We start from the raw sequence: 57,671 nt of genomic DNA on the forward strand, positions 1-57,671 counted from the left end.
AAAATAACGGTTTTCCTTACCAAAAGCCAAAAGCCAGAAGCCAGAAGCCAGAAGCCAAAAGCCAAAAGCCAGTAGCCAAAAGCCAATAGTTAAAAACCAAGGAACAAAACACGGTTAGAAAGCACCCAGATCAAAAGCTTGGGCGTATCTTTGGTGGGCGAAAAAGTAGCTGCAATCAATAAACGTATAACAGCATCAAACATATAAAATAAGCATCAAAGAATATGGATAGTACTACACAGAAAACACACGAACTGGCATCGGAAAAATTGATCGGTTCCGTGGTATCGATTGGGACGGATACCGCTACGGTTAAACTGACCATTACCGAAGAAATGATCGTTGATAGTTACCATCTTTCCCACGGTAGTTTTGTTTTCGGTCTGGCCGATTATGCCGCTATGTTGGCCGTAAACGAGCCGACCGTAGTTTTGGGAAAGGCCACTTCAAAGTTCTTGAAACCGGTAGTACTTCATGATGAGGTCACGGCTGTGGCCAAGATTACCGATAATTCCAACGGAAAGAAAGTAACCGTTTCCGTAGGGGTCGAAAACCAAAATAAAGTACAGGTCTTTGAAGGGGAGTTCGTTTGCTTTGTCCTTGAAAAACATATCTTGGCAAAATAAAGCAATCGGGTTATCCGATGTTCAAGGATAACCCGACTGCATAAAACCCCATTGCCCAAATCTTAAGATCTGGCAGAAACCTTCATATTACTTGTGCTAGGATGATGTAAAAAGAACCCCTTAGATTACTTGGTACCTGAATAAATGAATTTGCCCAAGGCATTTGACCGGTAAAAGTGTAAATGTCCCCTTCGTTATATCCCAAAAGTCATAATAATCAGCAAAAGTAGTATGGCGCCAAGAAATAAAGCGCCTGTAATAAACATTATTCTTCCATCCCGTTTTTTTCTATGCATCCTTAGAAATTGGAAAACGGGAAATCGGTGAATAACCTGAATAAAAATACGTATAAAACTATGGCGAACATGGCCATGGTAAACCATGTGAAAATCTTGAAATAATTTCTTAGTACGTAATTTTTGATACTTCTGAATTGGTCCGCATAAATCTCTTTAAAAAGTAAAACTGTTTTCATACTACATTTTGTTTGTTTGTTGTGGGTCAAAGATTGGACGGTAAACGGGCTTTGATAATATTTTTTCGGTAAAAGGGGGCAAAATAGCAGTGAAATGCAGATGTACGGATAAAACCTAGTGATTTACTAGGAAATTTAAAAGGGTCGAAACGGTTAAAAGGTAAATAATGTGGATGTACTGTAATGGCCTAAACAGAGACCAACAAATGATCATCCATCTTTTTGCCCTAACCCAGCAATGATCGAAGGCACGAAGGCTTTTCGTTCAGATATGAAAATGAAAAAAAATCCTCTTTCTTTTGAAAAAAAAGTATTGGGATGATAATTGTTGATGTCCACACTTTTCTAATAGCTTGGTTTGCTTTAATTTAGGGTTCGTTTGTGTATTTTAGTAGTGATTGGGAAAGGGAAAGTATCATGAAAAAAATGAAGATAACCGGTTATTACCGTAGAGGGGTAGGTCTACCTCAAAATGCCACAAAACCATAGGAAATAAATGAGAAGTGCTTTGGTCATATATGTGGGACTACACGGGATTGTCCATCTATTCGGATTTTTGAAAGCTTACGGCTTATCCGAATTCAATTCGATCGCACAACCTATTTCAAAGTATTTCGGGAGTTTATGGTTGCTCGCCTTTATACTTTTTTCGGCCACCCTTGTTTTATTGCTTTTACATAACCGGTTTTGGTGGTTAAGTGGTCTGTTGGCCGTACTGCTTTCACAATCATTGATCATCAATTATTGGACAGACGCCAAATTTGGAACACTGGCCAATATAATTATGCTACTGGCAGTGCTCATTGGGTATTCCGGTTACCGATTTACCAACAAAATACAGGACGAAAGAACAATTATCTTACAAAACTCCCGATCCGTAGAAGAACAGATCCTTACCCAAAAGGGGATTGCCGATTTGCCACCGATAATACAAAAATGGTTAACGAGTAGTGGGATTATCGGAAAACGCCCCATATCCCATGTGCATTTAACACAAGAATTACAATTGAAAATGAAACCTGGACAAGAGGAATGGTATAAGGGTACGGCCGAACAATATTTTACGGTGGACCCACCGGCATTCCATTGGGATATCAATACGAAAATGAATCCGTTTCTAAGTGTTGTAGGCAGGGACAAGTTTGAAAACGGTAAGGGTGAAATGATGATTAAACTGCTTTCGTTGCTTCCGGTTGCGAATGCCGAGAACGACCCGAAGGTAAACCAAGCTACGTTACAGCGGTTTTTGGCCGAGATCATTTGGTTTCCTTCCGCAGCTATGAGTCCATATATACAATGGGAAACATTAAGTGAGGTTTCTGCCAAAGCTACGATGGACTATAAGGGAACCATAGGTTCTGGTGAATTCTATTTTGATTCGGAAGGAAATTTCAAAAAATTCGTTGCCATGCGTTATCAGGATGCAAAGGCTTCTGAGCCTACGGAATGGACGGTAATCGCCACAAAAATTGAAAAACGCAACGGGATCGATATTCCGGTGGAGTGTGAAGCTGCATGGAAATTGAATAGTGGCAAATGGACCTGGCTAAAAGTGAAGATCAAGGATATAACCTATGATTAGGGAAATATCCATGAGAACGTTTGGATGGGTAAAGGATTTTTAATGTCAATATAGGCACCCACAGAGGATGTTTTTTGATGTTGATTTGATCGTATTTCCCACATAAAAACCATCACCCAATTAGCTTATCTTTGTACATCTAAACAAGAAGATGTCCCTAACACTGCTTTCATCCCCTTTACAGGGTTTTACCGATTTCAGGTTTCGCAATGCCTTCCATCGTTACTTTGGTGGTATAGATACCTTTTATGCACCCTATATTCGATTAAATGGGAAGCTAAAGATAAAGCAGTCCTACCAGAACGATCTTTCACCGGAAAACAATACCACCTTGGAAGTGATTCCGCAGGTGATGACGAATGATCCCGATGAGTTTATGTTCGTTGTTAAGTACGTACAAAGTCTGGGGTATAAAGAGCTGAACTGGAACTTAGGCTGCCCTTATCCCATGGTCACCAAATCGGGTATGGGCTCTGGCTTAATTTGCAATCCCACAAGAATCAACGAGATCTTGCATAAGGCCCATAATGAATCGGATATCGTGGTTTCCATGAAAATGAGGATGGGGTACGAAAACGCGGAGGAAATCCTGCATACTTTTCCGATCTTAGATCAATATCCACTAAAGAACATTGCCATACATGCGAGAATCGGTAAGCAACTTTACAAAGGACCGGTAGATTTGGATGCTTTTGAAAAATGTATCGACAGCACCAAACACAAATTATATTATAATGGCGATATTACCAGTGTTGCCGCGTTTAAGGCCGTAAAGGAACGTTTTACGACCATTGATCATTTTATGATCGGTCGTGGTTTGATCGCAGATCCTTTTTTACCAAGTATGATCAAAAACGATACCACGGAATACCCTAAAGACCGATGGGACATTTTTGCGGAATTCCATGATACCATTTACCAACAATACGATGAGTACCTGTCAGGGCCCACACCTATAAAAATGAAGATGTTGGGATTTTGGGAGTATTTTTCACAAACTACATCAAATCCGCAAAAAACATACAAGGCCATTAAAAAGGCTTCGAACCCTTTTAAATATAGGCAAGCGGTAAACCAAATTATAAATACCGAAAAGAAAGTGAAAAACTCTTTTTAATAATCAAAGGTCATGTTTTATAGTCCATTTACTTATCCTAACTTCGTTTCGGCCAAACAAAATCAGTTTATAGCAATACAGGAAGGTTTATGAGAATAAAGATTGATGGATTCATACTATCCGTTATCGCGGTAATTGGCTTGGCCTATCTTTTCCCACAGTGGGGTACCCAGGAAAGTAAGATTCCCATCGACACCATAAGTGCTATTGGAATTTCATTGATATTCTTTTTTTACGGACTTAAATTGAGTCCGGCTAAACTGAAGGCCGGAGTAAAAAATTGGAGGCTGCACCTTCTTGTACAAGCATCTACATTCTTGATATTCCCATTATTGGTCTTGGTATTTCGGCCATTAGTTCAAAATGAGGAACAGGAGATCATCTGGTTGGCGTTTTTTTTCTTGGCTGCATTACCATCTACCGTATCGTCATCAGTGGTCATGGTGTCCATCGCAAAGGGCAATATACCTGCGGCCATTTTCAATGCCAGTATCTCCGGAATCATAGGGGTTGTCCTGACCCCTTTATGGATGGGGCTATTCGTACATAATGCCCAAACGGATTTCGATTTTACCGATATCTACATAAAACTCATTGTGCAAATAATTTTACCCGTCATCGTCGGAGTGGTTTTACAACGTTTTTTCGGGCAATTGGCACAAAAATATACCAAGCAATTGACCTTGTTCGATAAATCGGTGATCTTGTTGATCATTTATAAAAGCTTTGCCCGGTCGTTCGATGGGGACATCTTCAGTTCGGTTTCCTTGATCGATTTGTTGTTGCTCCTTATTTCCGTTTTGGTGTTGTTCGCTATCCTGTTCTTTCTGACCGGATTCTTGGCCAAGAAAATGAAATTCAATATCGGGGATCAGATAACCGCCCAGTTTTGCGGTACTAAAAAATCATTGGTTCACGGAACCGTATTCTCTAAAATCATATTTGGTAACATCCCTACGATTGGTATTATCCTTTTACCTCTTATGTTGTTCCATGCCATACAGTTATTGATCATCAGTATGGTAGCCTCGAAAAGGGGGTTGGAAGATAGGGAAACATAGCCTTTTCCCAAACTTGTTGGGGGCATTGATCTAGATGGGTTTATAGGTGCTTGCGGCATTGCTATATAGAATGAAAATTCCACTGCCAATACATTGTTAATAATCGGCTGTTCATTTGACCAAAACAACAAACATTCCTTAACTTTATATCGTATTTGAACATAAGGTGCGATATTGATTTTTAGCATTTTTAAAAAGGGAATATGAGTAGTAAAACCGAATTAAAAACCTATCGATTTGCGTCATCATCCTATCATATCCTTCCAGGAACTTCGGATTACCATTGTGTAAAACACGATGTGCGTTTAAAACATAATTACCCCTTTCATATCGAGGTCGGAACCATTAAGGACAATGTTCATATTAAGGATATCAGTGTTGAAGAAAACAGGAATTTCGAATATCAGGTCGTACAACCGTTAGGTAGTGAAAATACCAAAAAAGTGACTTTCCTTTTCCACGGTTTCAATGAGAAGGACTGGTCAAAATATATGCCTTGGGCCAAAGCCATATGTGAAGGTACGGGCAGTAGTGTGGTTTTATTCCCAATAGCCTTTCATATGCAGCGGGCCCCTAAATATTGGAGCAGTAAGCGGGCCATGTTCAAATTGAGCGAGGAAAGGAAAAATAGATACCCGAACGTAGTGCAATCGACTTTATCGAACGTTGCCATTAGCATGCGGGTACATGCCATGCCACAGCGATTCATATGGTCCGGATTACAGACGTACTATGATGTGATCCAGCTGATCGAAGAATGCAAAGCAGGACGGCATCCGTATATCCGTGAGGATTTTGAGTTTGATATTTTCGCATATTCCATCGGTGGTTTTCTTTCCCAAATTCTCAAATTGACCAATTACAAGGGATATTTCTCCAATACAAAGGTTTGTTTATTCTGTAGCGGTTTCACATTTAACCGCCTATCCCCGGTATCAAAATTCATTCTTGATAGCGAAGCCAATGTTGCCTTGTATTCATTTTTGGTAGAGCATTTTGATAAGTTCCTGCAAAAAGACGATTTACTACATCATTATATCCAGGAAGACCATATAGAAGGTGAGGTATTGCTTTCCATGCTCAATTATCAAAAGGGTAGGACCTTAAGGGAAGGACTCTTGCGAAAATATGAAAAGGATATATATGCAATAACGCTTCAAAAAGATACGGTTGTACCTTCTTTTGAAGTGATCAATACCCTCCAAGGGGCGTATCGTGATATTGACATAAAAGTTGATGAGGTAGATTTTGACAGGGCGTATACCCATGAAAATCCTTTTCCTTCAAATACTGGAAACAACGAACAGATCATGGCCGATTTTACCCGAGTTTTTACCAAGGTTTGCACTTTTTATAATAATTAGGCTTCTGTTCATCCGGTATTGGAACAGCCTTAAAATAATCGGTGTTCAAAATACCGTGTACAGGGTGGTCACGATTTTTCCCTTATGGTCGTTCGAGAGCACGGACACTAATTGTTTTTCTTCTTTTATCTTTAGATTGAACGGAGGGTGCAATAGGTTCAATCCGCTTTGTTTTTTGATTCGGATGCCTTGTCCGGAGATTATATCCATATTGGGTGTAAAATCCCCTTCAGGAATATGTTCGGTCAGAATAATATACTTATAACGGTACAATTTGCGAACCACGGCCCCAACTTCGGCATTCGACAAATGTTGAAGTACCTGTCTGACTATGGCACAATCCCCATCGGGTAGTTCATCCACGGCGATATCCAAACAACGGAATTCCAGGTTCTTGTTCATGAACCGTTCTTTATTATGGGCGATCAGGTCGGGAACAATATCCACCGCGATATATTTTTCGGCATAACCCACCAGTTGTTTCCCGACATTAAAATCCCCACAGCCTAGATCACAGACCGTAAGCGGTTGTTCAAAGGCGGACAAGAACGATGATAAAGCGGCTACATAAGGTTGTACGGCTTCTGGATCATGGGAACCGTTACCAGAGTAGTAAGAGGAGGTTTCCCCGCCCCAAAGGTTCATGGCATAAACCTGCTCCATGGCATCTTTTGTGGGCCAAGGCTTCTTTGTTCTTTGGAAGGGTTTTTCTTTGTTGTTCATGAATAAGGGCCAGAATAGTCTGAAACCAAATATAAAAATAAAGGGTATAAGGTACAGGGACCTTCACATTAATTTCAAAACCCATATTTTCGTGAAAGTTTAAATGGGTCGTTGCGACCAAATTCATTTCAAAACCGAATACGATCATCATTGAAACACCCTAAATACGTACTTCCCGTAATTGTGATCTCCCAGTTTTGTTGTACTTCCCTTTGGTTTGCAGGTAACGGTGTCATCAATGACCTTGCACATAGTTTTGGTCTTGATGGCGATGCCATGGGACATTTGACCTCGGCCGTACAGTTCGGTTTTATCATCGGTACTTTGGTTTTTGCAGTTTTGGCCATTGCCGACCGATATTCCCCTTCCAAGGTATTTATGGTCAGTGCTGTTCTTGGGGCAGCTTTTAATTTAGGGGTTATTTGGGAAGGCAACGATTTATCCAGTTTGCTTATCCTTCGTTTTCTTACAGGTTTTTTTCTTGCCGGTATCTATCCGGTAGGAATGAAAATTGCCGCGGACCATTATGAAAAAGGCCTTGGCAAGTCACTCGGATTTTTAGTGGGCGCCTTGGTCGTAGGTACGGCATTCCCGCATCTCCTGAAAGACCTAACGGGAGCATATCCGTGGAAAGCCGTGCTCATGGCCACTTCGTCCCTAGCGGTGTTCGGTGGACTCTTAATGGTTCTGGTAGTGCCCGATGGTCCGTATCGGAAGGAGGCACAACGAACGGAGCTTTCCGCCTGTGTCAGCGTGTTTAAGAACAAGGAATTCCGTGCAGTGGCATTTGGTTATTTCGGTCATATGTGGGAGCTTTATGCCTTTTGGGCCTTTGTACCCATTATGCTCCAGAAGTACGGTCTGTCACATTCAACGGCAAATTTCAATATTCCCTTGTTATCGTTCGTGATCATAAGTATGGGCGGACTCGCTTGTGTCTTGGGAGGGTATATGTCAGAAATGGTCGGCACCAAACGCACGGCTTTTATCGCATTGTTCTTATCGGGTGCATGTTGCTTGGTTTCACCTATGGTCTTTGATAGTGGGTCCCCAAGTTTGTTTGTAGGGTTTCTTATATTTTGGGGCATGGTCGTAATTGCCGATTCCCCATTGTTCTCTACCCTGGTGGCCCAAAATGCCCCGGCGGAGCTAAAGGGCACCGCACTTACCATCGTTAATTGTATCGGTTTTGCGATAACCATTGTCAGTATCCAGGGCATCACGGCGATTATGACGATAACCGAATCCAATAGTTTGTACGTTATTTTGGCCATAGGTCCTATTTTGGGTTTGATTGCCTTACGGAAGAAAATAAGCTTGCCGATACCTAAAGGGGCATGACCCTAAATCCTTCTTAAGTTGCACAACCACAAAAGATTATCCTTATTTTTTAATTTTGATCGGTATACGTATTTTAGTGAATAACAAACACCAAATACAATGAAAGCAGCAGTTTATACCTCTTATGGCCCGCCCAATGTTCTTCAGTTGACAGAGGTGGATAAGCCCCAGCCCAAGGAAAATGAAATTCTCATCAAAATACATGCGGCAACCGTTACCGCTGGGGATGTAAGATTGCGGGCATCGGATTTCCCACCTTTGTTTTGGCTTCCGGCACGGTTGATATTCGGCCTGTTTAAACCGAAAAAGAAAATTTTAGGGCATGAATTGTCCGGGACCATCGAAGCGATTGGAAAGAACGTCACGAAATTCAAGGTGGGGGACAAGGTTTACGGGACCACGACCATGTTGCCCACGGGCTCCTATGCCGAATATATTTGCTTGCCTGAGGAATGGAAACATGGGGTTTTGGCCATAAAACCGGATAATCTGGGTTTTAAGGAAGCTGCGGCCTTACCCATTGGGGCAATGACCGCCATGTACCTTCTGGATAAGGCCAGTTTAAATAAAGGACAAAAGGTTTTGGTCTATGGGGCTTCCGGGAGTGTGGGAAGCTATGCCGTTCAGCTGGCAAAACAGCAAGATGCCATGGTAACGGCCGTTTGTAGCGGCCCTAATTTTGATATGGTAAGGTCATTGGGTGCCGATAATGTATTGGATTATAAAAAAGAAGACTATTCGGAAAGCCTTGAAAAATTCGATATCGTTTTTGATGCCGTAGGCAAGACCACCAAATCAAAAGCAAAAAAGGTGCTCAAAGAGGGAGGTACTTTCGTTACTATCAAAATGCTGACCAAAGAGAAGAACGAAAACCTTGGGCGTATAAAACAATTGGCAGAAGCCGGAAAGCTAAAACCGTTTATAGACCGAACCTTCGGACTCAATGAAATCGTTGCAGCACATGAGTATGTTGACCTGGGAAGGAAAAGGGGCAATGTGGTCATTGAAATAGTTCAATAAAGCGAATGATCCAAGGTGCGATGGTGAGCAGTAAATTGTTGAATATACTATTTCATAATGCATCTCCGCTTGCAGCATTCCAAAAAAGGGAAACACCGTATAAAAAACCCAAAATAAATTCGATTCCTTAATGTAGTCCAATACCTTTGTAATAGCAAAATGTCGCTATTGGCAAAGCATGGATAATAGTAGTTGTATGAAAAAATGGATCTTGATTATAACGATGGTCATCTGCCATCAAACGATCTTTTCAAACGATCTGGATAAACTCAAACAAAACGTAAGGGATTTTTATTTGCTTGAAAAGGTGAGTAACGCCGAAGTGGCCCACTTACTTGAGGGAATGAAGGGGGATTATTCTTTTGGTGACATCGATTACGATATGCACCGAAGAAGTAATTGGAAACCGCGGGAACATTTGAAACGACTTATTAAACTCGCCATTGCCTATGAAGATGTGAACAGCGATTATTACCAGCAAGATCATTTGGCAGAGGCAATCGTTGGCGGACTGAATTATTGGAGCTACCATGATTTTTATAGCGACAACTGGTGGCATCAGGAAATTGGGGTTCCCCAAAGTATTGGGCCTACGCTTATCATTTGTGAAAAGATCATTCCCGATTCCACGATGGTGAGGTCTTTGAAAGTGATGGACAAGTCCAAAATCAAGATGACGGGTCAAAATAAGATATGGCTCAGTGGTAATGTATTTATGCGCGAACTGGTTCGTGGCAATAGGGATTTGATGACGGCCGCCGCCGATACGATCAAATCCGTCGTAGTGCCATCAAAACCCTATGAAGAAGGTATTCAACCCGATTATTCCTTTCACCAACACGGTCCCCAACCCCAATTAGGGAACTACGGATTGCATTTTGCCGAGGACATTGTAAAGTGGATGTTCATTTTCGATAAAACGGGTATCGCCTTTTCTTCAGAGAAGGTAGACCTTATGCGCAATTTCATGTTCCAGGCGCAGCAAAAAGTCAATTACAAAGGAAAATACGAGCTTTTGGCAACGGGACGCCAACTTTTCCCGGAGAGGGTTAACGGCGAAAAATATCGCGGGCCCATGTCTAAATATGAGCTGTATAAAAACCTTGAGCGCATATTTAACTTGTTCGATTCCCATGAGAATCCAACCGGTCCCCCCAAGGAGTATGTCCATTTTCGAAATTCGGATTATAGCCTATATCGCACAGATGGATTTTTCTCGCCCGTACGTATGTCTTCCCAACGGGTAATCGGTGCTGAGGCCGGCAACGGGGAAAACCTAATGGGCTATCATTTGGGCGATGGTACCAACCTGATCTATCGCAAGGGGGACGAATACCATGAAATTTATCCGGTATGGAACTGGAGGAAATTACCCGGCACCACTACGGTTCAGGATACTGTACCACTTCCCGTTTTGACATGGTCGGGATATAGGAACGGCTCCCATTTTACGGGAGGCCTACAGAGTGATTGGGGCGGGATTTCCGCTTTTGAATATCGACGGGATAGCCTAAAAGCGAATAAATCCTATTTTTTCAAGGACAATACGGTCTATGCCTTGGGTTCGGCCATCGGTACCGATAGGGATTTTGAGGTGGTGACCACGATCAATCAATGTTATAAAAAAGGTCCGGTGATTATTAACAAGAAAAAAGGCAAAATCACTTCCGTCTGGCATGATAGTATTGCATACGTGAACCTCGGAAAGCAACAATTGAAGGTTCGGCAAGGTATACAGACCGGTAATTGGAAAAAGATATTGACTTGGCAAACGGATACCCTTATATCAAAAGAGGTTTTTGATCTGGAAGTGGATCATGGCATACGACCAAAGAACGCAAAATATGCTTATGTAAGTATCGTGGGTGTTTCTGAAAAGGAAGCGGAAAAAGCGATAAAAAAGGAATTGGGGCGAATACTGGTGCATAGCGGGGCGGTACATGCCCTAAGTTTTAATCAGGGGAAGAACATAGCCATCAGTGCGTTTGAACCTAGTGAAGTGCCCATAGGGCATAAACAACAATTGAAAATCAATTCTCCCTGTTTATTGAATCTTTATAAACTTGAAAAAGGATGGAAGATAGAAGCGGTGGATCCAACCCAGATGCTTGAAAAGCTTTCCTTCGGAATATCGGGAAAATATAAGGTTCAAGGTTCTCAGGTTTCGAAAATTGACGGGAACGTAACTTATTTCGAAATATCACTTCCATCGGAGAATGATAATAAAGGAATGAAAGCATCCGTTATTCTGATGTTGGAATAACATATCATAATAGATCACGAAACAAATGGTAGAGATCAAAGTAGCATTTTACGTTTTAGGGGCATTGTTCGGGATAAAGAACAGTCGTATCGCAGCGGAAAAAACGTTGGTCACCGTAGACCCGATTGCCAAGACCATCGTAATTGTCGAAGAAGACCTTTTTACGGTGATTCAGGAAGAAAACGATAGTGTTCTTGTAAGCGAAGAGTTCCTTAAGATCCAGAAGAGGGATTGGATTCCCGAAATAAAGGGGTATGCCGAAAAATCGGTGGAGTTCTATACCGATGAAAACAATCTACTCAATGCAAAGGTCGTTTTAAAGTACAATACCTTTGAGGATTTAAGTACCTATGCTTTGGGTGTTGCTCCCAATGGGGATTATTCATTGATACAGGTACCGAATTGGAATGTAGAGAGTACCGACGGTCAATTGAACGATATGTATTGGAACTTTGATGCAAGCAAACCTTTTTCCTTTACTATGGAAGCCTATAAGGACATGCCCGAAAAATATAAGGCCGATAAAGTAAGCCTTACCGCTATGTGGGAAGCTGCGAATAAAGGGTAAACCTTTGGGTTTCGGGAAATAGCAACATCTTCATTCTTAGGTTACTACATTACTTGGTTAAGGGCAATTTTCAATGAAGTGAGTAAAGTTTTCCACCATTTCAACAAAAATATTTTTGTGTGTAATTTTTATTATCGTAATATTGCAATGAATAGATGTATGAATAAGAATGATATCTGGTCAAGGTGTCGTTGGTTGTTGGTAAATGTAGCACGAAGGTAAATCAAAAAGGTCGCCTCATGAGGGTTATCATTTAATGACAAGGGGAAACATTCGATTTTTTTGCACTAATTAATCGTTTTATTGCAATAAAGGAATAATAAACAATCAAAATCCCATATACAATGAAAACTAAAATGACAATGCTTACCATGTTCGTATTACTGAGCTTTATGCAGGCCGTGAATGCGCAAAAGTTAAAAGACAGAATTAAAGAATCGGTCGTGGAAATCGGAACCACATTTATCGAAATCCCGGAGGACCGTTTAAAACTCCTGGATCAGATTGCCTTTACAATGATTAGAAAAAGGGATGACAAAGGAATCGCCCATGTCGTTTTGGTAGATGCCAACAACCATGAACTCAGTCAGCTTTCCATGGTTTGGCTTACTACCGGGATACTTTACTACGGCCATGTAGATCTTTTCCAAATACAATCCGCAGGCTTAGCAGCGGATAATCAAAAAATACCAGGGCTACGACAACTCAAGGAATATGGGTTTACATTAAAGGACAACCAAAAAAATGGGGTTATGGGGTACAGGTTAAAATACGGTTCTGGCAGTTGGGAGGTTTATGGGAAATCATTGAGCGACCTTCAGGTACCCGAAGGGATAGCCATTAAGATTTTCCTTCAAGATAACCTTATCGACAATTCAATTGATAACAATCTAGTTTTAGATTCTACGGATTCCTCCAATATCGCTAAAGAAATGCTCTATTTGGCGACACGAATAAATAATTTATTAATGCGAAATCAGAAAAAACAACAACTATGAGACTATCGAAAATAAAAGAAATCTTGGGCAAGTCAGAGACCTTGGCCTTTGAATTACCGAACGGGGAATTGGTCCCAAGACATTTTCATGTGACCGAAGTAGGGAAGGTCACCAAAAACTTCATCGATTGCGGGGGTACGGTACGTAAGGAAGAAGTGGTGAACTTTCAACTATGGCAGGCCGATGATTACGACCATAGGCTGCATCCTGAAAAATTGGTGCACATCATAGAACTTTCAGAGAAGGTTTTGGGTATCGGGGATTTGGAAATAGAGGTAGAGTACCAAGGGGATACCATCGGTAAATTCGGTTTGGATCATGATGGCAGCAATTTCTTACTGACCACAAAGCAGACCGATTGCCTTGCCAAGGACAATTGTGGTATTCCCGCAGCGAAACCGAAATTGAAACTTTCTGAAATTCAGGCGGCAACTTCCTGCGCTCCTGGTAGCGGTTGTTGTTAGTCCGGGGATAAATTCCCTTACAACATGATCGAAAATATGCCATAGCAATAGGTCTGTTCCATGGTAAGGGATCTTGTTTTAGTGCTAGTAGTTTCGGCCCCAAAGGCAAGCGTATGGATCATGATGGTATTTTGGGGGTAAAAACCATCATTTGTTATACCTTTGGGGTACGATTCAAGCGGTATGTTCTTTATATCGACTTCCATTGTATGTAATGGTTCTTGTTATGTTTGGCGTGGTATGGCAAGACCGGTTGAAATGACTACGTTGCGCCACCGATTTTTTTTGGATTTATGGACACTTGGACATTGGCCGCCATTATAATGCTGATCGCATTCGTAATGACAATGACAGGTCGCGGAGGCGGCAATTTTTATGTACTCACCTTGGTATTGGCAGGGATCGATATGAACCTTTCCGCATCTACCGGGCAATTCATCCTAATGTCTTCCTCCTTAATGGCCACCATTCTTTTCAGTCGCCAAAAAATGAACCATTGGAAACTGACCATCCTTTTGGGGGTTTTGATTTTCGTTTCGGCAATGAGCGGTGGGTATCTGGGACATTATTTTAATGAAAGAATGTTGAAGATCGTTTTTGCCGTGGTCATGTTCCTCGCAGCCATCCTAATGCTGAGAAAACCTAAAAAGCACCTGAAGAGCGATCGTAAATGGATCGTTTCCTTAAAATCCAACAACGAGGAATACCATGTAAACCTTTTGATAACCGTTCCCGTGGTTTTGCTTACCGGTTTTATTTCGGGTATGGTGGGTGTTTCGGGCGGTTCCTTTTTAGTGCCTTTGATGCTGCTTACCATGAGTGTGCCCATGCATATTGCCGTAGGCACATCGACCACTTTGGTCACCATTTCGGCGGCAGCGGGTTTTTTCGGGCATCTGGGTGCCGGGGTGTTTTACCCACAATTGGCCGTTCCCCTTGCGTTGGGTGGATTGGTAGGCGGATTCCTAGGGGCTAAACTGGCAGTGAAATCAAAACCAAAAAACCTCAAATACCTCTTTGCAGGCACACAACTGGTAGCTTCCGTGATCATGATCTACAACGTTTTATAAGACCTTGGTAGCATTTCAATTTCGGTACTTTCTTCAATACTTCAAAATGGACTACCAAAATTATATTCGGGAATCATAACCGTGGCCATACTTTTTTATGCAAAACGATTATCTTTCGAACGAAATAGAAATCCCTCACCATGAAAAAAACCGCTTTTATTCTGCTCCTGACCTTGATTTTTTCCTGCAAGGACAACAATAACAGACCAAGTCAGGGACCCGAAGATCGGCAGCGACCATCGGCTAGCCAGATCATTTCGGATTTCGATACCGATAAGGACGGAAAACTGTCCCAAGAGGAAGTTGGCGGACCCCTTGTTGAGGAATTTTCGAATATAGATACGGATAAGGACGGATTCTTGACTGAAAGCGAATTGGAAAACGGTCCCAAACCCCCACGTAGGGGACAAAGTGAGAACACGGTAAGTCCGGATGATATAGATCCAACGGTAAAGTCCGTTCCCGTAAATACCGACTTTCTTATCAAAGAGAACATTATCGGGGAAATCGCCCAGGATACGATGGCCTTATCGGGCGTGGAAACCCTTTGTTATGTGATAAAGACCCATTCACGGGCCACCGAACATCAGATGGGGCCTTGGTGTCCACTGCATATTGAAGACGGTATGGAAAAAGCGGGCATTTGGTTCCAAGATGGGAAAGTCTATGATGTCTCTGGGCATTTTATCGCCAATTTGGATGAGTTCTATACTGATGATAAATGGAAAATGTATAACGAGGACGGTACCATAAACGTTACCCTTACAAAAGAAGCCTGTTTGGCCGCCGCAAAGCCCGATGTAGATGCAGCCTACAACAACTATTGTGTGGAATGTATGCCCGATTTTTTCAAGGATCAGGTAACCACCTTCGTGATTCCCGTACAACCGCAGTACCTGACCACCGCCCAAAGTTTTGGTAGGGGAGGCATAGGAATGGCGTTCAATGGGGTAAATTATGATCCTCCGGCACCTACACACGCCATATTGGCCGCACATACCATTGCTCCCTTGGACGATCATGGCGGACATGTAAATCCGCATGGGGGTTATCATTACCATGCCGTTACGGGTTCTACCAAGGAAATTGCCCAGGAAGATATACATGCTCCCATGTTGGGCTATGCCATAGACGGATTCGGAATTTATGCCCTGTTGGATAAAAACGGGGACAAACCCGAGAACTTGGACGAATGTGGGGGACACTCCGATGAAATTCGAGGCTACCATTACCATGCTGGGGAACCTGGGGGCAACCAGATTATAAGTTGCTTACACGGCCTACCGGGCTATACCGAGGTAGAGGAGTAAGAAACCACATTCCTGATTCTTTTAAGTTTTTTGGTTGGATGGCATTCCGTCTGTCTTTAAGATCGAAACTTGTTGAGAAGCTAGTTTAGGAAAACCTCTTGCCGATAACCTAAATCGGGAGATTCGTGATGAATCATATTTTGCGCGAAATTAAAAAGGAACCCCACACTACGTGAACATTTTGGGATTTAGCTATTGCCAAAAAACGTATTTGTTTTATGACAATAATGAGAAATGCGCGAGGGTTTTTTATGGGTATCATGAAAAGGGATGTAATTCGTTAATAATCAGTAATTCTTTTGTTAGTTTGTGTTAGCGCACGGTAGAAAAAAGCATTGACGGCCCCTTGAACCGTACCCTAAAAAACCAAACCAACTCTAATGAATAAAGTCTTCAATCTGTGCTATGCCGCGCTTTTTATGCTTACCTCTTGTCAGGATTCCGGCATACTGTTCAAAGATGCCCTATGTATCGAGAACATATCGATCATTGACCCCGAAGAAGGATTAAAGAACAATCTTACCCTTGTCATCAAAGAGGGGAAGATCTTTCAGATAACACCTACTGAAGAAATACGGCTATCCAAGAAGAATACCATTGTTGATGGTACGGGAAAATTTATGATCCCCGGGTTATGGGATGCCCATATGCATTTTTCGTACATTAAGGAAATGGCGCCCCATATGTTCAATTTGTTCCTGGCGAACGGTATTACCAGTGTACGGGATACGGGAGGCGATATTTCCTTTGTCAATAAATGGAAACAGCTGTCATTGGCCAACCCCACCGATGCCCCTAGGGTAATGGTCGCAGGTCCGCTTTTAGATGGTATGCCCAATGTTTATGATGGTAGTGACCCCGGGCACCCGCCACTTTCAGAGGGTTTAAGGTCTTTAGATGATGTAAGGGACAAGGTGAAGGAGTTGGACAGTCTAGAGGTAGATTTCCTAAAGGCATATGAAATGTTGTCACCCGAGCAGTTTATCTTGATCAACAAGCTGGCAAAGGAAAAAGGACTTAAGGTTACGGGCCATGTTCCTTTAAGTATGGATGTTATCAGTGCATCGAACGCAGGTATGAACAGTATGGAGCATTTACGAAACCTGGAACTGTCCTGCGCCTCCAATGCCGACGAACTATTGGCAGAACGAAATGAACTTTTGACCCTTGGGAAAGATGAAAAAGGGGCTGCCCTTCGTTCCAAAATACATAACGAACAACGACAACGGGCCATTGAGAACTATGACCCGGAAAAGGCCAAGGAAATTTTGGCCGTCCTCGCAAAAAATGACACCTGGCAAATTCCGACCCTAGCATTGAGCACGGGGTTCGTAAAAAGGCCGTTCACCCAAGAAAAGTGGCAAGAAGATTTTAAATATTTGCCCGAATATATTGAGCGGGACTGGAAAAGGAACATAGACCTGTTCTCAAAAAATGAAATCACCCCTTTTAGGATCGAGTATGTAAAATGGTTGATGAACATGACCTTGAACATACATAAATCTGGGATCAATATGATGGCCGGCACCGATTGTCCCATCTTCTTTTTGACCCCCGGAGCTAGCTTACACGAGGAATTGGCCGTTTTGGTAGAAGCCGGACTCACCCCATTACAGGTTTTAAAAACCGCAACGGTAAATCCCGCAAAGTATTTTGATATGGAAGAAGAACTCGGGAACGTAAGAACGGGCCATTGGGCAGATTTGGTGATCCTTGATGCCAACCCCTTAGAAGATATAAAACATACCAAGCTCATACATGCCGTGGTGAAACAAGGAAAGTATTATGACCGTACCGCTCTCGATGGCTTATTGCAAGAGTTGAGTGCCAAGGAAGCTGAGATTAAGGAGAACCTCTGAAAATAGACTTGTATTTTATAGGATTTTGGTTGATAACTCTTGATAACTGGGTTATGCCATTAATAGTATTTGCCTTACTTTAGAAGTGTGAAGGAAAGCACCGTTTTGTAAACTCCCGAAAACGGTCATGAACGGAAAGCCAGCTAAAAAAACCAATGCCCTTTTTTTGTAGGGCGAAGCTTTGATCAAACGTTTTACACACACCGGTACCAGTATCCCAAAAGGGCGCACACCCTTGATCGGACTTCCCAAACCTCTTGTGGAAGCCCTAATTTTTTACATTTTTACATCCCTATTTTCCTTTTGTTTTCATAGCAATAAGTGCAAGACCATCTTGTTACAAACAAGACAATTACAAAAAAATAAGGGAAGGGCATTACGGATATCTGTAAGGAAATCTTTAAATAAAGTGATAGGTTGCAATAGTCTTTTATATCTTGATTTGTGGGTATATAGAGGTGTAATGCATTGATATAAAATAGTTGGGACAATTAAAAAAATGAGCGCATACAAAGTAATAGACCGAATTCAGATTGAACCACATATCTTGTTCATTAGGATTGAGCCAACTGATATTAAAATAACTCTACGAGATGTTTTTAAATCATTATCTGATACTGCTTGGATTAGTGTTTTTGATAAAAAGTACATTCAAGATTATTTTCAAGTCAGAGCAGAAGAAACTATCAGTTACATAGCTGCCAACATAATTAAGCAATCAGATGACAAAATCACAAGTGATACAGGTGAGCTTGTAGTTTCTGAATTATCCAGGTTAACTGTAATAAATGAATTGAAATACTTAGATATCCCATTAGCAGAAATTATTAAGAGTCAAGCTGTGGGAAATGATGGTTTTGACTTTTTCTCCAAGAATTTAAATAAAATAATCTTATTTGGTGAAGCCAAATTCAAATCAAGTCAAAACGCTTATGGCTCAGCTTTTGAACAAATTGAAAGGTTTGAGAGAACAAAGCAAGATGTATCTGACATTAAAGAAATAAAGGAATTCTGTTGTGAAGATTCGCTTAATAATCATTCGAATGGAAAAAAAGGATTTATCGCATCTTTTGCTAGTAAATCAACATCAACATTAAATATTGTAAACGGAATTAAAAGAAACACCCATTACAATATTCTCAAAAAGCATCAAGAAATAATCTGTGTTGCAGTCAACGTATGAAGAATGCAATAAAAAATATCATTAGTACTGAAGATATGGGGGACGTAGTTTCTTTTGTGTTGGATCGAATTTATAAGAATGGTCCCGTATCAACAACTGACATGGAAATTCTTTCATATTTAAAACTTTATAAATCCGAAGAATTCAAAGTTCATCAGGAAAGGGTTTTAAACTACATGGGAGTATTCTATAAAAACGTTGAACCTCAATCATTAAAGGAAGTTGTATTCCGGCAGTACAGAATGCATATTATTGAGAATTTCCAACACACATATACACCAGTACAAGCGAGTATCATTAGTGAAATCGAATCAAATAAATGTTTTAGCTTTTCAGCACCTACGAGTACAGGGAAGTCATATGTTTTTATGAATATAATTCAGGAAAGTACAGATGATATTGTCATTGTAGTACCTTCGAGAGCACTTATTAATGAGTATTATCATAAACTCAATAATTTAATTGAAAACAAGGCTGTAAACATTTTAACCTTTATAGACAAGATTAATACAAAGCATACAGAACGAAATGTATTCATAGTCACACCAGAAAGATGTAGGGAATTATTTAAATTAAAACAGCAATATCAAGTAAACACATTTTTATTTGATGAAGCACAACTGAGTAATGAAGATTCAAAACGAGGGTTGTATTTTGATAGTATTGTAAGAAGGGCTCAAAAATCATTTCCAAATGCAACATTTGTCTTTGCTCATCCTTTTGTTGCAAATCCTGATTCTCAAATTAAGAAGAATCACTTTCAACTTGATTCATCAAAGTCAGTGCAATTCAAGCAAAAAAATGTTGGACAATTATATCTTTGCTCAGATGATGAATGGAATTTTTATCATTTTGGTATTGAAAAATCAATAATGGGTAATACTAAAATAAAATGTGCCTTTGACCCTATTGAAAAAATAATAAAAAGTAATGGCTCTGTGCTTTTCTATGTTTCTAAAAGTAAAATTTACAATAGAGGATTTCTAAATCAATTTGATAGATATATCAATTTATGTACTGAAATTGAAAGTGAAAAAATCGATTCCTATATTGATCAATTAAAAGAGTATACGGGTGGCGACACAATAGCAAATAAAAACTACTATTCTCAATTACTAGCTTTACTAAAAAGGGGGATAGTTATACACCATGGATCCTTGCCGCTTCAAACAAGATTAATCCTAGAAAGATTTACGCAGGATGGCTTATGTAGAATATGTTTTGCAACATCAACGTTAGAACAAGGAGTTAATATGCCCTTTGATGTTGTATTTCTTGACAGACTAGAAAGAAGCAAACCTCTATCAGTAAAAAATCTCATTGGTCGTGCAGGAAGATCAACCACTTTGAATGAATTTGATTTTGGCTATGTCATTATAAATTCACCTTCAAAAATGTCTGCATTTAGAAGTGTTATAGAACAAGATGAAATATTAGATGAAGAATCTGCTCTTGAAAAGTCCGAGCAGAAGGACGATGATTACAACGACTTCAAAGAGGCAATATTAAATGACACATACTCTGATGAATTCAACTTAACTGAAAAAGATATAGACAAACTAACATCTGAATCAACAGAAGAAGTAATTAGAAAAATCCTTGTAACTGTTTTTGAAAATAATCAAATCGTACCTCTTAGGAAATTAAATCAAGACCTAAGAAATAGGTTAGAACTCTATTCCTATTTTCGATCATTGTATGCTATCTACTTAAACCGACCACTTGGTGATGGAGAAGGAAATGTATTAGATACAGCAATTAAAATTATGCTTTGGAAAGTACACGGTAAGACTTTTAAAAACATTTGTTGGTATCGTTACTCGCATGCAAGCAAGACAAGTGAAAGAGCTAAACTAGAAAAGCTTGGAAGAAACACAAACCAAATAAAAGCAAACTTCATTACGGGCTACCATCCAATACCAGATAGGAATCATAATGTATACAGTCTCCTTCCTAAAGGGACAAGAGCGGTAGATGTAGATTATGACCTCATAATGACGGACACATATGACTATATTGATAAACTAATTAGTTTCAAATTAACTGATGTATTTTATGCTTCATTTATAAAATATTTTCAAAAAGAGAATGATCTACGAGCGGAGAAACTTGCTAAGTTCATTAAATATGGAACAGATAATGAAAAACATATTTGGATGCTTCGATATGGAATGTCATTTGAGGAGATTAATAAATTAGAAACGCATATTCTTTCCATTAATGCCGAAGAAATCGTTTTTAAAGAATCAATCTTAGAAGTGCCTAAGGAAGAAAGAGAGTCAATTGAAAGGTTTATTAGAATACAAAAAGAATAAAAAACTACCCCGCTCTGCAAAGTCTGTGACTTCGTAGCGTAGTGATTAAGCGGCAATTAAATAGAATAAAAAGTGAATAAATATTAACTTAAAACCTAATTAGCAGCAAGGTAAGTTCATTATTTAAAGTATTAATATGAATTGTTATAAACATCCAAGCCTAATTTCTGTTTCAAAATGTATGAATTGTGGCCGTGGTCTTTGTCCAGAATGTACAGATCGTTTTGCTATGCCTACTTGCGAAAAGTGCTCTGCATCTCAGGAAAGAGCTAAAAAAAATATCAAAAAAATTAATAAAAGTTCTATTGTTTTTGAAATGGTTATAACATTATCTGTGGGATTTGCATTTTGTTATTTGATAAAAGAGGGGTATTTATTCGATATGCCAAAAACTGATTATTTTTCATCGAGCTTGGATAACTATATTTTTTTCGGATTAGGAGCAGGGGTTGTTTCTGCATATTATACATTGCCAACTATTCAATCACTTTTATCAACTGGTACTGCAATATGGGGTGGTTGTTTTTTTTGGTTCATTATTTATTTCTTAAAGTTTTTTATAGCGATGTCTATAGGTATTTATATTCTGCCATTTAGGGTCATTTATAATATTTACCGACTTTTTGAATAATTTAAACATTTCCCCCGCTACTGATAAGTCTAAAAAAACAAATTCGCTATGAAAAATACATTATTGGTTATATTTTTTATTTTAATCAACCCATTAAGGGCTACCTCACAGATCAATAGTACTGTTGATGATTATACCTATACAAGGCATTATGAAAATGGAGCCCTAAAAATAGCATTGCACGTTAATTCCCAGACCTTTGAAAGTTTTTATGAAAATGGGCAGGTTTTGGCTACCGGTAAAACCGATGGAAAAAGTAATTTGTCTTTTGAGGAAAAATTGGAAGCTGAAGAATTAATGGGGGAAAATTATGCTAGAAATGGCGTCTGGAAATTTTATTATGAAAACGGAAAATTAAATGCCACAGGTAGGTTCATTAACAATAAAGAAGACGGGGAGTGGGTAAATTTTTATTCCAATGGAGCCGTATACTTTAAAGGAAGTTTTTCAAAAGGTTTGGAAATAGGGGAGTGGATTACTTATTATAAGAGTGGGGCCATTAAGGAGATAAACTGTTATAATGATCTTGGGGAATTGACTGGGGAACAAAAATTTTATTATGAAAGTGGAACACTATCCTCAACGAGTACTTATGTTAATGGGGATATGGAAGGTCTTTCATATAATTATTTTGAGAATGGTACGGTGAAAACAAAATATACGTATAAAAATGATGAATTGAATGGAGTAATGAAATTGTTTCATGGCAATGGTTCATTAAAATACACGGTAAGTTATAAAAATGGTGAAGAGGAGGGCTTGGCAGAATATTATTATAACAACGGAAATATTCAGAGTTCGGGAAATTACATTAATGGCAAAACTGAAGGTGTTTGGACGTATTATAATATGAATGGCGATATCAAGAAGAAAATAACATATAAAAACGGAGAAAAAATATAGTAGAACCTGCTCTGCGAAGTCTGTGACTTCGTAGCGTATTGCGTAAGTACTTGGATAAGTGGCAAGAGTGAAATAGCGCAGTGTAATGGTATGGTGCAAAGTTGCAAACTTCGAACAGTCGAATTACCAAATAAAAATAGGTGCCCCTTAGAATGGGCATCATGCTCGTGCCCAGTAATGGCAAGTATATAATCGAAAAGAAAGTTAATGTATATTTGAAAGAACCCCCTAAATGGCGCATGACAAAAAAACGGGTTAGCCGAAAACCGATTAAGAGTAGGCACTAAACCATCAGAATTATGAAAAAACCAACCAACCGCTTAACCGTATTAGTACTACTTTTTGTATTGGCTTTAAGCTTTCAAAGCTGTGAACAGCAACAAAAAGAAGAAACAAAAGAAGTTGAAAAAGAAGTTTTGGTGCAATCGGAGAAACCCGAATATTTTCTCTTGCGACCAGAAGTGGAAAAAGCATATGGCTATTCCCACGCCGTAAAAATCGGGAATAGCATAAAAATTTCTGGCGCAGTGAGTATGGATGACGAAGGAAATCCGACTGCCGTTGGCGATATAGAACAGCAGATGAAAAATTGTTATGCAGACTTGAATAAAATATTGGAACACTATGGTTGCACCTTCGATGATGTGGTCAAAGAAGACATTTTCACAACTGACATGGCACAAATGCTCGAAAAATCGGCCTACCGGGCAGAAATTTACAAGAATGGCTTTCCTACGGGTACATGGCTAGAGGTAAAAGGTTTGGCAATTCCTGAATTTATGGTTGAAATAGAACTCGAAGTACATAAATCGGAATAAAGGTACGCACGCACAACAGCTCTGCGAAGTCCGTGACTTCGTAGCGTATTGCGTAAGTAAGTGACATGAGTGAAATAGCTAAGAACTGTCAGGTAAAACCAATCCGAACTTTATAAACAAATGAAATACATAAAGACAGATACTGAATACGAACCTAAAATTACGGGAAGTCCGAATGGAGTTTATTCAGTTGAAATCAAAGAAAAGAAATCATTTAAATCAAAAGGAGAAAGAAATTATTTCAACGAATTTGTCAAAAAAAATAACGAAGATATCAGAAGAGTTTATGAACAGAATTTTGTTAAGATTGACAATAAGAGAATTACTGAAATAATTTACTTCCCTTCATATAAAAAAGCTAAAAATATTGACGTTGTTCAATATCGTCCTTTTCAAATGGGTTTTCAGTTATTAATTTCTGAGAAAGCATATGAAATCCTAAAAAAGTATAGAATACCAGCTTACAATATTATACCCTCCAAGATTGAAACTTTTGATAAGAAGTACTTTATGATAGGATTTTCAATGATTGAAAATAAAAATATTGACTTTAATAAATCTAAGTTTTACGACTTTAAACTGGAAAAAGAAATAGTTTACAAAAACAATAATGATTATGCTGAAATAAATTTCTCAAGATATCCTTTAGAAACATATCTAAAAGAGAGGTACAACTACGATATCATAAATCTGCAAGGAGAAGGAATTTATTTTTCAGAAGACCTAATAACGGCATTAGAAAAAAATGGAATAATTGGGTTTGTCAGGAAAAAGTCGATTCTATATAATGAAACTGAATGACAAAAAACCGTACAGCTAACAGTACCTATAAGAAATAGCGCGTAAAGTTCTAAATTTAAATCCCGCTCTACGAATTGCGTGACTTCGTAGCGTATGGCGTAAGTAAGTAACAAGAGTGAAATAGCTCAGCTTAATAATATGGAGCGAAGTTGCAAACTTCGCACAACCCTAAATGAAAGATCATTACTATCATAGTCCAAGATCCCTTGGGCAAAATACGGCCGTAAAATATGCGGAACTAGTTCGTAAAGGGCTAGCTTAAAAACAATAAAAATGATAATTTTGATGAGGTTTTAGAAAACCAAGTCGTACTAAATTAGGGGAGGCTTACCGTTTAGGCTAGGTCCTTACTGTGCAGTACATTACATAAAATCAAAACCTACATCAAGAATTATGAAAAAGGAAAGTCCTAAATTTAAAATCGCTTTACATTTTTATTATAAGCATATTGTTGCCATTTGTCTAATAGGTATGTTTTATTCCTGTAAAGAGAAGAACAACCTACCAGAGGAAATAACACAATTGGAATATACCGAAACGCATGATGTAAACACTCAAGCCTTTAATCTAGTCGGTAAATGGAAAATGGATTCTATTTGGACCCTAAAAGATGATAAAAAGATAAAACCAAGAATCGGTTTAATCGATATCTCTTGGACTTTTGATGAAAACAACAATTGGCAACTGGAAAGTGGTCCCGTTAATGCGAAAATAGAAAACAATGAGGTGGAATTGAGCAATCCAATGAATAAACTCAAATCGAAATATACCGTAACCGATAGCATTTTAACTTTGAGGTCCTTAGACCTTAAATATAAAATATTGGAAATTGATTCAACTAAAATTTATATGAAATCGCTTGGGGTAATCAATGAAGCCTACAAGTTTGTTTCCGTTACACCATAAAAAGCCAACAGGTGCACATAAAATATTGGGACATTAGGGCAACAAATTGGATACAAAAAATAAATGCATTGTTAAAATCTGATACTGTGAACATGACATCGGATGTAAAAATGGTACGGGTCTTATTCATACCAGCAGCTCTTTTTTGTTTTTGGTAGAATAAATTTCATTTCGTTGTTTCTCCCATAGCTTTTTCCATTATTCCTATATTTGGGTGTACCAACGAAACCCATCCAATGAAAAGACTATTTCCATTATTTCTGCTCCTTATTTCCATTTCCGTTTTTGCCCAAAAAAAGGCCCTTGACCATTCCGATTATGCCTTGTGGCATACGATCAAAGGGGCTACTTTGGCACCGTACGGGGGCCATGTGCTGTATTCCTTGGAAAAAGGGGAGAAGGATAATTTCCTAAAAGTGAAAAATAGTCAAGGCAATACGGTCTTTGAACATGAGCGAAGCTCAAAAGGGATGTTCACTTATGATTCCGATTACGTGCTGTTCACCATCAAAGCCTGGAAAGACAGTGTAATTGCCATGAAGAGCAGAAAGGTGAAAAAGAAAGACCTTCCCAAGGACACACTGGGTATTTTGAACCTCAAGACAAATAGTGTGACCAAGATCGGGAATGTAAAATCGTACAAACTTCCTGAAGAATGGTCGGGTTATGTGGCGTATCAATTGGAGGAAATAACCAAGAAAAAGGAGAAGGATGACGATGGGGAGGAAGAAAAAGATTCCGTCCCAGAAAAAAAGGATAAGAAAAAGAACCCCAAAAAAGTAGGTAAAAAAACCGGCTATCATGTGGTATTGCGTAATCTGGAAACCCAAAAAGAGGATACCTTGAAATTCGTCACCCATTTCACCTTTGCCAAAAAAGGAAAATGGTTTGCCTATACTTCTACCGGTATTGATAAAGAGGCTGATGCAGGTGCCTATGTCATCCATCTTGAAAATGGGGAAAAGACCAAGATCCATAGCGCCAAAAAAGCGAAATACAATCAATTGCAGTTCAGTGAGTCGGGCAAACAATTAGGATTCGTTGTCGATACCGATACGACCAAAATACAGGTGAGGCCCAATGCCCTATATCTATGGACAGAAGGAAAAGAAATGGCCGAAAAACTGGTCGATTCCGAATCCGCACCCAAGGGGTATCTCGTATCTTCCGATGGTGAAGTGAGCTTCTCCAAGGACGAATCAAAACTGTTCTTCGGGTTGCGTAAACCCCCGATCGTCAAAGATACCACCCTTACCGATGAGGAAATCGTAAACGTAGAGGTATGGACGTACGATGAGCCACAACTCTATACCGTTCAAGAACTACAATTGAAAAACGATACCATACGATCGTACCAAACCGCTATCCACCTTAAAAATAAGAAGTTGGTGCCCTTGGCAACGGCAGAATTTCCGAACAGTGAACTTGGTGATGAGGGCAATGCAACCTATGCACTTGTAGGCACAACGAAACCCTACGAATTGGAAAGTCAATGGAAGGGTTATCGAGAAAATGACTACGCGGTCATCAATACCGTAACAGGGGAGACCAAAATGGAGGTAAAAAAGTCACCCAGAATGATGCTTAGTCCCAAGGCAAAATTCACGTTTGGTTATAATGCCATTGACAGTACGTGGTTTACATATGACATTGATTCAAAAGCCTACACGGCGTTGACCAAGGGGAAGGTCTTTTATGATGAATTGAACGATTCCCCAAAATTTCCATCACCTTATGGGGTGGCCGGTTTTACTGAAAATGATGCTTCGATCATTTTGTACGACCGCTATGACCTCTGGGAATTCGACCCTAAATCAGGTTCGGGAAACCGCTTGACCAAAGGCCGTGAAACCAAAACGAGATACCGTTACGTGCAACTTGATGAAGAGGAACGCTTTTTAAATCCAAAAGGAAAATGGCTGTTGAGCACGTTCAATGAGGAAACCAAAAATTCGGGTTATGCCTCATATGCCCCTAAGGGCAAAAAGATGGTTTCCTTGATTTCGGGTCCCTTTCGGTATGCGAACGTAAAAAAAGCGAAATTGAGCGATCGGTTGCTGTTTACCAAAGAATCGTTTCAAGTGTTCCCCGATCTGCATACGAGCGACATGGGTTTTAAAAAGACAACCCTACTCAGCAATGCCAACCCACAACAAAAGGACTACAACTGGGGTACGATCGAGTTGGTTGATTTTACCTCACTCGATGGTAAGGCTTTAAAGGGACTATTGGTAAAACCTGAAGATTTTGACCCTAAGAAAAAGTATCCCATGCTGGTGAACTTCTATGAACGCAGTACGGACAACCTTTTTCGCCATAGGGCACCAAGGGCCGAAAGATCATCGATCAACTATAGTTTTTATACCAGTCGTGGGTATGTGATCTTTAATCCCGATGTCGAATATCGTGTGGGGTATCCAGGTGAGAGTGCTTACAATTGTGTGATTCCGGGCATCACTTCCATGATCGAAAAAGGGTTTGTCGATACAAATAATATCGGTGTACAAGGACACAGTTGGGGTGGTTACCAGATCGCTTATCTTGTTACGAAAACCGATATTTTCAAAGCTGCAGAGTCCGGCGCACCCGTACCCAATATGATCAGTGCTTATGGTGGAATCCGTTGGTGGTCAGGGCTTAGTCGCCAGTTTCAGTACGAGCATACGCAAAGTAGGATCGGTGGTACGCCTTGGGAATACCCTGCGCGGTATATAGAAAACTCCCCCATCTTCAATATAGATAAGATAAATACCCCGCTGTTGATTATGCATAATGATGCGGACGGACATGTGCCATGGTACCAGGGCATCGAATTTTTCGTAAGCCTACGTCGTTTGGGAAAACCCTCTTGGTTCCTGAATTACAACGGGGAACCACATTGGCCGTTAAAACTTCAAAACCGAAAGGATTTCAATATTCGGATGGCACAGTTTTTCGATTATTATTTAAAAGACGCACCAAAACCCGTTTGGATGCAAAGAGGGGTGCCTGCAATGGAAAAAGGGGTAAATCAGGGATTGGAGCTTATAGGGACTGAAGAGTAGTTGTTTTATTTCGGCTCTAAGGCATGGAAAAAAATGGAAATTTAGGCTCGGGTCGTGATATATCATTGTTGTGCCTTATATCCCAAATCGAAAAAAAATTACGATAGATGAAAAGGATTACTGTTTTTTGTGGTTCAAGTTTTGGAATTGATACTGATTTTGAAATTCAAGCTAAAGAACTTGGACGAAAGTTAGCACTTGAAAATATTGAGCTGGTTTATGGTGGGGCAAATGTTGGATTAATGGGTGCTGTTGCGAATGGAGCATTGGAAGTATCAGGCAATGTTATCGGGGTATTGCCCAATTTTCTAAAATCTAAAGAGATTGCCCATAATGGATTGACCGAATTGATTTTGGTTGATTCAATGCACGAAAGAAAAACTAAAATGAATGACCTTTGCGATGGTGTAATTGCTTTACCCGGAGGTTTTGGAACGCTCGAGGAACTATTTGAGATGTTGACTTGGGGTCAATTGGGACTTCATAAAAAACCAATAGGATTATTGAACATTAACGGGTTCTATAATGAATTGATTAATTTCTTGGATAATATGGTTCATAAAGGACTATTGAAAGATGTAAATCGAAAAATGGTTCTAGTTGGTGATAACATTGATGAATTACTCGAAAAAATGAAAACTTATGAAGCTCCAAGTATAGAAAAGTGGATTACTAACAAAACTGTTTGAATAAAATCATCGAATACCCCAATAACTTCTACTTTATTGGTTCAACCATGTACCGATCCATACCAATGCGGCAGTGCGGTAAGGAACTCCTGTATAACCATTACAAAAAAAATACGGCTCCATGCAACTTATTCAAAACAAATACGTTGTGAAACATAGTAATCAAAGGGGGTAAGCGCTTATAGAACGTTTGCTTTTAAAATTAAGGACTATGTATCTAAAAAAATTGCCCTTAATCGGAATGTTGGTTTTAATTTTCTCCTGCTCTAAATCGGAGGATACGGCATCGGAAAATAACCTGGAAATAGAAACCATAACCCTACCGACCTCTGCAGTGGATTATAGTGCAATGGACAATTGGGTTTTTCATCCGAGCAAAACTACCATCTTGCCTTTTTATAATTTGGATATTTCAGTTATTGAGAAAGATCTGCAGGTTTCAGAAACCATAGCAGTGGCGAACAATTCCGATACCGATACGGGGATAGATGTTTTTTGGGTCCATCCGACCCAGTTGAGTACTGTACAAAACTATAGTGGCCCCCAAACCATTGCTATTTCGGAACAAGACAAAACGACCATAGGTTTAACCGTAATCGCACAGGGTGGTTTGCTTGCCAAATATGGTCGGGTATTCGCCCCGCATTACAGACAATCTACAGGAATTACATATGACCAGAATACGGACAAAGAAGTACAGGCCAATGTAATAGCTACCTCGTACAGTGATATAAAAGCTTCTTTTCAGCATTATTTGGATAATTACAATAATGGGAATAAAATAATCCTGGCCGGACACTCACAAGGTTCTTATCTTTTGGGCCTTTTGCTTAGGGATGTTTTTGATACCAACGACAATCTAAGGGCCAAATTGGTTACCGCAGCTTTGGGCGGTATGGGGTATGTGTATGCCAAGGAAGGGGAATATAAAGGTGGTTGGTGGCAAAATATTCCGTTATGTACCACCACCGATGAATGCGGGTGTATACAAAATTGGGTGAGCTTTGATGAGGAACAGGGTATACCTGAAATCAATTACGGCTTGCCGGAGTTTAATCCATACCTAATAAATAGTGGACTTGTTTACAGGGAATTTAATGAGGGTGAGGATTGGTTCGTTTCCGATTTCAGTTACTATGGGGAAACTAAAACACCATTGCAAAATTACATAACACCAGATGCCGGTTATGGTCTTGGTGAAGGAAATAACTTTCTTGCTTTTAATGATATGTTTATGGTAAGGCAAAGAAGGGAAGGGGTGCAAAAAGTGGTTTTGAGTATAGAAAACGATATTTCGGTTGGTGATCAAAGACCTAATGACCTTGAGGGTGAAAAAGAGCATGTGAATTATTTAAAATGGGGCTATCATATAAAGGATTACCATGTTTATTTATGGGCACTCATGCAGCAAATAGATGCTAAGCTGGCAAACTGTGGTTAAATGAAGTAAATGGCGCTATGGTGATTATGGACTTTTAGATTGCCCGTAACCACATAAGTAGGTGGTCATCAAAAGCAACTTTTAAGGATATTAGTGATACTGAAACTGGCATTACCCTAAACGAAAGTACTTGAACATAATATTTTCTAAGCATAATACGTTCAATGAACGTGTACTTTAACTTTCAACTTTTTATTAATGAAATATCTGTTTTTTATTTTTTTCATAGGAACCACGGTTTTGTTTTCTCAAGCTCCTGATGCGGGTTCCTTGGTTAAGATCCATGAAGCTACGAGTACCGAAATCAATACCATAGCAAGTCCTGAAAAAGGCTCTTTTGTCTACGATACGACCTTGGACAAAATGCTCTTTTATAATGGCACGGTCTGGGTAGAGATAAACGATAACCAACCTACGGCATATACGGGCCATTTTATCATATCGGCAACAGGGAGCCAAACGATAACGGCTTTGCCTTTTGAACCCAGTTCCATTTCATTTGTGGCCCATGCCAATATAGAATCCACAACGATCAATAATGATAATGGGGTCGGGAATAACTCCAACACCATAGTAAATGCTTTTGGTACCATGAACGGCTATGCTAGAAATGACGGTGGATCAATAAGCCAGCAAGTGATTTATGTGGGAGGTAGCGGTACTTCAATCAACGATATTTCTAGATATTCCAATTCCAATGAATGTATCGGTATTCGTTATTCTAACCAAAATGGTGATAGTTTAGGGCTGACTACGGCCAGTTTAACTTCTTTTACAACTGACGGTTTCATTATCAACGTAACCAATAGGTCCGATGATGTACTGGTTATGTTTACAGCTTATAAATAGGTTTTTAGGGGATTGGGAATTTCAATAACAGATCCATTGGGCTTGTAAATTCCATTAAAACAAGTACTCCGTAAAACTGTTGGAATAAAAAAGCTTAAATATTATTGTAAGGTTATCAATTAGTTGTAAGTAGTAAAATTCTAACAAATTTCAATAAAATTGTTTATTTTCGGCCCTTTTAATTTGATTGGGAACTTCCTTATGATTAGACTCTTGATATGATTATTGGGAACATTTGAGTAATATGGATATAAAATTTAAGAGGGATCAGGATTTCCTTTATGTTGATGTAGTCGGAAGTTTTGACTTGGATTCCTTTATAACATTGTTAAGAAGAATAGGATCGGAAGATAACGATATGATTATCATAGACGCAACTGATCTGCAAGGCACCGATATTTCGTATGATATTAGATATGAACTGGTTGTTGCTGCGAAAGAATACCTGAATGAAGAAACAAAATATGCAGTTGTATGGCCGCCAAAAGACATCAACAATTTTATAATCAGTAATCTAAATCGTTTCGGTGTTACCATTCAGATATTCCCTAAATTGGCCAAAGCAAAAAAATGGCTGCTGAGCCTTTCCTAAATACAAAACCGTAACCCGGGCCATTTCGGGTATATTTCGGGTTTACCACTTTAGGACTGGTAAAAATAAAGAATCTTTTAAATGATAAACCCTACTAAAGATGCCATTGCGGCCAACGACTTTATTTTAATGGAGGGTGCCGTGATAGAGGTTTTACGTCGTGGCGGGAAGGTTTCCCTGCATCCGGATCTTCTTAACTCCCCATTGATTTATAATAGGGAAGGAGGGAATGCTCTTTCATTTATTTTCAGCGCTTATATTGCTATTGCCCAAAAGAATGATGTTCCCTTTTTCATGTGCACCCCAACTTGGCGTGCGAATAAGGCAAATGTGCAAAAGTCGGGCATAAAAGAATCCGTTAATCGTGATGCCGTAAGGTTCATGAAAAAGCTTCGGGACAATGCCGGTGATTTTAGTGAAAAAATAATGATCGGCGGAACCGTGGGCCCCAAAAATGATTGTTATACCCCTACCGATGGACTTTCAAAAGAAGAGGCGGAAGAATTCCATGCTTGGCAGCTATCGGAATTACAAAAAGGGGGTGCGGATTTCATAATTGCCGAAACCCTTCCCAATGTTCAGGAGGCATTGGGATTGGCAAGTGCTGCATCGAATCTGAACCTTGATTATATCATAAGTTTTGTGATCGGGAGAAACGGGAAAATTTTGGACGGAACGTCTTTGTCGGATGCCATGCAGCTGATCGATAATTCGGTTGGCAAGGTGCCATTGGGCTATGCTGTCAATTGTGCGCATCCTTCCTTTTTATGTGCGGAAAACCAACCCAAGGAAATCTATGGTAGGTTGATCGCCTTTTTAGGGAATGCTTCGGCATTGGATCATTGCGATCTTGAAAATTCGGACTGCCTACATGTGGACAATGTAAGCGACTGGGGAGACGAAATGTTGCGATTGAACCGTGAATTCGGGATAAAGATACTAGGTGGCTGTTGTGGCACCGACGAAAGACATTTGGAGTATTTGACAAAGAATTAGTGGAATATGTCATTTCGACAACGTGAGGAACGAGCCATAGCCATATCTTGATGTGATTCCGCTACGTGCCTCATTCGTAATGACACTCGGACTTTAAAAAGTTTTCCGGCCTATTTTCATTTTCGTAGTAAATCGATAAATTTCCACAGCTTCTATAAACACCCCTAATAAGAACTTCTTTCATAAAGTCGCGCATACGGAATAAGGCTGTGGCCTTAATAACTTACCATGAAATGGTAATAAAACCTAGGGAAGGATTTTTATTTAAAATTTTAAAAAACGATTGACTTTTTAAAAATAACCCCCTCTTTTCTATAAACCAACACGTAATTAATTTCATTTTCCATAGCGTAGTATTCTGGTGTACTTTGCAATGGCCATTCTTCCGTTCTTATACGTATTAATTTATTTGGCCATTCTTCAAAACTTTCAGAAGGACTTACTTTTTTAAAACCTTTTAACCATTTGTCGATATTTTCGGGATTCACCTTTACCACATATCTATAATCCTTATAGCCAGCCGTTAATAAAGTATGTATAGTAAAGGTGAATCCATTCGAATTATGGAGTAGGAACTCTGCATTTTCAAAATCACTATAAGCAGTAATTTCTTTTTTAAGAACATTGACCCTTTCCTCTTTAGTTCCGTAATTTATACTGTACAGCTCATCTTTTATGTTCTTTTCTGCACAACCATATAAAACGATAATAAATAGAAAGTAGGCAATAAATGGTCTTTTCATTTCATTAAAGGATTGATAATGTAAAAATAAAAAATCCGTTGCGCTTTATATTTAAAATTCACCTTTGATTTCAATGCCATTAACCGTGTTATTGGGCCAAAAGTTAGTCGATGGGTTTTCCGGCCTATTTTTCCGGTTTCTAATATTTCAAGAAATTAAAAACAACTTTTCGTTCTTAGGTTCTTAATGAAGCAATGCAAAAAAGAACAAATTTCAATAAATTAAAAGGAACGAAATCGTAATTTTATGGCAAGAAAACACAAGAAAAGTTCCCAATACCCAACAAATGAAACCGATACCAACAACCATTCTATTAGCTATCATCTTTTTCCTGTTGAATGCCTGTAAAACGTTGAAAACATCTGAAGCCCAACCAAAAATGACAACGACCGACCTGATCGTTTTTCAAGATGGAAAGGAAACCGTGGTTCATAAACCCGTTGAGACGGTAAAAATCGGTAAAAAGGAATTCTCGCTTCGGTTTTATAACAAGCGATACGATCCAGAAAACATAATATTACATACCGCGCGAATAGCGGCTTTTAAAGACCCCTTGCAATTGGATAAGGTAAATGTTGGCATGTCAATGTCCGATGTTCCTTATTTTAGTGGAGGTACCGGTTTGGCGGCCAATAGTAACATAGGGTATGATAAATTAAGGTTGCGAAATGATGCGCACCATTATACGTATTACACAAATGAGGATAGAAAAAGATTAAATCTTTTAGAGGAAAACGGGGAGCTTTTGAAGTTGGAATTCGATATTCCTGCACTTTACTACAACGATACGGATTATAAAATGTCCGACCCTCAATTGAAAGCGTTCTACATCGCATTTTTAATAGACAGGAACCTAAACGGAATCATTGACAAGGGGGAGCTGAAAAAATTGACTTTAAAATATAAATAAACGACTATAGATTATAGTACTTGGCAACCCATCTATACTATGGGGCAAGAAACAAGAACGATTTTATATCATAGATACCACAACACATGAAATACACTTTTTTGTTTCTTTTGCTTCTTTGTTCAATGTTTGGTAACGCTCAAAAAAGGGATATTGAACCTTATGTGAACTTTCTGGAAAATGTAGAAAGGAAATCAGCCAAGGATTATATCATAGAGCAGTTCAAAGACCATGATATCGTTATTCTTTGTGAAAGGGACCATCGCGATTTAACACAATATGAACTGATAAAGGAGGTCCTATCAGATGACTATTTTAAAAAGCATGTAAAGAACCTGTTTACCGAAATCGGTGTCATAAACCTTCAACCTGAAATCACCGAATTTTTAAAGACTAAGGGATTGGACAGCCTGTATGTGGAAAACAAATTGAAAGAGTTCCAATTCAATTCCAGTTTTTGGGTCCTATGGGAAAAATACAACTATCAATATTTGTTGAGGACAATTTACGACATCAACAATAGTTCCGATAATCAGATTTCCTATTATCCTTCAGATTCCGAATTCGATTGGCAAAAGGTAGATAATTTGGAAGAATATGTTAGGGAACAGGATTTTGAAATAGAGCCAAGGGATAGTATAATGGCCTATAACATCATCAATACTTTTGAAAGATTAAGGCCAAATAAGGATAAAAAGGCCCTCGTTATACTAAATTACAGACATGCCTTTAAGATGCATGTCCCTCGAAATAATGGCGAAATACAGGAGAATGCCGCAAAATACCTCTTCGATTATTTTGGTGATAGGGCAACGAATATTTTGATCCATCAAGCGATTTTCAGGAAAAAAGAAAAAGACTATTCGTATGCTTTGATACAGAACGGAAAATGGGATGCCTCGTTCAAGGCCTTGAATTTGGAAGATATAGGCTTTGACCTTTCGAGAACTGCTTTTGGTAGGGATAGCCTAGACCTGTGGCCAGTAGCTTCTTCTTACACATATGAGGATACTTTTGACGGATTTGTATTTTATAGGCCCATTTAGGATTATCAACTTGTTTCTTACTTTGATGGATTTATACCAAAAGAAAGGGAAGAAGAATTTTTTAGGCGCTTCAGAATTCATTTAGCGTACCAAGAAGACACGGTTACGCTTGAAAAGCTGAAAGATGCCGATTTCAGAAAAGCGGTATTGATCGAAATGAATACAAAAAAGGTAAGAAGGTATCCTAATATAGAGGAATTGATAGGGGTTAGGGACGATTTTTTAAAGGATTAGGATAGAACGGAATCACTGAGAAGGGGGAGCTGAAAAAATTGACTTTAAAATTTAAATAAAACGACTTCAATGTATTGAATTTGGTAGATGAAATGAAAAGTTTATGCCAGATTATTAAAATATATTTATCAATGTTTTGTTTTAGTATGTAATATGCATTTTTCCAAAACCATCTTACGATAAGGAAAGTATTATATTGTTTTAACCAATTAAATAATCTTAAGAAAATTAAATCCTTTATATCAATATCGCTGTTATTGTTTCTTGTGTTTACATCGTGTAGAGAAAGCAGGGAAACAAATGTTCTGACCAATTCACAAAAAGAACAGGTAAATAAGTTTATTGTAGAATTGAATCAATCCCTAAATAATTTTGAATTCGAATTTATCAAGGAATCTTGGAGTCATACCCTTTTTAAAAAAAGAATCGGAAAATTAGGTGATATAGGTTATAGTGTATTCAATCATATTTATGAAACCAATGTCAAAAGTGCCATTCTGAACGCCAATTTAAACCTGATAAATAAGGTAAAGCATTCAGGAGCGACATTAAAGCATATTAAAACGGCTATTATAGATAATTATGCTGAAGTCACTTATTTACTTATAGAGGATGGTTTTTACTATTTCACAAAATATAGGATCGATTTTCATAATGATACTCCTTATCTATCGGATATATATAGCATCAAAGAAGATCGTTGGTTTAGCGATAGTATGCGGGAAATGGTTTTATTGAACATTGAGCATAATGCTTTTTCAGCCAACCGACATTCAGCTAATAGAGCATTTGAGGCTTACCAATTTGCAATGAACAATGGGGATTATTATTCTGCTCTTTACGCATTGGAACAAATACCTGAGAGTCATCAAATCTTCAATGATTTTAAAATTGCCAAAATAAATTTGGCCGCACAGTTAGGTGATTCCATTATGATAAAAACCATTAGAGATGAGACTATAAAGGAAAAAAGAAACATATATATAGATTATTTAATGGCTTTTTATTCAAGGGATTCTATTTACAAGGAAGATGTGAATAGAAGAATCCGTGAGGAAATAGGAATCTCTAAACATTTATTGGATTCTTTGAATACAAAAAGCCTGATTTGGGAATAACAATGTACTACTCAATGTTCGACAAGTGGATTGGTTGATTTATGAATATCATTTATAACTAAACCCTTTTAGTTATTGTGTTTTAAATGGTATAAGTTAGAAGATCAGACCACTTTCTTTTCTTATTTGATATATGAAAAACGATAGTTTACAACATTTCTTACAAAATTATTCTAAACTGTCTTTGTTTTGTAAGTGAACTTAAAAATGGGCGATTATGTATACTGAGATTTATTTAGTGGATGACATGGAAATGGTGAACTTGGTGCATCAAGTATTGATAAGAAAGCTTGGGCTTGAAGACAAAACAAAGTCTTTTACCGACCCTGAAGAGGCTTTGGATGACCTACGTTTCAATGTAAAGAAGTCTGAACCGATATTGGTTTTATTGGATATCAGTATGCCAGTGATGAGCGGATATGAATTTTTGGAATTCATGGTACTGGAAGATTTTCCTACCAACATCGATGTTATGATAGTAACTTCTTCCCAATCTGAAGAAGATAGAACGTTGGCCGAACAATTTCCCCAATATGTATTGGATTATGTTGCCAAACCTCTACAGATTGAAAAACTAAGAAAATATACCGAAAAAAAGCGTAGTGCCTAATTTATAGGGTATTGCGAAACTTTCAATTTTATCCCTATTGATGGATTTATAGCAAGTTCATAAAAGGGCTAAAGGAGATATAGACGACTTTGGTTCATTAAAAGATCGACTTTTTTGAACGGATAAAATTTGCCCTGCGGTTATTCTAAAACCAGAATAACCATGCAGGGCTTTTTTTGTGTATTTTTTTAGGTAATACTGGTGAAAATTGTACTTTTCGGGTGTAAGAGCCGACCGTTTGGTATGGTGAAACCATAATACCCTTAAAATGAAGAATACGTATTTATTTCTCCTTCTTGTTGTACTAATTTTATCTTGTAAATCCTCTTCCAATTTATCGGCACCGGCTTTGACCCAAAATTCGGAAGCTTCCCTTCAAAAACCTTATGTTATTATGGTTTCCTTGGACGGTTTTCGTTGGGATTACGTCGAAAAGTATAACCCCCCATATCTCACGGAATTTATACGGAACGGGGTAAAGGCCGAGTCGTTGATACCTTCTTTTCCATCGAAAACATTCCCGAACCATTATACCATAGCCACAGGAATGTATCCTGATAAACATGGTATCATAAGTAATAATTTTTACAGTTATAAAAAAGGGATGGACTATAAAATGGGTAATAGGGAAATAGTAGAGGATGGTACATTTTATGGTGGAACTCCTATCTGGGTACAGGCCGATAAGGCTAATATGGTATCTGCCAGTTACTTTTTCGTAGGTTCAGAAGCAAATATTCAAGGTAAATTCCCGACCTATTATCATAAATACGACGGAAGTGTAAAGAATGAGGTGCGGGTTGCCGAAACCTTAAAGTGGTTGGACTTGCCCGAAAAGGAACGCCCACATATGATTACTTTGTATTTCTCGGATATGGACGATACGGGTCACCGATACGGTCCGGACAATCAGGAACAAATAAAAAAGGCCCTTTATGCATTGGATGAAAATCTGGGGGCCCTGTTCAAGGGTGTTGGGGCAACGGAGCTACCCGTGAATATCATCGTAGTTTCTGACCATGGCATGGCAACCTTGGAAACCAAGAACATGATGGCTGTGGAGGATTTGGAGAACGACGAATTGTTTACCATAATCAACAGTGGGGCGATACTAAACGTTCATCCAAAAGGCCCTACGACCGTGGAAACTGTTTATGATTACTTAAAGGAGAGGGAAAGCAATTTTAAAGTTTTCATGACCCAAGACACTCCCGGTTTTGAGTATACCCCCAAAAATAAAGATTGGGGAAGCATTCAGGTGATTCCCGATCTGGGGTATTATTTCTCAAGCTCGCAAAGAATTCAAATGTTGAACGAAAAATCGATCAGTACCATCGGGGTTCATGGGTATGACCCTAAGTATAAAGATATGCACGGTATTTTCTATGCCAACGGACCCGCTTTTAAAAAAGGGTATGTTGCCCCTTCTGTAAAGAACATCCATATCTACCCTTTAATTTGTGAGATTTTAGGTCTGGATATTCCCAGTGATATTGATGGGGATTTAAATGAAATAAAAAGTGTTCTAAAAACCGACTAATCCATTATCTACCTTAATTCCAATCTCTGAACCCATGACAATGGCTAGAGGACGGAATACTGATTTCATGGATCATTTAAAAGGCAAACTTTCCAGAAGTAGAATTACCCATTCTTATGGCAAATACTATTGGCAATCCAATCCAATTTCATAAATAAAGGGAGAACTTGTTTTTTGAATTATGATGTTCAAATTCATCAAGTAGGGCTATTTTGTATAGAATATTAACCTGTGAATGGTATTTTTTATATAAATAGGGCAATATGAATCACAATAAGGTTAATTTTGTTTCATTTTTATTCATAGAAGGCACTATCTTTGAAAATATTTTAGACTATGCTTTTAAATAAACCGGTATATAAAAAATTAAACTCTGAGTTTGGGAATTCAATTCTGATGGTGCAACGTACCGAGAGGTTGGATAGTAAAACTGCCTTTTGGCACTTTCACCCGGAATTGGAGTTACACTATGTGAATAAAGGACATGGAAAACGACATGTAGGAAACCATATCTCTTATTTCAATAATAGTCAGCTACTTTTAATAGGGGAGAACTTGCCACATAAAGGGTTTACCGATGGTATTACCAACAATGGCATGGAAACCATTATTCAATTCAAGAAAGACTTCTTAGGAGATGCTTTTTTTGATATCCCTGAAATGAAAAATATCAAAACCCTTTTTGAGAAGGCAAATAAAGGATTGTTGTTCAATCCGATCGTCAAGAAGGAAATAGGTCCGAAAATTGAGGAATTGGTAAATTATCAAGGATATGAAAAAATCATAAAGTTTTTAGATGTACTCCACGATTTGTCCCTATCCGATGATTATAGAATACTGAATCCGGAAGGATTCAATTTTGAAGTGGAACCACAGAACACTTTAAAAATAGATATCATTTATAAATACGTAAATAACAATTTTAAAAATCAGATAGCTTTGGAAGAAGTTGCGGACGCGGTAAGTATGACCGTTCCTTCTTTTTGTAGATATTTTAAAAGGGTAACAGGAAAGACCTTTACGAAATTGGTCAATGAATATCGAATTGTACATGCCACTAAATTAATTCAGGAAAGCCAACTGGGTATTACCGATATATGTTACGAATGTGGTTTCAACAGTTTTTCGCACTTTAATAAAATGTTCAAGGAAATTACAGGGGAAAGTGCTTCAAAATACAGGAGTAATTTAAAGACCCTTGTTCAGTAGCGAATAGCGTATTACCCAACCTGTACAAATTCATTTTGATATAGAAGGGAACGATCGAATAAGTAAACGAACAGGTGCCAATACCTACAAAAATAATCTTTGCGTGCAAGGTGTTCAGGACTCGTTCTGCAGCTACATTAGATGATTCCTCTTCGTTTATAAATAGAAAGTACCAATTGAGAAGATGTGAAACACCAATAAATCAATAACATTGAACGCAGACATGGTATTACGGACTTTATTTGATGGTTCTACTTTACTGAAAAAAACAGACATTGGATAAAAACACGCACTACCTGCGACACCTGGTAAAATTTATTGCGAGTGCTGACCAATTTACGAATCCCGACGCATCGGGACTAGTAGATTTGGTATGTGGTTCGAATGTGCTAAATTAGGTCTTTATACCACAGTGCGAACCTTGAACAAACATATTGTAATGCATTAAAATATCTGCATATATGAACTTATTTGACCATTTGGCAATTACTTTTGAAAGTATCGTGGCCGATGTTGGAATTGCGGAATTGAAAACACTATTGGATGTGGAACAAAAAAGTTTTTCCCTTCAATGGCTTTCGGATAATAAGTTCATGATAAGCTTGAATTCCTCTATTGGAACGAACTATGTTTTTGATATAAATAACAATGCGAAAAGTGCGGTAATAGCATATGAAACACTGTCTGAATTGACAGAGGATAAGACGGATATAGTATTAGTCACAAAGTTTAAGTACGGATTGCTTATGATCCTGGTTATTCCTATAATCATGTTGATTCTTGAGCTTACAATGGATTTAGGGATACCCGTGCCTTTTTACTTTGTTTTTCCTTTGGTCTTTATCTTGGTTCTATTTATCTTCAGGAGCGAGGAAAAAAGACTCTATCGCAATTTCAGGGAATATCTATACTCTGAAAACCATAAGGTATGATCGTTTTAATAATGGGAAACGTCATTGGCCTCTCCTAAACGGAAATCCCTGTTTTTTGGCAATGACTTGGTATTGGGCGGAATAGCCCTGTATTGCCAACACCCCAATTTACCCATTGCTAACACGGCTGCCGTACAACAGGTTATGGCCGAACCATGTACTTAACAACATTGAATCCCGATGGGAACTTGAAAATGGGAATGAAAATATTAGTTCCTTGAGTGAAGTGTGGTGCAATAAAAATAATATTTCTGACCCTTCTACCCTCCAGGACAGTTGGGTCCGCAATGTACGCTATGTTTTTCAGTGTATGCATGGGCACTTTTAAAGTTCTATAAAGACTTTTCCGGAAAATGTATACCTACTTCCTTAAAATATATACATATTCAAAAGCCTTTCAATAGAAATTTGCAATGTAATCTTAAAAAGAAGAACCATGGCAAATTCAAAACTTGGGATATTAGTAAACTTATTTCTTCCGCAACGAAGAAAACCTAATCCCGAATATGCAATCCCTGAAAAAGATAAAAATTTAGAAGGAAAAACAATTGTTTTTACCGGAGGGACTGACGGTATGGGGCGTGTGGCGGTAGAAATGCTTTATGAAATGGGAGCACATGTTGTAGTTCTTGGGCGCAATAAAACAAAAATAGAAAATGTAATCAATGAAATAATCAAAACAGGAGGTTCAGGTAAATTAGGTTTTCAAATTTGCGATTTGGCTTCTATGGATAGTGTTAAAAATTGTGCAGAAAGAATTTTAGCAGAGTATAGCAAAATTGATGTTTTAATTAATAATGCTGGTATCAATATGACAAAACCAACATTTACTTCTGATGGTTTTGAGACCAATTGGGCAGTCAATTATTTAGGAGGTTTTCTGTTAACTAAGCTTTTACTTACTAGAATTCAACAGTCATCACCTTCGCGTATTGTGAATCTTACCACCAATACCAACTTTATTAAGCAAATAGATTTTGATGACATTGAATCAAAATTGAATTTTGATACTGTTGACAGCTATACGCAAGCGAAGCTTTCAATGAATATGTTTTCTATCGACTTAGCTAAAAAACTTGAAGGAAAAGGAGTAACGGTAAATTACCTGTATCCAGGATATATAAGATCAAACCTACTGAGCAACCTTGAAGGGCCAGAAAAGATGATGCAGTTTTTTATGAATGTAATGGCATCGCCTACAGAAGTAGGTGCAGACCGGATTATTCGATTAGCAATTTCGTCTGAGTACGAAGGCAAAACGGGTGTTTATGTCTCTGAAGATAAAATCAAACCTCCACACAAGGAGGCTCAAATTGAATCTAAGCGAAATCACTTGAAAAAGATTAGTGAAAAGGCACTGAAAAAGTGGTTGTAAGAAAACAATCAAGTAATACGGAAAAAGTATACATCCTTCCCTAAAATATATACATGCGAGCCTATCCGATTATGGAAATTTATAGCGGACAAAATTTTAAAATAAAGTAAAATGGAAAATCGAGAGGAAACATTAAAAACAGAAAAGTTCATTAGAAAGAATGTAACCTTTAAAAGTGTTGGTTCTACTATTGTGGGTCATCTTTACTTCCCTGTAGATACCGACTTTAATATGAAATATCCGGCTATTGTTACCGGAGGACCAATGGCAACTATCAAAGAACAGTCACCTGGTGTTTTTGCCAAAGCTTTGGCCGAAAGGGGTTTTATTGTTTTGGCCTTTGACTACAGGACTTTTGGAGAGAGTGAAGGGGAACCCAGACAGTACGAAGACCCAGCATCGAAGACAGAAGATATACAAAATGCGATTAGCTTTTTAGTTGCCCATAAAAATGTTGATAGTAATCGTATTGGTGCTTTGGGAATATGTAATAGCTCATCATACATAGCCGATGCATTGCAAAGTAATAGACGAGTAAAGGCTTTTGGTACTGTCAGTGGTCACTTTAGCTTGCGCGAAGCAACGGTTACAAACCCCTTAGTGCCTGAAGAAATGAGAAAGGCTATGTATGCTAAATCAGAAGAAGCAAGACAACAGTACTTTGAAACAGGAATCGCTGTGCCCGATGATATGCTTATGCCCGATATGAACGAAGCGCCACCTGCAGAAGCTGGGGTTTTTATTTGTGAGCAATATGATTACTATTTCCGTCGTAGAAAAGCGGAATGGCCAACTTACACCAACCACCTGGTGCCTTTTTCATTTGGGCAGATTGCACGCTCACATGGCCTCGACTATGCTGGCCAAATAGCTATTCCTTATCTAGGTGTTGTGGGAGAGAAAGCCTTTACACGTGAATTTACTGAGCGCTTTATTAAAGCGAAAACACATGGACCTGCTGAAATTAAAATCATAAAGAACGGTACTCATTTTAGCACCTACGACAAGCCAGAATATGTAGCAGAAGGAGCTGATGCTTTAAGCGCATTCTTCAATAAACACTTAGTTTGATCAATTCCGGAAAAAGTATTCGTCAATCCTTAAAATGTATTCAAGTACGAATGCCTAAATAATGAAATTTGCAGGGTAATATTTATTAAATGGAAGACGATGGCAGAGTCAAAAACCACATTCGAGTTCACTCATTTCTATCCAGGGTTTGAACCACGGAAGTTTTGGGAATTTCATGTAGACCATGAATGGTATACCCAGTCTGATATAATGATCGGTGAGGTTGCATTACTCAAAGAAGGTGAAGAACACCCATCAGGTTTGGGAGCGGTACGAAAACTAACTATCGGAAATATAAAGCTTGAAGAAGATATTGTAGGCTTTGAAGCTCCCAATTATTTTAGTTATGCGGTACGCCCGGGTGGAATGCCGGTAAAAAACTATGTAGGTGAGTTCTTCTTTGAATCTAAGGATAATGGACTACTTCTAACCTATAAAGGTAGTTTTTCCCCCAAACCATTTGGCACAAATTGGTTGTTCAAATACATATTTAGTTCACGTATGCGTAAAATGGTGCCTATTTGGGAAAAGGGTTATAAGGTGTATCATAAATTGTAGTTCAACGGAATAAAAAAGAGAATAAAATGGAAAATTCACAAAAGCAATTAGAAGAAAACAAAGCTATAGTAAATGCAGTATTTAAAGCCATTACAGATGGCAACTGGAGTTATGTAACAGAAACATTTGCCGATGATGCGAAAGTTTGGGTAGCTGGTGATATGCCCATATCAGGCAATCACACCAAAGACTTTGTAAGAGGTTTGGAAACAGGAAACCAAGCCATGTTCCCCAATGGAATGTCTCTTACTCCAAAAGCTATGACTGCCGAAGGCGACCGTGTTGCTGTTGAAGCTGAAACCTATGGTGAGCATGTTAGTGGCAAAACATATAACAACTTTTTCCATTTTTTATTAGTAATACGTGATGGTAAAATACAGGAGTGGAAAGAGTATATGGATACGAAACATGCCAGCTATACATTCTTTGGGGAATAAGCGTGATAATCGAAAATTTTACGGCGGGGCCTGGGACTGGATAAACCGCAGCAGTTAAACCGAAAGCAAGGGATTCAAAAGATTTCAGCAATGCATTTTATATTGGGTTCAACCAAGAAATTTTCAATAGGCACTTCAAGTACGGCATTTAAGCCAAAAATAGCTGATGACGAAGTAAATGTATTCTAGGGAGGTACTAAGGTTGTTATGGTTAAGACGGCTTATTATTACCTTATAATAAATAAATAAAGGAACAGCTGCTAATTTTATTGGCTTGAACATAGGGATGGCAGGGCATGAAAGTCTTCAATGGCTTTCAAGTAAAAATATCATTCGGGGAAGTAACAAATATCAAAACCAAAAAGTTCATAAAGCATTATTTTTATAGTATGGAAAGTATAATCAATATAAATCGAATTTCCGAAGTACATAAGGTATTGGAACTCCAAAGTCCGCAGCACCCCCTAATTTCGATTTTTTCTACAAGTGATAATCCTAATGTTGAAGTGCACAATGGTAAATATAGGGTAAACCTCTATATGATAAGTCTAAAAACGATGAAGTCGTGCGAAATGCTTTATGGTCGTAATTCTTACGATTATCAAGAAGGAACTTTGATCTATACTGCTCCTGGGCAGGTTATTGCTTTTGAAGCTGGACAAGAAAATAGTGTGGAAAAAGAAGAAGGTTGGACAATTGTGTTTCATCCCGACCTTATCAGGCATTCGAATCTCGCCCAAACCATTTCTGAATATTTATTTTTTGATTATGGAACCCATGAAGCTTTGCATGTATCGGAAAAAGAAAAACGTATTCTCCTTGAACTGATCAATAATATTAAAAGAGAGATTAGTGATAATATAGATAAGCATTCCCAAGAACTCATTAACATTAACTTAGAAAGTTTGTTAAAGTACAGTAACCGCTTTTATGACCGTCAGTTTTATACAAGAACAAACCTTAATAAAGGCTACCTGGTTCGATTTGAAAAATTCCTGAAAGATTATTTTGCATCGGGGTTATTAATAAATCAAGGCCTACCGACAGTACAACAATGTGGTGAGGCTCTCAATATGTCGGGCTACTATTTGAGTGATCTGTTAAAGGTGGAAACCGGGAAAAGTACAAAAGAACATATTACATTGTATATGGTTGAGCAGGCTAAAACAAAACTCCTGGGATCAAACTCATCTGTTAGTGAAATTGCCTTCGATTTTGGTTTTGAATATCCACAGCATTTCAGCAAACTTTTTAAATCGAAAACAGGATACAGTCCTTCGGAATACAGAACTTTAAACTAGAAACGAAATGAAAGCTATAATAACAGGTTCAACAGGAATGTTGGGTAAAGGGGTTTTACTGGAGTGTATTGATGACCCTTCGTTAGAACAGGTATTACTTATTAATCGAAAACATTTAGATATATCCCATCCCAAGGTTAAAGAAGTTATTCATAAAGATTTCAGGGACTTTACCTCAATAAAAGGGCAACTTGAAGGTTACGATGCATGTTTTCATTGTATGGGTGTATCAAGTGCTGGAATGAGCGAAGAAAAATTTACTGAAATTACATATACCATGTCAAAAGCTTTAGCAACAGTATTATATAGCATAAACCCTAACATGGTTTTTAATTATGTGTCGGGTGCAGGTACTGATAGTACAGAGAAGAGTAGCACAATGTGGTCACGTGTAAAAGGTAAAACCGAAAATATGATTTTGAATATGGGGTTTAAAGATGCCTATATGTTTCGTCCTGGGGCTATTTTACCAGAACGTGGTACAAAATCGAATACAAAATTATACCATATGCTCTATGTTGTTACCCGTCCATTATTTCCATTAATGAGGCGGATGAAATCGGTCACTACAACCACAAGAATAGGTAGGGCAATGATTAATTTATACGATCACCCTCAATCATTGAAGCATTTGGAAGGGGCTGATATTAATAAGGTCGCAGATATTAAGTAGATAAATCCACCTCAATCCACCAAAAAGTATACAACATTCGAAAATTTGTATACGTACCTTAGACCAGATGCATCCGATCTTTGTCCTATTCTTTAAAACATATAAAACAGGCAACAATGCAGACAAATACATTTGGCAAAAAAGGGTGGACACCCGATAGAATCAAAAATTTAAAAGGCAAAACATATGTCATAACCGGTACTACAAGTGGAACAGGTTTTGAGGCAACGAAAATCTTGCTATCAAAAGGAGCAAAGGTGATAATGCTCAATAGAAACAAAAAAAAATCAGAAGATACTATTGCAGTTTTAAAACAAGAACTTGGTAATACCATAGATGTAACATCCATACAAATGGATTTGGCTGAGCAAGCTTCCATTAAAAAAGCGGCTGGGGAAGTTCTTAAAACAGTATCGAAGATTGATGCACTAATTTGTAATGCTGCAATTGCCCAAGTGCCCAAACAAACATTTACGGTTGATGGTTTTGAAAGCCAGCTTGGTGTAAACCACTACGGCAACTTTTTATTGCAAGGAATGCTTTATCCACAAATTGAAGCATCTGAAGGTAGAATAGTCGTTGTTGGTAGTATGGGGTATAATCTAGGAATCAAAACCATACAGTTCGATGATATGAACTGGGACAGGAACTACGGTCCCAATGATGTATACAGCCAAAGTAAGTTAGCACAGATCATGTGTGTTTACGAATTACAGGATAGATTAAAAAAAGCCGGGAAAACCAATGTAAAAGTGTATGCCTGCCATCCAGGTGCTTCCAGAACTTCACTCATTAAGACCAGCGGCAGTTTAATGACACGCTTTATTTGGCAATTAATGAAGTTGTCCCCATTGGTACAATCAGCGGAAAAAGGTGCTTACCCACAAGTGATGTGTGCCACAGAACCGAACCTTGATCAAAATGGTTTTTACGGCCCTACTGGTAGAAATAACTGGACAGGTCCCGTAGGAGAACATAAATTGGAGCCGCACGCCAAAGATAAAGCGGTAGCCAAGAGACTATGGGAACTTTCAGAAAAGGAAACAGGTGTAAAATGGAATATCTAAATTTGTAATATGCAACATTTCAAAACATTATCATCGTATTTGGATTATATAGGACTGCCTAGACCAGAGCACCCTATGTTGAGTGTGTTCAATTCAAAAGGTGATGGTTACTTACCTTGTCCAAGGGAAAGTTCACCACCTATTACAAATGATTGTTATTCCATTAGTTTCAAAAAATATGTAGAAGGAAATTTAAACTACGGTAGAACAAAGTATGATTTTACGAACGGGGCCTTGATATGTATTGCACCAAGACAAGTGTTACAATGGGACAATAGTGTGGTCTTTGAGCAAAAAGGTTTTTCAATAAACTTTCACGAAGATTTTTTAAAAGGAACCGAACTTGCACAACAGATCAAAAAATACGGTTTCTTTTCGTACGCGGTAAATGAAGCGTTACACCTTTCCCCCAAAGAAGAAAAGCAGTTAGGGTCCATAGTGGAAAATATTGAGATAGAGTATCAAAACAACCACGATGCATTTAGTAAAGACATTATTGTTTCCCATTTGGACACGCTATTAAAATATGCCAATCGATTTTATGAAAGACAGTTTTTAAACAGGAAAGAACTGTCTAATGATTTATTGGAAAAGTTCAATAAGCAAATAGCTATCTATTTAGAATCCGGTCAACTACAGGAAAAGGGTATTCCGAGCATAGAACAAATCGCGGATGAAATGTCGGTATCACAACGTTATTTAAGTGATACACTTAAAAAAGAAACGGGTAAAACCACAACAGAGCATTTACACTTGCATTTAATAGATGAAGCAAAGAATATTTTATTACAACCCGACAAGAGTATTTCAGAAGTGGCTTATGAATTAGGGTTTGAATATCCACCTTATTTTTCTAGATTGTTTAAAAAGAAAGAAGGTATAAGTCCAACCGAATTTAGAGATAAATATAAACTCAATTAAGCTATGGAATTATTAAAATTAGCCACTGAATGGGCGAAATCCGAAGTTTTTTCAACACGTTTCTTCATCCTTTTTGCACTTTTGTTTTTAGTTGGAAGCGTTGGGTTTTGGCAGTTGGGAAAAACGGATTTGGCAAAGGCATACATTATACCGACATTGGTGGTAGGTGTTTTACTTATGACCATAGGACTTGGTTTATTTTACACCAACAAATCAAGGATTACCCAATTTGAAAATGCTTTTAATGCTGATGCTCCTGCCTTTTACCAATCTGAAATTGAACGTACCGAAAGTACATTAAAGGAATACACAGTTGTTTTCAAGGTCATTCCAATTCTAATAATTATTGCCGCATTAATAATATTACTCATTAATGCACCAACTTGGCGGGCTATTGGTATCACAACAATTGCCATGCTAATCATCATCATGTTAGTTGACGGAACCGCATACGCAAGAATGGAAACTTACCATAAAGAATTGAAATTGATGAATATAGGAATTGAAGTCGAAAAATAACTGTACATATCATTTTAAACCCGGATACAAGCCCATTCTCTGACAAAAGAGACCGAAATAAGCCGCTTTTAGAGGTTTTCTCACTTCCTTACTTTTATTTAACTACGTTTAAACTTTCTATAAAACAAAAAACCCATAACTCACGTTATGGGTTTCTTTTTGCGGAGAAAGAGGAACTATCCTAAAGTTTCTAACTAGCCGAAATACAGTAATTTATCGTATTTGGTAGATGTTTTACGCACCGATTTACGCACCGAACATGTAACTGTATGATAAACAGTGTTTTAAACTGGTGTTTTTTTGAAAACAGAACGCGAGTTTCAAATTCTTGATAAAAAGAATAATAGCTCATCAACCAATCTGGAAAAATATTATTTTTCAAACTTTAACATTCATTCAATGAAAATTATGAAGTTTGGATTGTTTTTTCTTAAACTTCTAAAGCTAAAATATTGTTTACAATAAATGGGTAATTCTTATTGCATTCTAATTCAGAAATGTGGTATATAATTTTGATTGATTTGGTATGTGTATTTTATTTAAAAATTTACTAACAGAATCCTGCATCATTTATTTAATATAGTTAAATGGCACTATTAACAATAAACCTAAAAAATAGTGATTAAAATCATTAATCGGATACGGCGAAACAATGCTATTTTATATTAATGCTATTAAGAAAAAACCCCTTTACAGTAATTTTCATTACTATAAAGGGGATACTAGTGACTAACTCAATAAACTCTAACTAAAATATTTCCATTTTTATTCTACGAATATTCATAGATTAATAGGGCTGATTTCTAACCGGGTCATTAAGTATATGACCAACACCATTGGAAAAGACGTAGTTGTGGTTACGTACGTTTTCATTCCAACCTCCAGAATAAGCTGAACTTGGTAATGGAGCACCTCTGTCATTTACTTTGATATCCCAATCTTCATCCCTACTATAAGCAATTAAGCCATCATCACCGGGAACGAGTGTTTGAAAAACGTAAAAGGTCCCGGTAACCCCTAAAGTTGGAACTTGCAGAACATAATCCATAGTGATGTGATATTTTAGTATTGTTCTTAGCTTTTCCAGTTTTTCCGGTGTATCCACAAACTCCATCAACTCATCCGGAGTTAGGTTGGTTTCAGCATCTTCCAAAGCCGTACCACTAAGACCAGTCACTATTTGATTGACATTTCCTGCTCCTATGAAAGCATTATTGTTCAATAACAAATAGGTTCTTAGCGTATCCGCAGTTTGATTAAAGACATCGATCATTTCCGCTTTCCTTATGGCCGCTTCCATATATTGAAAGTGTTCGCCATCTAAGGTGCCATCTTCATTTACACCATTTAAAGACTCAATAAATTCCCATGCGGTATTATTTTCAAATGGATCTGAAAATACGGCTCCACTTTCGAAATTATAGGTGTCCTGAACCTCTAGGTCACATGAAATGAGCGATATACCTATGCATAGTAGTAATACAAATTTTATTTTAACAAATGTTTTCATACGTATTATTTTTTTTATTTTAATATCCTGCATTTTGAGATAATAAAGGATTTTCCAAGAGATGGTCGTTATGAATTGGCCATAATAATCGCTCTTGGGTCAATGGATCAGAAATACCCCTAGCTTGTATAATAGGAGTCAAAGTTTCTATGGCCTTATCATTTCTGACCAAATCCCACCATCTTTTAGCTTCACCAAATAATTCAAAGCGACGTTCCTCTAATATAAAATCAAGACGTTCAGCTTGGGTTGCCCCAAATTCCATTGCATCCACTTGGGGTAATTGCCTTGCCGTTCTGATATCATTTATGAGCTCCAATGCCCTTGTTCCGTCGGCATTAAGATCATTCTCAATTTCGGCCAATAATAGAATCATATCAGCATAACGGTACACTACTACGTCGGTTTCATCTTCATTGGAAGGATACACCGTATCACCCCATTTTCCAGTTTTTGCCTCTCCTGTAAGAAGTGAACCTAATCCGGAGTAACCACTTTGGCGAGAATAAAAATATCTCCAATCCCCATAATTAAATCGTTCTTCTTCCATGGTACCCCCCATACCATCGTCTACAATCACTGTTCTTGTAGTAGCGGGATCAACACCAGGATATTTTGTTACCCATGCTGTTGAGTCTGTAGGAAACTTTTCGACCCACTTAGCTTCAACGTCGGGCGACATAAGGTAGGATGGAATTCCACCACGGAATAATTGCGCAATTCCCGATCTGTTCGGATTTCCTGAGCCAGCTTCTTCGCCTACAGCATCATATTTAATGGAAAAAATCAATTCCGGCCCCGTTTGTATCTTTCCAAAGGGTTCATCATCGGTATTACTATTGTAAAACAGATCCCTCCATTCCTGTGGTGTTGTAACCAAACGGTGCGTTCCTAGGTCGATTAAGGATTCTATTGCCGTTTTTGCCTTTGGATAATCTTTTAAATACAGATATACCTCGGCTTGAAGCGCATAAATGCTTGATTTGGAAAATCTAAATTCAGCAGACGGGATTGTGCTAAGTTCTTGAGCTCTTATCATATCAGGAATAACTATATCATTGATTATCGTGCTGGCATCGGTAACTGGTTTGAATGAATCATCGAATCCGTTAACAGGCTCTGTAAAAACGGGAACATCGCCCCAAACCCTCACTGCATCAAAGTACGATTTTGCCCTAATAGCAAGTGCCTCTGCAACGTAATCTTCATTATACCCAACAATATTTGGAGCATTGTTGATTACCGCATTGGCTCTAAGTACCGTAGCGTACAAATCTCCCCACCTAGCAGCTCCGTTCCCTGCAGATATTACGTTATTGGCTATTTCATCGTTATTTGCACTGGCACCTGTTGGCAAATGATTATCGGCCCTAAATTCGCCCCAATAAAAATATTGATCTTTATAGAATGCCTGCATCCCATCATAGACAGATGTTAATGCTGCGAACAAATCATCATTGTTTTCATAAAATGAGTCCTTGCCTATATCACTAATAGGCTCTTCATCTACCAAATCATCACATGACCATGCTCCAATCATAAGTACTAAAGCACATGTGGCAATTTTAAAGTTCTTTAAATCTTTATATTTTATATATTTCAACATAGCTCTTTTTTTTAAAATTGAAATTTAACACCTAAAATGATTTCTCTATCATTAGGGTACCTTAACTGGTCCATATTGGGTGTTAAGGCACTTCCCCTGTTACCTAACTCCGGGTTATAACCTTTATAATTTGTCCAAGTTATTAGATTGTTCACGGCAAAATTCATGGATGCCCCTTTTACACCAGGTATCTTATCAATAACTTTTTGATCAAAAATGTAGTTGAATCGAATATATCTCCATTTGATAAAACTACCATCAGATACAAAAAAGCTGTTAGGTTTTAAACGATTTTGAGGTACCCTGTCCAATCTTGGATAAATGGTCTCATCTCCAGGTTCGAACCAAGCTCCATAAACACGTTCCGGTCCTGGACTCTCGGCACCCGCCGCTAGGTCATTCCTGTCTTCGTCCCATCTACTATAAATATCATGGTTTAAACTAAAATCAAATAGCAAGCTGACACTTAAATTTTTATATCTTAAATCATGGGAAAAACCACCATAGGTCGTTGCCAAACCATTACCTAATATTTGCCTGTCATCTGCGGTGATATTAAAGTCACCATCCAGGTCCTCCCAAATAATATCCCCGCCTTCAGGAGTTCTCCCATTTACCTTTATTTTATTAACGGTATCGGTATATTCAGCACCATTCAATGTATAATTTGTGAAATTACCGTCTCCATCAAAGTTTGGAGTTAAACGAGTACCATCATCGGTATATGCATTGGACTCAGTATATTGGTAAACTCCTTGGTTTTTGTAACCATAAATATTGCCAATGGGCTCACCTTCTCGAACCAAATACCTTCCTCCGGGATAAAATTCGGTTCCACCATCTAACTTGGTAACTTCATTTTCAAGAAAACCAATATTGAAATTACTACTCCATGTAAAGTCTTTAGAATCTATAATGGTTCCTGTGATACTAAAATCAATACCCCTGTTATCAACGGCACCTACATTTCTTAGAATACCACTATAACCTGATTCTTCGGGTAATGGCGTTGTTGCTAAAAGACCGGTAGTCTTCTTTTGCCAGAGGTCAAGATTAATATCGACCCTGTTTTTGAGTATTGAAAGATCAAGACCTAGGTTGGTAGATTCTGTTTCCTCCCATGATAATTCTGGGTTTGCCAAAGAACTTTGAGGCCCAATCCCTGAATTGCCATTATAAGATTGCCCAGCTACTAAAACTTCGGTAAAATTATAGTTACCAATTCGTTCATTACCTGTTACACCCCAACTTCCCCTTACCAAAAGGTTGTTTATGAGTTCACTGTCCTTTAAGAAGTTCTCATTACTGATTCTCCAACCCAAAGTGGCCGAAGGAAACACACCATATTCATTTTCATCACCGAATCTTGATGAACCATCACGGCGAATGGTACCTCCTATTAGGTATTTGTCGGCGAAATCATAATTGAACCCAGCAAATAGTGAAAATAGATTATGCCTTTCGTTGGCATTATTATCGCCAGTAATGGAACCCGGTGATGCATTGTTCAAGGTCTGAACATATGAGTTGTTGAGTATTCTTGATCTAAAATCGGTATACTCAATGAAGTATTTTTGGATTTGCATACCCCCAAAGGCCCCTAAATCATGATCACCCCATCTATTTTTATAATTTAGGAAGTTTTCTTGTTGAATATCGTAGGTCATATCTTGAAGTAACCTTGCCTGATCATTACCTGTTTCGATTCTATTGGCAATAAGTTTCGTGTCAAACTGATCTTGTTTTCTAAATCTCCAATTTACACCCAATGTAGATTTGATCGTAAGTTTTGGTAAAACTTCCAATTGTGCATAATTAAAAACCTGGATTCGAAAATCCCTATCATCCCTAACCTGCAAATTGGCAAAAGCCAAAGGGTTTTTACGTCCACCAATCGTTGGTGTATACGAACCATTTGGTTCGTACAAAGGTAGATAGGGCAACCTTTCCACAAGATGGGTGAAAATACCCCCCTCTGTCAATCCTGATTTGTCTTGGTTGGTTAAGGCCAACCTTGTTCCTAATTTAAATTTTTTAGATACATTGGCATCTAACTTTAACTGGGTGTTTATTCTTTTATAATCACTATTGATTACTACCCCTTCTTCGTATAGATAGCCGGTATTCCATAAAAATCTAACCTTATCACTACCACCACTAATTGAAAAGTTTGTTTGGGTTCTTACTGCCGGTCTAGTAAGCATAGATTGTAAATCGTAATCATTTCTTCGAAGTAAGCTTAAAGAATCCCGTTCTAAACGAGGTAAAGTTTCTAAATTACCCGCTCTTTTTTTCTCAAGTAAAAATCGTTCTTCGGTATTTACGACAGGTAAATCCCCGACTAAAGAATTAAACCCCGTAGTTTGGCTTACTTCTATCTTTAAATCACCTGATTTACCCGATTTGGTTGTAATGAGAACAACCCCGTTGGCTGCCTTAGAACCATAAATCGCTGCGGTAGCCCCATCTTTTAACACCTCTAATGAAGCAATGTCGTTGGGGTCGATATTGTCAATATCATCCAATTGCTGGCCATCAACAACGTATAAGGGAGAAGTTCCACTACCAAAAGTAGAGACACCACGTATACGAATATCAAACCCTTGCCCTGGACCATTGTTGCTCAAAATCTGAACCCCGGCCAATTTTCCTTGTACGGCATCAAAGGCCTGTACAGGTGAGGCTTGCACAATCGATTCCGCTTTGACCGACGCAATTGAACCAAGTACTTTTTTACGTTCAACTGGGGCATAACCAATAACCACAACCTCTTCTAAAGCTTGGGTGTCTTCTTCTAACGTTACATTAATGTTAGAAGTATTCACTGTAATCTCTTGCGTATCAAATCCGATATAGGAAAATAACAATACCTTAGAACCCTCTTTAAGGGTTATGGCATAGTTGCCGTCAAAATCAGTTGATACTCCGTTCGTTGTTCCCTTCTGTACAATGTTTACTCCAGGAATGGGTTCTCCATTGACATCGGTTACCGATCCCGCTACTGATTTTACCTGCGCAAAAGCAGTAGAAATAGATAACATGCAGAAAACCATTGTCATCAAAACAGGTAACATTGTAAAACGCAATCGTCTGTTACACTTTTTTTTCATTTCAAGTTAATTTATTAATTGTTAGACTAGTTTTAATACACTAAAAAAGGGAGGTTTTATTTTACAATCCTTAACAAAACCTTGTTTTTTTAGTGAATTCTTAACAATATTATTAACTTAAATTTATGAGTCCATCCTGTACTATACTGTGAGGTAAAAAAAGTGAAATTGTTCATTGAAAATTTACGGAACGGTAAAAGCTTCAAAATACGGTTTTTTACAGAATTCTATGGATTACGTAATAAAAACAACGATAACAACATTGTTCGGATAGGGGAAAGTATTTTGTATGTGTTAAAGGATATTATGTTATAATGAAAAACGATCTATAAAGTTAAATTCATTTTTTACTTCTATTCTTTTGTTATTTAAGATCATCTTGGCAGCTTCTTCTCCCATTTTTTTAAAGTTGGTACTCATAACGGTAATCCCGAGTAACTCTTTCAAGGGCGTGTCATTATAGGAAATAATACCAATATCCTCACCCATCTTATAGTGCCTGTCCCTAACTTGTTTGACTAAATGTACAAGATCGTCTTCCTCGATTATGATATAAAGATCTTTTAATTGTAGTTCCATGCCTTCATAAATCTCATCCAGAATCTCGTAATCCATATTATGCTGAATACAAAATCTTTTAAAGCCCGTAACGATTCCTTTAGGATAAGGATAAACCGATTTGTTGGGATAAACCAGCATGATCTTTCTATAGTTCTTTAATTTGTCATAAGCAGCGGTCAATGCTTTGAAAATGTCTTCGGTAAAATCCTGGTAAATCCTTCCAGCCTCTTTACTTAGACTTTTTAGGTTCCTATCCATGATGATCAATTTACCATTGGGAATGGAATGGATAGCCTTTAGGATTTCATCTGTACACCCCATATGTTGTAAATCCTCATTTTTAAAATGGGGCATGATTACATAGTAGTCATAAAAATCTTTCTTTTTTTCCAAAATATTACTGAATACCAAAGGTTCGCAATGATATATGTCAAGGTCAACATTGGCATTTGTACCCAATGAATTCACGAATGTATTGAAGATGTGCATTTTATATGTACTTAATTTATTGATTAAAAAAAGCACATTAACCTTAATGGATAGATCGGTCTTTGCTATATAATACCCTTTACCTTTTACTGAAACGATTATTCTCTTTTCTTTTAAGAGACCATAAGCCTTCTCAACGGTATCCCTAGACAATAAATACTCTTCACTTACTTCATTTATCGAAGGTATTCTTTCGCCCATTCCAAGTGTTCCGTTATTGATACCATTTATTATGGAATCCATAACTTGTTTGTATTTAGGAATCCGTGAATCGGTATTTATCAAAAAACGATTAAGTCTTTCCAAGATTTATTGCTTTGGGGTTTATTTAGGTTGTCGCCTGTCGACAATCATTTCGATGTATAAAGGTATATATTTATTATGGAATTTACTTAAAAATACCTGTCAGCATAGTACAGGATGCAATGTTGCAGGTCAAACTTTAATTTCGTCAATGAGCAAATTAATAAAAAACAAAGTCCAATGCAGGTAAAAGAATTTAAATATGTAGATTATCTATGGGATGATTCGAAAGCGGGTAAGCTTGGGGATGATCAGGTTGAACTGTTTCTTTATCGTTCGAATATTTTAGGGGCAGATTTAAGAATTACAAATTATGGTGGTGGTAATACAAGCTGTAAGACCATTGAAAAAGATCCTTTGACCAATGAGGATGTCGAGGTCATGTGGATCAAGGGTTCAGGCGGTGATATAGGTACATTGACCAAGTCTGGGATTGCTGGTCTTTATACAGAACGTTTACGTAATTTGAAAAACGTATACGGCGGGCTTTCAGATGAAGATCGTATGGTCGGTCTTTTCAACCATTGTATATACGATTTGGATAGTAAAGCACCATCTATTGATACTCCATTGCATGGTTTATTGCCTTTTAAACACATAGATCATCTGCATCCAGATGCGCTTATTGCCGTAGCAGCGGCAAAAGATAGCGCGAAAGTAACCAAAGAGATATGGGGTGATACCATGGGATGGGTACCATGGCAAAGACCTGGTTTTGATTTAGGACTACAGTTAGAGAAATGTTTGAACGACAATCCGGGAATTCGTGGAATTGTGTTGGGCAGTCATGGATTGTTCACTTGGGGCGATACTTCTTAC

53 protein-coding genes (2 of these 53 running past the window's edge) are annotated in these 57,671 nt (G+C 38.1%); 45 read left to right on the forward strand and 8 right to left on the reverse strand.

The genetic code is table 11. From position 1 onward, the window contains the following. On the forward strand, positions 1-75 hold the 3' end of the coding sequence (locus GJ691_RS19715; RefSeq protein WP_246200161.1) for a methyltransferase domain-containing protein. It extends 108 nt beyond the left edge of the window; only the last 75 of its 183 coding nucleotides appear in the window; the start codon falls outside the window, past its left edge; its stop codon occupies positions 73-75. 149 nt (positions 76-224) lie between these two features. Then, complete coding sequence (locus GJ691_RS10970; protein WP_154366817.1) at positions 225-626, forward strand: thioesterase; 402 nt, start codon at positions 225-227, stop codon at positions 624-626. Positions 627-924: 298 nt separating this feature from the next. Here the strand turns inward: GJ691_RS10970 and GJ691_RS19545 are convergent, their stop codons facing one another. Then, positions 925-1,101, reverse strand: coding sequence for a DUF6747 family protein (locus tag GJ691_RS19545; RefSeq protein ID WP_179955100.1), 177 nt, complete (start codon positions 1,099-1,101; stop codon positions 925-927). A gap of 496 nt (positions 1,102-1,597) precedes the next feature. Between GJ691_RS19545 and GJ691_RS10975 the strand changes: the two genes are divergently transcribed. From GJ691_RS10975 to GJ691_RS10990, 4 genes are all read left to right on the forward strand, one after another. Continuing rightward, positions 1,598-2,683, forward strand: coding sequence for a DUF6920 family protein (locus GJ691_RS10975; protein ID WP_154366819.1), 1,086 nt, complete (start codon positions 1,598-1,600; stop codon positions 2,681-2,683). A gap of 151 nt (positions 2,684-2,834) precedes the next feature. Continuing rightward, positions 2,835-3,800: a tRNA dihydrouridine synthase gene (locus GJ691_RS10980; protein ID WP_154366821.1), complete on the forward strand. Its 966-nt coding sequence runs from the start codon at positions 2,835-2,837 to the stop codon at positions 3,798-3,800. 89 nt (positions 3,801-3,889) lie between these two features. Continuing rightward, entirely contained in the window at positions 3,890-4,861 is a 972-nt protein-coding gene (locus GJ691_RS10985; RefSeq protein ID WP_154366824.1) for a bile acid:sodium symporter family protein, read from the forward strand. A 203-nt stretch (positions 4,862-5,064) separates the two neighbouring features. Continuing rightward, positions 5,065-6,225: a DUF6051 family protein gene (locus tag GJ691_RS10990; RefSeq protein WP_154366825.1), complete on the forward strand. Its 1,161-nt coding sequence runs from the start codon at positions 5,065-5,067 to the stop codon at positions 6,223-6,225. A gap of 45 nt (positions 6,226-6,270) precedes the next feature. Here GJ691_RS10990 and GJ691_RS10995 read toward each other — a convergent pair whose 3' ends face one another. Then, positions 6,271-6,948, reverse strand: a complete 678-nt coding sequence (locus GJ691_RS10995) for a class I SAM-dependent methyltransferase (RefSeq protein ID WP_154366827.1) — start codon at positions 6,946-6,948, stop codon at positions 6,271-6,273. Between the two features lie 150 nt (positions 6,949-7,098). Between GJ691_RS10995 and GJ691_RS11000 the strand changes: the two genes are divergently transcribed. The 6 genes from GJ691_RS11000 to GJ691_RS11025 all read left to right on the forward strand — a co-directional run bounded on the left by GJ691_RS11000 (position 7,099) and on the right by GJ691_RS11025 (position 13,602). Further along, positions 7,099-8,289, forward strand: a complete 1,191-nt coding sequence (locus tag GJ691_RS11000; protein ID WP_154366828.1) for an MFS transporter — start codon at positions 7,099-7,101, stop codon at positions 8,287-8,289. 99 nt (positions 8,290-8,388) lie between these two features. Beyond that, positions 8,389-9,309, forward strand: coding sequence for an NAD(P)-dependent alcohol dehydrogenase (locus GJ691_RS11005; protein WP_154366830.1), 921 nt, complete (start codon positions 8,389-8,391; stop codon positions 9,307-9,309). 196 nt (positions 9,310-9,505) lie between these two features. Further along, on the forward strand, positions 9,506-11,572 hold the full coding sequence (locus tag GJ691_RS11010; protein ID WP_179955101.1) for a polysaccharide lyase family 8 super-sandwich domain-containing protein: 2,067 nt from the start codon (positions 9,506-9,508) through the stop codon (positions 11,570-11,572). A 25-nt stretch (positions 11,573-11,597) separates the two neighbouring features. Next, on the forward strand, positions 11,598-12,140 hold the full coding sequence (locus tag GJ691_RS11015) for a hypothetical protein (RefSeq protein ID WP_154366834.1): 543 nt from the start codon (positions 11,598-11,600) through the stop codon (positions 12,138-12,140). Between the two features lie 344 nt (positions 12,141-12,484). Further along, positions 12,485-13,138, forward strand: coding sequence for a hypothetical protein (locus GJ691_RS11020; RefSeq protein WP_154366837.1), 654 nt, complete (start codon positions 12,485-12,487; stop codon positions 13,136-13,138). Then, positions 13,135-13,602, forward strand: coding sequence for a DUF6428 family protein (locus GJ691_RS11025; RefSeq protein ID WP_154366839.1), 468 nt, complete (start codon positions 13,135-13,137; stop codon positions 13,600-13,602). Before GJ691_RS11020 ends, GJ691_RS11025 begins: the two co-directional genes overlap by 4 nt. Before the next feature lie 17 nt (positions 13,603-13,619). On the opposite strand, the gene GJ691_RS11030 is transcribed toward GJ691_RS11025, so the two are convergent. Next, on the reverse strand, positions 13,620-13,808 hold the full coding sequence (locus tag GJ691_RS11030) for a hypothetical protein (RefSeq protein WP_154366840.1): 189 nt from the start codon (positions 13,806-13,808) through the stop codon (positions 13,620-13,622). A gap of 87 nt (positions 13,809-13,895) precedes the next feature. On the opposite strand from GJ691_RS11030, the gene GJ691_RS11035 reads away from it, so the two are divergent. The 16 genes from GJ691_RS11035 to GJ691_RS11110 all read left to right on the forward strand — a co-directional run bounded on the left by GJ691_RS11035 (position 13,896) and on the right by GJ691_RS11110 (position 33,009). Beyond that, entirely contained in the window at positions 13,896-14,672 is a 777-nt protein-coding gene (locus GJ691_RS11035) for a sulfite exporter TauE/SafE family protein (RefSeq protein ID WP_154366842.1), read from the forward strand. A gap of 140 nt (positions 14,673-14,812) precedes the next feature. Beyond that, positions 14,813-15,982 (forward strand): YHYH protein, encoded by a 1,170-nt coding sequence (locus GJ691_RS11040; protein ID WP_154366844.1) that lies wholly within the window; start codon positions 14,813-14,815, stop codon positions 15,980-15,982. Positions 15,983-16,362: 380 nt separating this feature from the next. Further along, a complete protein-coding gene (locus GJ691_RS11045) occupies positions 16,363-17,841 on the forward strand; it encodes an amidohydrolase family protein (protein WP_154366846.1) in 1,479 nt (492 codons plus the stop codon). Between the two features lie 499 nt (positions 17,842-18,340). After that, positions 18,341-19,024: a hypothetical protein gene (locus tag GJ691_RS11050; RefSeq protein ID WP_154366848.1), complete on the forward strand. Its 684-nt coding sequence runs from the start codon at positions 18,341-18,343 to the stop codon at positions 19,022-19,024. Beyond that, positions 19,021-21,339 carry a DEAD/DEAH box helicase gene (locus GJ691_RS11055; protein WP_154366850.1) on the forward strand — a complete coding sequence of 773 codons (2,319 nt, stop codon included), beginning with the start codon at positions 19,021-19,023 and terminating at the stop codon, positions 21,337-21,339. The genes GJ691_RS11050 and GJ691_RS11055 overlap by 4 nt, the downstream gene beginning before the upstream one ends. 136 nt (positions 21,340-21,475) lie before the next feature. Then, on the forward strand, positions 21,476-21,970 hold the full coding sequence (locus GJ691_RS11060; RefSeq protein ID WP_154366852.1) for a hypothetical protein: 495 nt from the start codon (positions 21,476-21,478) through the stop codon (positions 21,968-21,970). A gap of 48 nt (positions 21,971-22,018) precedes the next feature. Beyond that, complete coding sequence (locus GJ691_RS11065) at positions 22,019-22,873, forward strand: toxin-antitoxin system YwqK family antitoxin (protein ID WP_154366854.1); 855 nt, start codon at positions 22,019-22,021, stop codon at positions 22,871-22,873. Positions 22,874-23,172: 299 nt separating this feature from the next. Continuing rightward, positions 23,173-23,691, forward strand: coding sequence for a RidA family protein (locus GJ691_RS11070; RefSeq protein ID WP_154366856.1), 519 nt, complete (start codon positions 23,173-23,175; stop codon positions 23,689-23,691). A 120-nt stretch (positions 23,692-23,811) separates the two neighbouring features. Next, entirely contained in the window at positions 23,812-24,492 is a 681-nt protein-coding gene (locus tag GJ691_RS11075) for a hypothetical protein (protein WP_154366858.1), read from the forward strand. A gap of 393 nt (positions 24,493-24,885) precedes the next feature. Next, positions 24,886-25,398 (forward strand): hypothetical protein, encoded by a 513-nt coding sequence (locus GJ691_RS11080; protein WP_154366860.1) that lies wholly within the window; start codon positions 24,886-24,888, stop codon positions 25,396-25,398. Between the two features lie 236 nt (positions 25,399-25,634). Next, on the forward strand, positions 25,635-28,442 hold the full coding sequence (locus GJ691_RS11085) for an alpha/beta hydrolase family protein (protein WP_154366862.1): 2,808 nt from the start codon (positions 25,635-25,637) through the stop codon (positions 28,440-28,442). A gap of 107 nt (positions 28,443-28,549) precedes the next feature. Continuing rightward, positions 28,550-29,131 carry an LOG family protein gene (locus GJ691_RS11090; protein WP_154366864.1) on the forward strand — a complete coding sequence of 194 codons (582 nt, stop codon included), beginning with the start codon at positions 28,550-28,552 and terminating at the stop codon, positions 29,129-29,131. A 211-nt stretch (positions 29,132-29,342) separates the two neighbouring features. Continuing rightward, entirely contained in the window at positions 29,343-30,572 is a 1,230-nt protein-coding gene (locus tag GJ691_RS11095) for a DUF3089 domain-containing protein (protein WP_154366866.1), read from the forward strand. Between the two features lie 198 nt (positions 30,573-30,770). Next, positions 30,771-31,421, forward strand: coding sequence for a hypothetical protein (locus tag GJ691_RS11100; protein WP_154366868.1), 651 nt, complete (start codon positions 30,771-30,773; stop codon positions 31,419-31,421). A gap of 244 nt (positions 31,422-31,665) precedes the next feature. Further along, positions 31,666-32,013, forward strand: coding sequence for a hypothetical protein (locus GJ691_RS11105; protein WP_154366870.1), 348 nt, complete (start codon positions 31,666-31,668; stop codon positions 32,011-32,013). A gap of 81 nt (positions 32,014-32,094) precedes the next feature. Next, positions 32,095-33,009, forward strand: a complete 915-nt coding sequence (locus tag GJ691_RS11110; RefSeq protein ID WP_154366872.1) for a homocysteine S-methyltransferase family protein — start codon at positions 32,095-32,097, stop codon at positions 33,007-33,009. Positions 33,010-33,281: 272 nt separating this feature from the next. Here the strand turns inward: GJ691_RS11110 and GJ691_RS11115 are convergent, their stop codons facing one another. Further along, positions 33,282-33,752, reverse strand: a complete 471-nt coding sequence (locus tag GJ691_RS11115) for a hypothetical protein (protein WP_154366874.1) — start codon at positions 33,750-33,752, stop codon at positions 33,282-33,284. A gap of 286 nt (positions 33,753-34,038) precedes the next feature. Here GJ691_RS11115 and GJ691_RS11120 point away from each other — a divergent pair, with 286 nt between their 5' ends. The 16 genes from GJ691_RS11120 (at position 34,039) to GJ691_RS11195 (ending at position 49,273) form a co-directional block, all read left to right on the forward strand. Beyond that, the gene (locus tag GJ691_RS11120) at positions 34,039-34,662 is read left to right on the forward strand and encodes a hypothetical protein (RefSeq protein WP_154366876.1); all 624 of its coding nucleotides are present in this window, start codon (positions 34,039-34,041) and stop codon (positions 34,660-34,662) included. 86 nt (positions 34,663-34,748) lie between these two features. After that, positions 34,749-35,708, forward strand: coding sequence for a hypothetical protein (locus GJ691_RS11125; RefSeq protein WP_154366878.1), 960 nt, complete (start codon positions 34,749-34,751; stop codon positions 35,706-35,708). A 584-nt stretch (positions 35,709-36,292) separates the two neighbouring features. Next, complete coding sequence (locus GJ691_RS11130) at positions 36,293-37,060, forward strand: hypothetical protein (RefSeq protein WP_154366880.1); 768 nt, start codon at positions 36,293-36,295, stop codon at positions 37,058-37,060. A gap of 217 nt (positions 37,061-37,277) precedes the next feature. Beyond that, positions 37,278-37,670, forward strand: a complete 393-nt coding sequence (locus GJ691_RS11135; RefSeq protein WP_154366883.1) for a response regulator — start codon at positions 37,278-37,280, stop codon at positions 37,668-37,670. Between the two features lie 268 nt (positions 37,671-37,938). Continuing rightward, entirely contained in the window at positions 37,939-39,210 is a 1,272-nt protein-coding gene (locus GJ691_RS11140) for an alkaline phosphatase family protein (RefSeq protein ID WP_154366884.1), read from the forward strand. Positions 39,211-39,546: 336 nt separating this feature from the next. Further along, entirely contained in the window at positions 39,547-40,419 is an 873-nt protein-coding gene (locus GJ691_RS11145; protein WP_154366886.1) for an AraC family transcriptional regulator, read from the forward strand. 461 nt (positions 40,420-40,880) lie between these two features. Further along, complete coding sequence (locus GJ691_RS11150; RefSeq protein ID WP_154366888.1) at positions 40,881-41,351, forward strand: hypothetical protein; 471 nt, start codon at positions 40,881-40,883, stop codon at positions 41,349-41,351. Positions 41,352-41,787: 436 nt separating this feature from the next. Beyond that, positions 41,788-42,726, forward strand: coding sequence for an SDR family NAD(P)-dependent oxidoreductase (locus GJ691_RS11155; RefSeq protein ID WP_154366890.1), 939 nt, complete (start codon positions 41,788-41,790; stop codon positions 42,724-42,726). A gap of 111 nt (positions 42,727-42,837) precedes the next feature. Then, positions 42,838-43,797 carry an alpha/beta hydrolase gene (locus GJ691_RS11160; RefSeq protein ID WP_154366892.1) on the forward strand — a complete coding sequence of 320 codons (960 nt, stop codon included), beginning with the start codon at positions 42,838-42,840 and terminating at the stop codon, positions 43,795-43,797. Between the two features lie 99 nt (positions 43,798-43,896). Continuing rightward, entirely contained in the window at positions 43,897-44,355 is a 459-nt protein-coding gene (locus GJ691_RS11165) for an SRPBCC family protein (protein WP_154366894.1), read from the forward strand. A gap of 26 nt (positions 44,356-44,381) precedes the next feature. Continuing rightward, positions 44,382-44,792 carry a nuclear transport factor 2 family protein gene (locus GJ691_RS11170; RefSeq protein WP_154366896.1) on the forward strand — a complete coding sequence of 137 codons (411 nt, stop codon included), beginning with the start codon at positions 44,382-44,384 and terminating at the stop codon, positions 44,790-44,792. Between the two features lie 389 nt (positions 44,793-45,181). Beyond that, a complete protein-coding gene (locus GJ691_RS11175; protein ID WP_154366898.1) occupies positions 45,182-46,093 on the forward strand; it encodes a helix-turn-helix domain-containing protein in 912 nt (303 codons plus the stop codon). A gap of 7 nt (positions 46,094-46,100) precedes the next feature. Then, positions 46,101-46,766: an NAD-dependent epimerase/dehydratase family protein gene (locus tag GJ691_RS11180; protein ID WP_154366900.1), complete on the forward strand. Its 666-nt coding sequence runs from the start codon at positions 46,101-46,103 to the stop codon at positions 46,764-46,766. Positions 46,767-46,882: 116 nt separating this feature from the next. After that, positions 46,883-47,833, forward strand: coding sequence for an SDR family oxidoreductase (locus GJ691_RS11185; protein WP_154366902.1), 951 nt, complete (start codon positions 46,883-46,885; stop codon positions 47,831-47,833). Between the two features lie 9 nt (positions 47,834-47,842). After that, entirely contained in the window at positions 47,843-48,754 is a 912-nt protein-coding gene (locus GJ691_RS11190) for a helix-turn-helix domain-containing protein (RefSeq protein WP_154366905.1), read from the forward strand. A gap of 3 nt (positions 48,755-48,757) precedes the next feature. Continuing rightward, on the forward strand, positions 48,758-49,273 hold the full coding sequence (locus GJ691_RS11195; RefSeq protein WP_154366907.1) for a hypothetical protein: 516 nt from the start codon (positions 48,758-48,760) through the stop codon (positions 49,271-49,273). A gap of 787 nt (positions 49,274-50,060) precedes the next feature. Here GJ691_RS11195 and GJ691_RS11200 read toward each other — a convergent pair. The 4 genes from GJ691_RS11200 to GJ691_RS11215 form a co-directional block, all read right to left on the reverse strand. Further along, positions 50,061-50,783, reverse strand: coding sequence for a hypothetical protein (locus GJ691_RS11200; RefSeq protein WP_154366909.1), 723 nt, complete (start codon positions 50,781-50,783; stop codon positions 50,061-50,063). A 19-nt stretch (positions 50,784-50,802) separates the two neighbouring features. Continuing rightward, entirely contained in the window at positions 50,803-52,389 is a 1,587-nt protein-coding gene (locus tag GJ691_RS11205) for a RagB/SusD family nutrient uptake outer membrane protein (protein ID WP_154366911.1), read from the reverse strand. 11 nt (positions 52,390-52,400) lie between these two features. Continuing rightward, the gene (locus GJ691_RS11210) at positions 52,401-55,499 is read right to left on the reverse strand and encodes a SusC/RagA family TonB-linked outer membrane protein (RefSeq protein ID WP_154366913.1); all 3,099 of its coding nucleotides are present in this window, start codon (positions 55,497-55,499) and stop codon (positions 52,401-52,403) included. A 309-nt stretch (positions 55,500-55,808) separates the two neighbouring features. Further along, positions 55,809-56,855, reverse strand: coding sequence for a GntR family transcriptional regulator (locus tag GJ691_RS11215; protein WP_281351233.1), 1,047 nt, complete (start codon positions 56,853-56,855; stop codon positions 55,809-55,811). Between the two features lie 177 nt (positions 56,856-57,032). On the opposite strand from GJ691_RS11215, the gene GJ691_RS11220 reads away from it, so the two are divergent. Next, positions 57,033-57,671, forward strand: the 5' portion of a protein-coding gene (locus GJ691_RS11220; RefSeq protein WP_154366916.1) for a bifunctional aldolase/short-chain dehydrogenase. The gene runs 1,461 nt beyond the window's last position; 639 of the gene's 2,100 nt are visible here — the first part of the coding sequence; the start codon lies at positions 57,033-57,035; the stop codon falls past the right edge of the window.

Source organism: Maribacter luteus (assembly GCF_009674825.1).
Taxonomy (GTDB): domain Bacteria; phylum Bacteroidota; class Bacteroidia; order Flavobacteriales; family Flavobacteriaceae; genus Maribacter_A; species Maribacter_A luteus.

Bases quoted from the DNA above. Each gene is read 5' to 3' on its own strand.
- GJ691_RS11020 (WP_154366837.1), top strand. From the start codon at position 12,485: ATGAAAACTAAAATGACAATGCTTACCATGTTCGTATTACTGAGCTTT.
- GJ691_RS11125 (WP_154366878.1), top strand. From the start codon at position 34,749: ATGAAATACACTTTTTTGTTTCTTTTGCTTCTTTGTTCAATGTTTGGT.
- GJ691_RS11170 (WP_154366896.1), top strand. From the start codon at position 44,382: ATGGAAAATTCACAAAAGCAATTAGAAGAAAACAAAGCTATAGTAAAT.
- GJ691_RS11210 (WP_154366913.1), bottom strand. From the start codon at position 55,499: ATGAAAAAAAAGTGTAACAGACGATTGCGTTTTACAATGTTACCTGTT.
- GJ691_RS11165 (WP_154366894.1), top strand. From the start codon at position 43,897: ATGGCAGAGTCAAAAACCACATTCGAGTTCACTCATTTCTATCCAGGG.
- GJ691_RS11070 (WP_154366856.1), top strand. From the start codon at position 23,173: ATGAAAAAACCAACCAACCGCTTAACCGTATTAGTACTACTTTTTGTA.
- GJ691_RS11140 (WP_154366884.1), top strand. From the start codon at position 37,939: ATGAAGAATACGTATTTATTTCTCCTTCTTGTTGTACTAATTTTATCT.
- GJ691_RS11010 (WP_179955101.1), top strand. From the start codon at position 9,506: ATGAAAAAATGGATCTTGATTATAACGATGGTCATCTGCCATCAAACG.
- GJ691_RS10985 (WP_154366824.1), top strand. From the start codon at position 3,890: ATGAGAATAAAGATTGATGGATTCATACTATCCGTTATCGCGGTAATT.
- GJ691_RS11135 (WP_154366883.1), top strand. From the start codon at position 37,278: ATGTATACTGAGATTTATTTAGTGGATGACATGGAAATGGTGAACTTG.
- GJ691_RS11155 (WP_154366890.1), top strand. From the start codon at position 41,788: ATGGCAAATTCAAAACTTGGGATATTAGTAAACTTATTTCTTCCGCAA.
- GJ691_RS11100 (WP_154366868.1), top strand. From the start codon at position 30,771: ATGAAATATCTGTTTTTTATTTTTTTCATAGGAACCACGGTTTTGTTT.
- GJ691_RS10975 (WP_154366819.1), top strand. From the start codon at position 1,598: ATGAGAAGTGCTTTGGTCATATATGTGGGACTACACGGGATTGTCCAT.
- GJ691_RS11200 (WP_154366909.1), bottom strand. From the start codon at position 50,783: ATGAAAACATTTGTTAAAATAAAATTTGTATTACTACTATGCATAGGT.
- GJ691_RS10980 (WP_154366821.1), top strand. From the start codon at position 2,835: ATGTCCCTAACACTGCTTTCATCCCCTTTACAGGGTTTTACCGATTTC.
- GJ691_RS11080 (WP_154366860.1), top strand. From the start codon at position 24,886: ATGAAAAAGGAAAGTCCTAAATTTAAAATCGCTTTACATTTTTATTAT.
- GJ691_RS11075 (WP_154366858.1), top strand. From the start codon at position 23,812: ATGAAATACATAAAGACAGATACTGAATACGAACCTAAAATTACGGGA.
- GJ691_RS11040 (WP_154366844.1), top strand. From the start codon at position 14,813: ATGAAAAAAACCGCTTTTATTCTGCTCCTGACCTTGATTTTTTCCTGC.
- GJ691_RS11085 (WP_154366862.1), top strand. From the start codon at position 25,635: ATGAAAAGACTATTTCCATTATTTCTGCTCCTTATTTCCATTTCCGTT.
- GJ691_RS11015 (WP_154366834.1), top strand. From the start codon at position 11,598: ATGGTAGAGATCAAAGTAGCATTTTACGTTTTAGGGGCATTGTTCGGG.
- GJ691_RS11060 (WP_154366852.1), top strand. From the start codon at position 21,476: ATGAATTGTTATAAACATCCAAGCCTAATTTCTGTTTCAAAATGTATG.
- GJ691_RS11050 (WP_154366848.1), top strand. From the start codon at position 18,341: ATGAGCGCATACAAAGTAATAGACCGAATTCAGATTGAACCACATATC.
- GJ691_RS11180 (WP_154366900.1), top strand. From the start codon at position 46,101: ATGAAAGCTATAATAACAGGTTCAACAGGAATGTTGGGTAAAGGGGTT.
- GJ691_RS11045 (WP_154366846.1), top strand. From the start codon at position 16,363: ATGAATAAAGTCTTCAATCTGTGCTATGCCGCGCTTTTTATGCTTACC.
- GJ691_RS10990 (WP_154366825.1), top strand. From the start codon at position 5,065: ATGAGTAGTAAAACCGAATTAAAAACCTATCGATTTGCGTCATCATCC.
- GJ691_RS11035 (WP_154366842.1), top strand. From the start codon at position 13,896: ATGGACACTTGGACATTGGCCGCCATTATAATGCTGATCGCATTCGTA.
- GJ691_RS11005 (WP_154366830.1), top strand. From the start codon at position 8,389: ATGAAAGCAGCAGTTTATACCTCTTATGGCCCGCCCAATGTTCTTCAG.
- GJ691_RS11175 (WP_154366898.1), top strand. From the start codon at position 45,182: ATGGAAAGTATAATCAATATAAATCGAATTTCCGAAGTACATAAGGTA.
- GJ691_RS11090 (WP_154366864.1), top strand. From the start codon at position 28,550: ATGAAAAGGATTACTGTTTTTTGTGGTTCAAGTTTTGGAATTGATACT.
- GJ691_RS11160 (WP_154366892.1), top strand. From the start codon at position 42,838: ATGGAAAATCGAGAGGAAACATTAAAAACAGAAAAGTTCATTAGAAAG.
- GJ691_RS11190 (WP_154366905.1), top strand. From the start codon at position 47,843: ATGCAACATTTCAAAACATTATCATCGTATTTGGATTATATAGGACTG.
- GJ691_RS11195 (WP_154366907.1), top strand. From the start codon at position 48,758: ATGGAATTATTAAAATTAGCCACTGAATGGGCGAAATCCGAAGTTTTT.
- GJ691_RS11025 (WP_154366839.1), top strand. From the start codon at position 13,135: ATGAGACTATCGAAAATAAAAGAAATCTTGGGCAAGTCAGAGACCTTG.
- GJ691_RS11205 (WP_154366911.1), bottom strand. From the start codon at position 52,389: ATGTTGAAATATATAAAATATAAAGATTTAAAGAACTTTAAAATTGCC.
- GJ691_RS11065 (WP_154366854.1), top strand. From the start codon at position 22,019: ATGAAAAATACATTATTGGTTATATTTTTTATTTTAATCAACCCATTA.
- GJ691_RS11105 (WP_154366870.1), top strand. From the start codon at position 31,666: ATGGATATAAAATTTAAGAGGGATCAGGATTTCCTTTATGTTGATGTA.
- GJ691_RS11055 (WP_154366850.1), top strand. From the start codon at position 19,021: ATGAAGAATGCAATAAAAAATATCATTAGTACTGAAGATATGGGGGAC.
- GJ691_RS11185 (WP_154366902.1), top strand. From the start codon at position 46,883: ATGCAGACAAATACATTTGGCAAAAAAGGGTGGACACCCGATAGAATC.
- GJ691_RS11145 (WP_154366886.1), top strand. From the start codon at position 39,547: ATGCTTTTAAATAAACCGGTATATAAAAAATTAAACTCTGAGTTTGGG.
- GJ691_RS11120 (WP_154366876.1), top strand. From the start codon at position 34,039: ATGAAACCGATACCAACAACCATTCTATTAGCTATCATCTTTTTCCTG.
- GJ691_RS11115 (WP_154366874.1), bottom strand. From the start codon at position 33,752: ATGAAAAGACCATTTATTGCCTACTTTCTATTTATTATCGTTTTATAT.
- GJ691_RS11095 (WP_154366866.1), top strand. From the start codon at position 29,343: ATGTATCTAAAAAAATTGCCCTTAATCGGAATGTTGGTTTTAATTTTC.
- GJ691_RS19545 (WP_179955100.1), bottom strand. From the start codon at position 1,101: ATGAAAACAGTTTTACTTTTTAAAGAGATTTATGCGGACCAATTCAGA.
- GJ691_RS11110 (WP_154366872.1), top strand. From the start codon at position 32,095: ATGATAAACCCTACTAAAGATGCCATTGCGGCCAACGACTTTATTTTA.
- GJ691_RS10995 (WP_154366827.1), bottom strand. From the start codon at position 6,948: ATGAACAACAAAGAAAAACCCTTCCAAAGAACAAAGAAGCCTTGGCCC.
- GJ691_RS11150 (WP_154366888.1), top strand. From the start codon at position 40,881: ATGAACTTATTTGACCATTTGGCAATTACTTTTGAAAGTATCGTGGCC.
- GJ691_RS11030 (WP_154366840.1), bottom strand. From the start codon at position 13,808: ATGGAAGTCGATATAAAGAACATACCGCTTGAATCGTACCCCAAAGGT.
- GJ691_RS10970 (WP_154366817.1), top strand. From the start codon at position 225: ATGGATAGTACTACACAGAAAACACACGAACTGGCATCGGAAAAATTG.